The 56,049-nt window shown below is 42.9% G+C and carries 47 protein-coding genes and 5 tRNA genes; 39 read left to right on the forward strand and 13 right to left on the reverse strand.

Annotated elements, in window-relative coordinates; all coding sequences use genetic code 11:
* Nucleotides 1–81: 81 nt before the first annotated feature.
* Nucleotides 82–157 (forward strand) — tRNA-Trp (locus AC4IFO_RS18410).
* Nucleotides 158–680: 523 nt separating this feature from the next.
* Here the strand turns inward: AC4IFO_RS18410 and hdfR are convergent.
* Nucleotides 681–1,526 carry an HTH-type transcriptional regulator HdfR gene (gene hdfR, locus AC4IFO_RS18415; protein WP_490736573.1) on the reverse strand — a complete coding sequence of 282 codons (846 nt, stop codon included), beginning with the start codon at nucleotides 1,524–1,526 and terminating at the stop codon, nucleotides 681–683.
* A 112-nt stretch (nucleotides 1,527–1,638) separates the two neighbouring features.
* Between hdfR and AC4IFO_RS18420 the strand changes: the two genes are divergently transcribed.
* Nucleotides 1,639–1,977, forward strand: a complete 339-nt coding sequence (locus AC4IFO_RS18420) for a MaoP family protein (protein ID WP_490736575.1) — start codon at nucleotides 1,639–1,641, stop codon at nucleotides 1,975–1,977.
* Nucleotides 1,978–2,053: 76 nt separating this feature from the next.
* On the opposite strand, the gene AC4IFO_RS18425 is transcribed toward AC4IFO_RS18420, so the two are convergent.
* Nucleotides 2,054–3,580 (reverse strand): YifB family Mg chelatase-like AAA ATPase, encoded by a 1,527-nt coding sequence (locus AC4IFO_RS18425; RefSeq protein ID WP_490736577.1) that lies wholly within the window; start codon nucleotides 3,578–3,580, stop codon nucleotides 2,054–2,056.
* A 480-nt stretch (nucleotides 3,581–4,060) separates the two neighbouring features.
* On the opposite strand from AC4IFO_RS18425, the gene ilvL reads away from it, so the two are divergent.
* The 6 genes from ilvL to ilvA all read left to right on the forward strand — a co-directional run bounded on the left by ilvL (nucleotide 4,061) and on the right by ilvA (nucleotide 10,638).
* Nucleotides 4,061–4,162 carry an ilv operon leader peptide gene (gene ilvL, locus AC4IFO_RS18430; protein WP_071524553.1) on the forward strand — a complete coding sequence of 34 codons (102 nt, stop codon included), beginning with the start codon at nucleotides 4,061–4,063 and terminating at the stop codon, nucleotides 4,160–4,162.
* Between the two features lie 131 nt (nucleotides 4,163–4,293).
* Complete coding sequence (ilvG, locus tag AC4IFO_RS18435) at nucleotides 4,294–5,940, forward strand: acetolactate synthase 2 catalytic subunit (RefSeq protein ID WP_490736579.1); 1,647 nt, start codon at nucleotides 4,294–4,296, stop codon at nucleotides 5,938–5,940.
* Complete coding sequence (gene ilvM, locus AC4IFO_RS18440; RefSeq protein ID WP_490736581.1) at nucleotides 5,937–6,206, forward strand: acetolactate synthase 2 small subunit; 270 nt, start codon at nucleotides 5,937–5,939, stop codon at nucleotides 6,204–6,206. Before ilvG ends, ilvM begins: the two co-directional genes overlap by 4 nt.
* An 11-nt stretch (nucleotides 6,207–6,217) precedes the next feature.
* Entirely contained in the window at nucleotides 6,218–7,144 is a 927-nt protein-coding gene (locus AC4IFO_RS18445) for a branched-chain amino acid transaminase (protein ID WP_219244983.1), read from the forward strand.
* A 67-nt stretch (nucleotides 7,145–7,211) separates the two neighbouring features.
* Nucleotides 7,212–9,062, forward strand: coding sequence for a dihydroxy-acid dehydratase (ilvD, locus tag AC4IFO_RS18450; RefSeq protein WP_490736583.1), 1,851 nt, complete (start codon nucleotides 7,212–7,214; stop codon nucleotides 9,060–9,062).
* 1 nt (nucleotide 9,063) lies between these two features.
* Nucleotides 9,064–10,638, forward strand: a complete 1,575-nt coding sequence (gene ilvA / locus AC4IFO_RS18455; RefSeq protein ID WP_490736585.1) for a threonine ammonia-lyase, biosynthetic — start codon at nucleotides 9,064–9,066, stop codon at nucleotides 10,636–10,638.
* Here ilvA and ilvY read toward each other — a convergent pair.
* Nucleotides 10,630–11,526: an HTH-type transcriptional activator IlvY gene (ilvY, locus tag AC4IFO_RS18460; protein ID WP_206083058.1), complete on the reverse strand. Its 897-nt coding sequence runs from the start codon at nucleotides 11,524–11,526 to the stop codon at nucleotides 10,630–10,632. The genes ilvA and ilvY overlap by 9 nt on opposite strands.
* Nucleotides 11,527–11,703: 177 nt before the next feature.
* Here ilvY and ilvC point away from each other — a divergent pair, with 177 nt between their 5' ends.
* Both ilvC and rep read left to right on the forward strand, forming a co-directional pair.
* The gene (gene ilvC, locus AC4IFO_RS18465) at nucleotides 11,704–13,179 is read left to right on the forward strand and encodes a ketol-acid reductoisomerase (RefSeq protein ID WP_490736587.1); all 1,476 of its coding nucleotides are present in this window, start codon (nucleotides 11,704–11,706) and stop codon (nucleotides 13,177–13,179) included.
* Nucleotides 13,180–13,480: 301 nt separating this feature from the next.
* Nucleotides 13,481–15,505: a DNA helicase Rep gene (rep, locus tag AC4IFO_RS18470; RefSeq protein WP_490736589.1), complete on the forward strand. Its 2,025-nt coding sequence runs from the start codon at nucleotides 13,481–13,483 to the stop codon at nucleotides 15,503–15,505.
* A gap of 49 nt (nucleotides 15,506–15,554) precedes the next feature.
* Here rep and gppA read toward each other — a convergent pair whose 3' ends face one another.
* The gene (gene gppA, locus AC4IFO_RS18475) at nucleotides 15,555–17,060 is read right to left on the reverse strand and encodes a guanosine-5'-triphosphate,3'-diphosphate diphosphatase (protein ID WP_490736591.1); all 1,506 of its coding nucleotides are present in this window, start codon (nucleotides 17,058–17,060) and stop codon (nucleotides 15,555–15,557) included.
* An 11-nt stretch (nucleotides 17,061–17,071) separates the two neighbouring features.
* Nucleotides 17,072–18,358 carry an ATP-dependent RNA helicase RhlB gene (gene rhlB, locus AC4IFO_RS18480; RefSeq protein ID WP_490736593.1) on the reverse strand — a complete coding sequence of 429 codons (1,287 nt, stop codon included), beginning with the start codon at nucleotides 18,356–18,358 and terminating at the stop codon, nucleotides 17,072–17,074.
* A gap of 118 nt (nucleotides 18,359–18,476) precedes the next feature.
* On the opposite strand from rhlB, the gene trxA reads away from it, so the two are divergent.
* The 19 genes from trxA (at nucleotide 18,477) to AC4IFO_RS18575 (ending at nucleotide 36,559) form a co-directional block, all read left to right on the forward strand.
* Nucleotides 18,477–18,803: a thioredoxin TrxA gene (gene trxA, locus AC4IFO_RS18485; RefSeq protein WP_353244195.1), complete on the forward strand. Its 327-nt coding sequence runs from the start codon at nucleotides 18,477–18,479 to the stop codon at nucleotides 18,801–18,803.
* Nucleotides 18,804–19,504: 701 nt separating this feature from the next.
* Nucleotides 19,505–20,764 carry a transcription termination factor Rho gene (gene rho, locus AC4IFO_RS18490; protein ID WP_490736596.1) on the forward strand — a complete coding sequence of 420 codons (1,260 nt, stop codon included), beginning with the start codon at nucleotides 19,505–19,507 and terminating at the stop codon, nucleotides 20,762–20,764.
* A gap of 593 nt (nucleotides 20,765–21,357) precedes the next feature.
* Nucleotides 21,358–22,443 (forward strand): UDP-N-acetylglucosamine--undecaprenyl-phosphate N-acetylglucosaminephosphotransferase, encoded by a 1,086-nt coding sequence (wecA, locus tag AC4IFO_RS18495; protein WP_490736598.1) that lies wholly within the window; start codon nucleotides 21,358–21,360, stop codon nucleotides 22,441–22,443.
* Between the two features lie 30 nt (nucleotides 22,444–22,473).
* Complete coding sequence (wzzE, locus tag AC4IFO_RS18500) at nucleotides 22,474–23,532, forward strand: ECA polysaccharide chain length modulation protein (protein ID WP_490736600.1); 1,059 nt, start codon at nucleotides 22,474–22,476, stop codon at nucleotides 23,530–23,532.
* A gap of 98 nt (nucleotides 23,533–23,630) precedes the next feature.
* Nucleotides 23,631–24,761, forward strand: a complete 1,131-nt coding sequence (gene wecB, locus AC4IFO_RS18505) for a non-hydrolyzing UDP-N-acetylglucosamine 2-epimerase (RefSeq protein ID WP_219244971.1) — start codon at nucleotides 23,631–23,633, stop codon at nucleotides 24,759–24,761.
* Nucleotides 24,758–26,020 (forward strand): UDP-N-acetyl-D-mannosamine dehydrogenase, encoded by a 1,263-nt coding sequence (gene wecC / locus AC4IFO_RS18510; RefSeq protein ID WP_490736602.1) that lies wholly within the window; start codon nucleotides 24,758–24,760, stop codon nucleotides 26,018–26,020. Before wecB ends, wecC begins: the two co-directional genes overlap by 4 nt.
* Nucleotides 26,017–27,084, forward strand: coding sequence for a dTDP-glucose 4,6-dehydratase (gene rffG, locus AC4IFO_RS18515; protein WP_490736604.1), 1,068 nt, complete (start codon nucleotides 26,017–26,019; stop codon nucleotides 27,082–27,084). Before wecC ends, rffG begins: the two co-directional genes overlap by 4 nt.
* A gap of 8 nt (nucleotides 27,085–27,092) precedes the next feature.
* Entirely contained in the window at nucleotides 27,093–27,974 is an 882-nt protein-coding gene (gene rfbA / locus AC4IFO_RS18520) for a glucose-1-phosphate thymidylyltransferase RfbA (protein ID WP_490736606.1), read from the forward strand.
* Nucleotides 27,952–28,692, forward strand: a complete 741-nt coding sequence (gene rffC, locus AC4IFO_RS18525) for a dTDP-4-amino-4,6-dideoxy-D-galactose acyltransferase (protein WP_490736608.1) — start codon at nucleotides 27,952–27,954, stop codon at nucleotides 28,690–28,692. Before rfbA ends, rffC begins: the two co-directional genes overlap by 23 nt.
* Nucleotides 28,679–29,809, forward strand: a complete 1,131-nt coding sequence (gene rffA, locus AC4IFO_RS18530) for a dTDP-4-amino-4,6-dideoxygalactose transaminase (RefSeq protein ID WP_490736610.1) — start codon at nucleotides 28,679–28,681, stop codon at nucleotides 29,807–29,809. Before rffC ends, rffA begins: the two co-directional genes overlap by 14 nt.
* Complete coding sequence (wzxE, locus tag AC4IFO_RS18535; RefSeq protein WP_490736612.1) at nucleotides 29,809–31,059, forward strand: lipid III flippase WzxE; 1,251 nt, start codon at nucleotides 29,809–29,811, stop codon at nucleotides 31,057–31,059. The genes rffA and wzxE overlap by 1 nt, the downstream gene beginning before the upstream one ends.
* The gene (locus AC4IFO_RS18540) at nucleotides 31,056–32,138 is read left to right on the forward strand and encodes a TDP-N-acetylfucosamine:lipid II N-acetylfucosaminyltransferase (RefSeq protein WP_490736614.1); all 1,083 of its coding nucleotides are present in this window, start codon (nucleotides 31,056–31,058) and stop codon (nucleotides 32,136–32,138) included. Before wzxE ends, AC4IFO_RS18540 begins: the two co-directional genes overlap by 4 nt.
* Nucleotides 32,135–33,490, forward strand: a complete 1,356-nt coding sequence (gene wzyE, locus AC4IFO_RS18545) for an ECA oligosaccharide polymerase (protein ID WP_490736616.1) — start codon at nucleotides 32,135–32,137, stop codon at nucleotides 33,488–33,490. Before AC4IFO_RS18540 ends, wzyE begins: the two co-directional genes overlap by 4 nt.
* A gap of 9 nt (nucleotides 33,491–33,499) precedes the next feature.
* A complete protein-coding gene (gene wecG, locus AC4IFO_RS18550; RefSeq protein WP_490736618.1) occupies nucleotides 33,500–34,252 on the forward strand; it encodes a lipopolysaccharide N-acetylmannosaminouronosyltransferase in 753 nt (250 codons plus the stop codon).
* Nucleotides 34,253–34,574: 322 nt separating this feature from the next.
* Nucleotides 34,575–35,951 carry a bifunctional threonine/serine APC transporter ThrP gene (gene thrP, locus AC4IFO_RS18555; RefSeq protein WP_490736620.1) on the forward strand — a complete coding sequence of 459 codons (1,377 nt, stop codon included), beginning with the start codon at nucleotides 34,575–34,577 and terminating at the stop codon, nucleotides 35,949–35,951.
* A gap of 167 nt (nucleotides 35,952–36,118) precedes the next feature.
* Nucleotides 36,119–36,195, forward strand: a tRNA-Arg gene (locus AC4IFO_RS18560).
* A 79-nt stretch (nucleotides 36,196–36,274) separates the two neighbouring features.
* A tRNA-His gene (locus AC4IFO_RS18565) sits at nucleotides 36,275–36,350 on the forward strand.
* Nucleotides 36,351–36,366: 16 nt separating this feature from the next.
* A tRNA-Leu gene (locus AC4IFO_RS18570) sits at nucleotides 36,367–36,452 on the forward strand.
* A gap of 30 nt (nucleotides 36,453–36,482) precedes the next feature.
* Nucleotides 36,483–36,559, forward strand: a tRNA-Pro gene (locus AC4IFO_RS18575).
* 747 nt (nucleotides 36,560–37,306) lie between these two features.
* Here the strand turns inward: AC4IFO_RS18575 and AC4IFO_RS18580 are convergent.
* The 5 genes from AC4IFO_RS18580 to hemC all read right to left on the reverse strand — a co-directional run bounded on the left by AC4IFO_RS18580 (nucleotide 37,307) and on the right by hemC (nucleotide 41,989).
* Nucleotides 37,307–37,534: a hypothetical protein gene (locus AC4IFO_RS18580; protein ID WP_219244960.1), complete on the reverse strand. Its 228-nt coding sequence runs from the start codon at nucleotides 37,532–37,534 to the stop codon at nucleotides 37,307–37,309.
* Nucleotides 37,535–37,836: 302 nt separating this feature from the next.
* A complete protein-coding gene (hemY, locus tag AC4IFO_RS18585) occupies nucleotides 37,837–39,030 on the reverse strand; it encodes a protoheme IX biogenesis protein HemY (RefSeq protein ID WP_490736622.1) in 1,194 nt (397 codons plus the stop codon).
* Between the two features lie 2 nt (nucleotides 39,031–39,032).
* On the reverse strand, nucleotides 39,033–40,289 hold the full coding sequence (hemX, locus tag AC4IFO_RS18590) for a uroporphyrinogen-III C-methyltransferase (RefSeq protein WP_490736624.1): 1,257 nt from the start codon (nucleotides 40,287–40,289) through the stop codon (nucleotides 39,033–39,035).
* Nucleotides 40,290–40,292: 3 nt separating this feature from the next.
* Nucleotides 40,293–41,048, reverse strand: coding sequence for a uroporphyrinogen-III synthase (locus tag AC4IFO_RS18595; RefSeq protein WP_490736626.1), 756 nt, complete (start codon nucleotides 41,046–41,048; stop codon nucleotides 40,293–40,295).
* Complete coding sequence (hemC, locus tag AC4IFO_RS18600) at nucleotides 41,045–41,989, reverse strand: hydroxymethylbilane synthase (RefSeq protein ID WP_490736628.1); 945 nt, start codon at nucleotides 41,987–41,989, stop codon at nucleotides 41,045–41,047. Before hemC ends, AC4IFO_RS18595 begins: the two co-directional genes overlap by 4 nt.
* Nucleotides 41,990–42,583: 594 nt before the next feature.
* Between hemC and AC4IFO_RS18605 the strand changes: the two genes are divergently transcribed.
* Nucleotides 42,584–45,160 (forward strand): class I adenylate cyclase, encoded by a 2,577-nt coding sequence (locus tag AC4IFO_RS18605; RefSeq protein ID WP_490736630.1) that lies wholly within the window; start codon nucleotides 42,584–42,586, stop codon nucleotides 45,158–45,160.
* 47 nt (nucleotides 45,161–45,207) lie between these two features.
* On the opposite strand, the gene cyaY is transcribed toward AC4IFO_RS18605, so the two are convergent.
* Nucleotides 45,208–45,525 (reverse strand): iron donor protein CyaY, encoded by a 318-nt coding sequence (gene cyaY / locus AC4IFO_RS18610; protein WP_219244955.1) that lies wholly within the window; start codon nucleotides 45,523–45,525, stop codon nucleotides 45,208–45,210.
* 225 nt (nucleotides 45,526–45,750) lie between these two features.
* On the opposite strand from cyaY, the gene lptM reads away from it, so the two are divergent.
* The 9 genes from lptM to AC4IFO_RS18655 all read left to right on the forward strand — a co-directional run bounded on the left by lptM (nucleotide 45,751) and on the right by AC4IFO_RS18655 (nucleotide 53,696).
* Entirely contained in the window at nucleotides 45,751–45,933 is a 183-nt protein-coding gene (gene lptM, locus AC4IFO_RS18615) for an LPS translocon maturation chaperone LptM (protein ID WP_490736632.1), read from the forward strand.
* Between the two features lie 21 nt (nucleotides 45,934–45,954).
* Entirely contained in the window at nucleotides 45,955–46,779 is an 825-nt protein-coding gene (gene dapF / locus AC4IFO_RS18620) for a diaminopimelate epimerase (protein WP_490736634.1), read from the forward strand.
* A gap of 24 nt (nucleotides 46,780–46,803) precedes the next feature.
* Nucleotides 46,804–47,508: a DUF484 domain-containing protein gene (locus AC4IFO_RS18625; protein ID WP_490736636.1), complete on the forward strand. Its 705-nt coding sequence runs from the start codon at nucleotides 46,804–46,806 to the stop codon at nucleotides 47,506–47,508.
* Complete coding sequence (gene xerC / locus AC4IFO_RS18630) at nucleotides 47,490–48,419, forward strand: tyrosine recombinase XerC (RefSeq protein WP_490736638.1); 930 nt, start codon at nucleotides 47,490–47,492, stop codon at nucleotides 48,417–48,419. The genes AC4IFO_RS18625 and xerC overlap by 19 nt, the downstream gene beginning before the upstream one ends.
* Nucleotides 48,419–49,135, forward strand: coding sequence for a 5-amino-6-(5-phospho-D-ribitylamino)uracil phosphatase YigB (gene yigB / locus AC4IFO_RS18635; protein ID WP_490736640.1), 717 nt, complete (start codon nucleotides 48,419–48,421; stop codon nucleotides 49,133–49,135). Before xerC ends, yigB begins: the two co-directional genes overlap by 1 nt.
* Before the next feature lie 59 nt (nucleotides 49,136–49,194).
* Nucleotides 49,195–51,357: a DNA helicase II gene (uvrD, locus tag AC4IFO_RS18640; protein ID WP_219244949.1), complete on the forward strand. Its 2,163-nt coding sequence runs from the start codon at nucleotides 49,195–49,197 to the stop codon at nucleotides 51,355–51,357.
* A gap of 151 nt (nucleotides 51,358–51,508) precedes the next feature.
* A complete protein-coding gene (locus AC4IFO_RS18645) occupies nucleotides 51,509–52,252 on the forward strand; it encodes a hypothetical protein (protein ID WP_490736643.1) in 744 nt (247 codons plus the stop codon).
* 250 nt (nucleotides 52,253–52,502) lie between these two features.
* On the forward strand, nucleotides 52,503–53,087 hold the full coding sequence (locus AC4IFO_RS18650) for a 2OG-Fe(II) oxygenase (protein WP_490736645.1): 585 nt from the start codon (nucleotides 52,503–52,505) through the stop codon (nucleotides 53,085–53,087).
* Nucleotides 53,088–53,267: 180 nt separating this feature from the next.
* Nucleotides 53,268–53,696 carry a hypothetical protein gene (locus AC4IFO_RS18655; protein WP_490736647.1) on the forward strand — a complete coding sequence of 143 codons (429 nt, stop codon included), beginning with the start codon at nucleotides 53,268–53,270 and terminating at the stop codon, nucleotides 53,694–53,696.
* Between the two features lie 52 nt (nucleotides 53,697–53,748).
* Here AC4IFO_RS18655 and prfH read toward each other — a convergent pair whose 3' ends face one another.
* Both prfH and AC4IFO_RS18665 read right to left on the reverse strand, forming a co-directional pair.
* The gene (gene prfH, locus AC4IFO_RS18660) at nucleotides 53,749–54,357 is read right to left on the reverse strand and encodes a peptide chain release factor H (RefSeq protein WP_490736649.1); all 609 of its coding nucleotides are present in this window, start codon (nucleotides 54,355–54,357) and stop codon (nucleotides 53,749–53,751) included.
* Between the two features lie 2 nt (nucleotides 54,358–54,359).
* Nucleotides 54,360–55,493 (reverse strand): RNA ligase RtcB family protein, encoded by a 1,134-nt coding sequence (locus AC4IFO_RS18665; RefSeq protein WP_490736651.1) that lies wholly within the window; start codon nucleotides 55,491–55,493, stop codon nucleotides 54,360–54,362.
* Nucleotides 55,494–56,049: the final 556 nt, after the last annotated feature.

Here is a 56,049-nt window from a genome sequence, read left to right on the forward strand (position 1 = left end):
CGGTAGTTCAGTTGGTTAGAATACCTGCCTGTCACGCAGGGGGTCGCGGGTTCGAGTCCCGTCCGTTCCGCCACTTAATTTAGGGGCGTAGTTCAATTGGTAGAGCACCGGTCTCCAAAACCGGGTGTTGGGAGTTCGAGTCTCTCCGCCCCTGCCAATTACCAATTAAGTAATAATAAAAGAAGTATCTATTGATAACCCGGTTATATTAATCGGGTTTTTCTTTATCTAAATTTTGTAAATATCCTTTCTCCTATTATCACTTCCACGAATTGCCCATTGTATATATCAATCTATTCAAAGCTACTTTTAGTCGCCTAGCTTCTTTATTCTTTAATGTATATGCGAAGCCATTTTTATGAATTGGAATTAGGCAAAGTTTTTCGTTGTTTAGAGATCCAACCTAGAAAAAACATAAACATCCTTAGTGAAATTTAAATTTAAATTTGATTTTGTTATTCGAATGAACATGCCAGAGAGTATCCTAATTTGCTAAAAGGATTCAGAAAATTAAATTAACAACGAAGTGAGTTATGGTTAGATTGCTCTCGTTTTCGCTACAGAAAGCATTGCAGGTTTATTTGAATTATTTTTTATGCCACGTTTGCCAATGAGGCGTATTCAATAGCATAAAGTTAATTATTCAAGGCTCAGAGCTAGGAAGTACGTGTGATTGCCGCTTAGCTGGATACCTGTAATGGTGCATTTTTTATTGGTGTTTTAATTAGTTGATTAATAAGCGCCTGTTGATCATTTTTTTGTAACCATACCGCATATAGTGGCTTACTTATAGGGGCTTCTGACAGTATTTTTAGTGCGGGATAGTGATGTACCCAATGAGCGGGTAAATATGCGGCAGAAAGCGATACAGGGAGTAATTGGCGTGTAATATGCGCCGATGTTGTGATCATCACGGGTGCATCCGCTTGAGTCAGTGCTGATTCATTTTTGGGATGAAAATCCGCTCCCCATTCTAGCTTTATGTAATTGTAATTCGTTAGAGCGATGTTCTTTTGTGATGCCATTAGCTGTAGTTCTATAGCACCAATGACAGTACTTTCGAATTCATCCATTTTAGGTGGCTCTGTTGCTATCAGTAAATCTAATTCTCTTGAATGCAATTGTTTTACGAGTGATTGACGGGTGGAAACGCGCGCTTCTAATCGTAATTCGTCGTGTTGAGTATAAAGCGCTTCTACCCAATCAGTGAGGTAGCCTTCCCAGAGTGATGCGGTCGCGCCAACTGAGAGTTCAGTGTGTTGTGATGCATGAGAAATTTCTTTTTTAGCTTGTAGCCATGTGTTCATCAACGATTCGGCATAGGGTACTAAACGCTCACCAGCAGCAGTTAATCGAATATTATTTCTGTGGCGAGTGAATAAACTTGTGCCCAACTGAGTCTCTAGCTGCCGGATACGAAAGCTGACAGCAGATTGCGTCAAATAGAGTGACTCAGCAGCTCTGCCGAAGTGCCTAGTTTTGCTAACCTCTAAAAAAGTTCTCAATAACTCGCTGTCCACATGCATCTCCAATTATTTTTGTCGTGATGATTCAAATGTTTTGTTTTACAGATTGTCAATGCTGTCTAATACTCCGCGCCATATAGAGTTTGACTGCAATAAGTTAGGAGTGTGTCAGATGGCAGATAGCTTCATCACGACTAATCGTTTTTTTGATACTAAGCATTACCCTCGTGGCTTTTCTCGTCATGGTGATTTCACCATTAAAGAAGCTCAGCTGCTAGAGCGTCTAGGCCAAGCTTTTAATGAGCTAGATACAGGTAAACGCGCTGCGCAAACTGAAGAAGAAAAACTCTTCGTTGCTGTTTGCCGCGGTGAGCGCGAGCCTGCTACTCCAGAAGAAAAAGTTTGGGTAAAATACTCTAGTCGTATTAATCGTCCAAAACGTTTCCACACGCTCTCTGGTGGGAAACCTCAGATAGATCCTTCGGAAGACTATACTGATACAGATGATTAATATTACCATCGTATAAGATAAGGGACTGCGGTCCCTTTATTTTTGTACGATGGGTCATATTCACCAACTCCTCCCTTCAGCTTACTTGTTTTTGCAAATGAAGCAATAACTTATCCATTGCTCGGTACCCGAGAGCTTCTAATAAATGAATTCGTTCAATACTTGAGCACTCATTGAGATCAGCAATGGTTCGAGAGACCTTTAAGATCTTATGCCACGCCCGAATAGAAAGGCCTAACTTGTTTAAAGCATGTTCTAAGAATAAGGCATCTTTAGGGGATAGTGAGCAAAATTTTGTTATTTCTTTAGATGTTAGTAAATTATTTATTTTCCCAGCTCGTGTTATCTGAGTATGCCGGGCGCGAATAACACGGCATTGTATTTGTTCACTGTTTTCTCCTTGATTTACAGGGCGACTTAATGAGCCTAGAGGGAGTAAAGGTATCTCTATGGAAAGGTCAAAACGGTCTAAAAGCGGCCCAGATATGCGAGAAAGATAACGTAAAATAGATATTGGGGAAGAGCGACTCATTTCCCCTTGATATTGCCCTGTAGGACTCGGATTTAGTGCAGCGATAAGTTGAAAATTAGCTGGGTAACAGACTTTGGCTTTTGCTCGAGAAAGACTAATTTCTCTTGATTCGAGCGGTTCTCTTAAAGAATCTAAAACAGCACGACTAAATTCTGGTAATTCATCTAAAAACAAGATGCCATGATGGGCGAGTGAAATTTCCCCAGGTTTAGGTAGAGAGCCGCCACCAATCAGTGCAGCCATTGAGGCGCTATGATGAGGGGCTCTAAATGGCCTTATAGGCCAAGTTAAGGTGTCTTGGGTATTCTGGCTCAAACTATGCAATGAAGCGACTTCTAGAGCCTCCTGAGACGTAAGAGAGGGCAATAAAGTAATAAGCCGGCTAGCAAGCATTGTTTTACCTGTTCCTGGGGGACCTAAAAGCAGTAGATGGTGCCCTCCTGCAGCGGAAATTTCGAGGGCTCGCTTTCCTTGTTCTTGCCCAATAATATCGTTGATATCATCGTCATTTTTAGCTGATGGGGGTGGTTGATTTATCTGGCAGTTAAATTCGAGCTCATTACCCCCATTAAAATAATGGCAAAGTTCTAATAGAGAGCTTACAAACTGAACGCTATTTTCGGGTAATAAATTTAATTGGTGTTGATTTTTCGAGGAAATAATTAGTGTTCGTTGTTGTTTTAATGCTGCTTGCGCCGCAGGGATTGCGCTACTGACATAACGGACGTCACCAGAAAGGGCAAGTTCACCTAAAAATTCATGTTTATTTAAAGCATCATGTGAAATTTGCCCTGATGATGCGAGTATGGCTACTGCGATAGCAAGGTCATAGCGACCACTTTCTTTAGGTAAATCTGCAGGAGCCAAATTCACCGTTATTTTTTTCGCTGGGTACTCAAATCCACTGTTTAATAATGCACTTCTGACTCTATCTCTAGATTCTTTGACTGCAGTTTCAGGTAAACCAACTAATGTTAGCCCTGGTAATCCATTACTAATATGAGCCTCAACTGTGACAAGTGGTGCCTCCATACCTATGGAAGCTCTAGTATAAACAATCGCCAATGCCATAAAACCTCCGATATAATTAACAGAGTAATATTCTGTTAAAAATTGACCGACACTTAACACATGAAAATGATATTTGCGAAGCGACTCGATAATTTATTTGTGTAGTTGCTTAACTGTTTTATTTTTTTGGGGGCGGTTTCTAGTATTTGATATCTTTAGGGTTTTTGTTGTTTTTGATGTGGTGCATTTTAATGGAGCTTTGGATAAGGTTAAGAAAAAATGACTAATTGAGCGAAATGGAATCGGCCCATTTTTAAGAAAAGACAATGGGTGATATAGCTGATTATGCTAGCAGTTTTATGGATAAGTACTGCATTATTGCTAATTTAATAGCGCATTATGTTGATTTTGAATTAAGTTATTGATTTTAAATTGGTTAAACATTTCGAAATTAAATAAATCAAATAAAAGTTGTCAAAGTAATTTTAAAATGATACCTCTTAATAAGGACAACAAATAAAAGTTAAAAAAGCAAAACTCATGAACGCATTTATCCAAGCAGTTAGCCTAATTATTATTAGCGTGGTGGTGATTATTATCCCACCGTGCGGGGCTGCACTTGGACGACGAAGGCTAAAATAACAGCCAGATCTTACGAGAACCCCGCACCGAAAGGCGCGGGGTTTTTTTTGACATGAATATTTGTTAATCCAAGAAAATCAAATAAAACATAATAAATACAAATAGATAAGAAAGGACGACAGGAGAAAAACATGACGGGAGCACAATGGTTAGTCCAAGCATTACGAACTCAAGGGGTTGATACTGTTTTTGGTTACCCCGGAGGTGCAATCATGCCAGTGTATGACGCGCTGTATGATGGTGGGGTAGAACATTTGCTGTGTAGACATGAACAAGGCGCAGTGATCGCAGCAATTGGCTATGCTCGCTCAACAGGTAAAACAGGTGTTTGTATTGCTACATCAGGTCCCGGAGCAACAAACGTCATTACTGGGTTAGCGGATGCATTGTTAGACTCCGTCCCTGTTGTTGCTATCACAGGGCAAGTGGCTTCCGCGTTTATTGGCACAGATGCTTTTCAGGAAATTGACGTTTTAGGGTTATCTCTGGCCTGTACCAAACATAGTTTTTTAGTTGAATCGATAGATGATTTGCCTCGCATTCTTGCTGAAGCTTTCGCAATCGCAAATAGTGGGCGTCCTGGACCTGTACTGATTGATATTCCGAAAGATATTCAGTTGCAACACGCAGAGCTATCTCCTTTTTTAATGCCTGTGGAGCAAGAAATGTCATCTCCGGAGACAGAGATACAGCAAGCGAGAGCATTGCTGGAGCAAGCAGAAAAACCAATGTTGTATATCGGTGGTGGTGTTGGAATGTCAGGTGCGGTTTCTGAATTACGGGAATTTATCACCTATACCGGGTTACCTTCTGTTTCAACATTAAAAGGGTTAGGTGCCGTTGACCCAAAAGATGCGAATTACCTAGGAATGTTAGGAATGCATGGCACGAAAGCTGCCAACATTTCCGTTCAACGATGTGATTTGCTGATTGCCGTTGGGGCGCGTTTTGATGACCGTGTAACGGGAAAATTAAATACCTTTGCGCCGAATGCTAAAGTCATTCATATCGATATTGACCACGTTGAGTTGGACAAATTGCGTCAAACTCATGTTGCTTTACATGGTGATGCAAAAGCGTTATTACCAAAATTAATGTTGAAAAAATCAATTGCACCATGGCAATCCGAAGTTCAACAGTTAAAAGCAGAGTTTGGTTGGCGTTATGACCACCCAGGTGAGCCTATTTATGCACCGCTCTTATTGAAACAATTGTCCGATAAGATGAAGCCAAACACCGTTGTGACAACGGATGTAGGACAACACCAAATGTGGTCAGCACAGCATATTACGGTAGATGCCCCTGAAAACTTCTTAACATCAAGTGGGTTGGGTACGATGGGATTCGGTGTTCCTGCCGCGATCGGCGCACAAGTCGCGAGGCCTGAAGACACAGTTGTTTGTGTGTCTGGTGATGGCTCATTCATGATGAATGTCCAAGAGTTAGGCACCATCAAACGTAAACAATTGCCTGTCAAAATTCTTTTATTGGATAACCAACGATTAGGTATGGTTCGCCAATGGCAAGAGCTGTTCTTTGAACAACGTTATAGCGAAACGATATTAACGGATAATCCTGATTTTGTTGCTTTAGCCAGTGCGTTTGGCATTAAAGGGCAGCGTATTACAGATAAATCACAAGTAAATGCAGCATTAGACGAATTATTGAATAGCGAAGGTGCCTACTTATTACAGGTATCAATTAATGAATTAGAAAACGTCTGGCCGTTGGTTCCACCAGGGGCGAGTAATGAAAAAATGATGGAGAAACCATTATGATGCAACATCAACTCTCGATATTGGCCCGTTTCCGTCCTGAGGTTTTAGAGCGTATATTAAGGGTCACTCGCCATCGTGGATTTAAGATAAATGCCATGAATATGGGACAGTCACCAGATGGCGATAATGTTAATATTGAACTGACTGTAAGTAGTCAAAGGCCGTTAACCCTGCTTTGTGCTCAGTTAACTAAGCTTTCTGACATTACAGAGGTTGAAGTGCTACAACAAGAATCACGACTATTACGCACACAAAGTGCAATGTAAGGAAGATAAAAATGACTAAGAAAGCTGACTTTATTTGGTTTAACGGTGAAATGACGCCATGGGCTGATGCAAAGGTTCATGTAATGTCTCATGCTCTGCATTATGGTACATCAGTGTTTGAAGGCGTCCGTTGCTATGATTCTCATAAAGGACCTGTGGTTTTCCGCCACCGTGAGCACATGCAACGTTTGCACGATTCTGCAAAAATTTACCGTATGCCTGTCAGCTACAGCGTAGAAGAGTTAATGGAAGCTTGTCGTGCGACTTTACGCAAAAATAACTTAGTCAGCGCATATATCCGTCCATTAGTGTTTATCGGTGATGTCGGTATGGGAGTTAACCCACCGGATGGTTATAACACAGACGTCATCTTAGCGGCTTTCCCTTGGGGCGCTTATTTAGGCGAAGAAGCCTTAGACCAAGGAATTGATGCAATGGTGTCTTCTTGGAACCGTGTTGCACCGAATACTATCCCTACAGGTGCAAAAGCGGGTGGTAACTATTTATCATCGTTATTAGTGGGTAGCGAAGCACGCCGTCATGGTTATCAAGAAGGTATTGCACTAGACGTTCATGGGTATCTCTCTGAAGGTGCAGGTGAAAATATTTTTGAAGTGAAAGATGGGATTTTATATACGCCTCCGTTCACATCATCTGCATTACCGGGTATTACCCGTGATGCCATTTTAACCTTAGCAAAAGATATGGGCATCGAAGTTCGTGAGCAAACACTATCACGCGAATCCCTATACCTTGCTGATGAAGTCTTTATGACAGGCACCGCAGCAGAAATTACCCCTGTACGCAGCGTTGATGGTATCCAAGTTGGTATTGGTCGTTGTGGCCCAGTCACGAAACAAATTCAGCAAGCATTCTTCGGTTTATTTAATGGTACAACGGAAGACAAATGGGGCTGGTTAGATCCAGTAAACCCTTAATAACTAAATTGAAATAGATGTTACAGGCGGACGTTCCCCGCCTGTTTTAAACACGGGAGTTAAAGATATGCCTAAGTACCGTTCAGCAACAACAACTCATGGTCGTAATATGGCGGGTGCGCGCGCATTGTGGCGTGCAACTGGAATGACCGATGCTGATTTTGGAAAACCCATTATTGCAGTTGTGAACTCATTTACTCAGTTTGTGCCTGGTCACGTACATTTACGCGATCTTGGTAAACTGGTTGCAGAGCAAATTGAAAACGCAGGTGGCGTAGCAAAAGAGTTTAATACAATTGCGGTTGATGATGGGATTGCCATGGGGCATGGCGGAATGCTGTATTCCTTACCTTCCCGTGAATTAATTGCCGATTCTGTCGAATACATGGTCAATGCACACTGTGCAGACGCTATGGTGTGTATTTCTAACTGCGACAAAATCACCCCAGGTATGTTAATGGCGTCATTACGCCTCAATATCCCTGTTATTTTCGTATCTGGTGGCCCGATGGAAGCAGGGAAAACCAAGCTTTCAGACCAAATCATTAAATTGGATCTCGTTGATGCGATGATCCAAGGGGCAAACCCGAATGTGAGTGATGCGGATAGCGAACAAATCGAACGTTCAGCTTGCCCAACCTGTGGTTCATGCTCCGGTATGTTTACGGCAAACTCAATGAACTGCTTAACGGAAGCATTAGGCTTATCTCAGCCGGGTAATGGCTCGTTATTAGCCACTCATGCAGACCGCGAAACGTTATTTATCAATGCGGGTAAACGTATTGTCGAGTTAACAAAGCGCTATTACGAAAAAGATGATGAAAGCGCGTTGCCTCGCAATATTGCGAATAAAGCGGCGTTTGAAAATGCGATGACCCTTGATATTGCGATGGGTGGCTCGACCAATACCGTTCTTCACTTGCTGGCGGCAGCACAAGAAGCCGATGTTGATTTTACAATGGAAGATATCGACCGCTTATCTCGCAAAGTCCCGCACTTATGCAAAGTGGCACCAAGTACACAGAAATACCATATGGAAGATGTTCACCGTGCAGGGGGCGTCATTGGTATTTTAGGTGAATTGAGCCGCGCAGGCCTATTGCAAGAAAATGTCACCAATATTTTAGGTCTGACTTTTCAAGAAACATTGGCGCAATATGATGTCATGTTGACGAAAGACGAAAGTGTTAAGTCTATGTTTTCCGCAGGGCCTGCGGGCATTCGTACCACTAAAGCATTTTCACAAAATTGCCGTTGGCCTTCACTGGATACTGACCGTGAAAATGGCTGTATTCGTAATATTGAGAATGCGTATAGCTTGGATGGTGGTCTGGCTGTACTGTCTGGAAATATTGCGGAAGATGGTTGTATCGTCAAAACGGCTGGCGTTGATGAAGGTAGTTTAACCTTCCGTGGTCCTGCAAAAGTATTTGAAAGTCAAGATGATGCGGTTGAATCAATCTTAGGCGGTAAAGTTGTTGAAGGCGATGTAGTAGTGATCCGCTACGAAGGGCCAAAAGGTGGGCCGGGAATGCAGGAAATGCTGTACCCAACGTCTTACCTGAAATCAATGGGATTGGGTAAAAGCTGCGCACTTATCACGGATGGCCGTTTCTCAGGCGGTAGTTCAGGTCTGTCAATTGGGCATATTTCACCTGAAGCAGCAAGTGGCGGCTTATTAGCATTGGTTCAAGATGGCGATATTATTGATATCAATATTCCAAAAAGAACAATGGTGCTGGATGTCAGTGAAAGTGAGCTTAACCAACGTCGTGAAGCTGAATTAGCCCGTGGTGATAAAGCCTTTACACCACGTGACCGTCAGCGCGAAGTCTCTTTTGCTCTGCGTGCCTACGCTTCCTTAGCAACCAGCGCAGATAAAGGCGCTGTACGCGATAAGTCGAAATTAGGGGGCTGATGTGGCAGCGGCAAAACCATTACCCACAGCACCGACAAGTGCTGATTATTTAAAGGCGGCGCTGAGTGCGCCAGTCTATGAGGCGGCTCAAGTTACGCCGCTTCAGCAAATGGATAAAATATCTGCACGTTTAGGCAATACGATTTTGGTTAAACGCGAAGACAGGCAGCCTGTACACAGCTTTAAGCTACGCGGGGCTTACGCCATGATTGCCACGTTAACGGAAGAGCAAAAAGCCAAAGGCGTTGTAACTGCATCGGCAGGAAACCACGCACAAGGTGTTGCGCTGTCAGCAAGCCGCGTTGGCGTTAAAGCCAAAATTGTCATGCCTGTAGCAACGGCGGATATCAAAGTGGATGCGGTTCGTAGCTTTGGTGGCGAAGCCATTTTACACGGCGCGAATTTTGATGAGGCAAAAGCCAAAGCGATCGCTATGGCGGCAGAGGAGGGTTATACCTTTGTCCCGCCTTTTGACCACCCATCGGTGATTGCTGGGCAAGCGACGATTGCGTTGGAATTATTACAGCAAGACGTACATCTAGACCGTATCTTCATCCCAGTTGGCGGTGGCGGCTTAATCGCTGGCGTAGCGGTTATTATCAAACAACTGATGCCTGAAATTAAAATCATTGGTGTTGAAGCGGAAGATGCTGCGTGTTTGAAAGCCGCATTAGGAGCAGGGCACCCCGTTGATTTACCGCGTGTCGGGTTATTTGCGGAAGGTGTCGCTGTTAAACGTATCGGTGATGAAACGTTTAGATTGTGCCAACAGTATGTAGATGATGTTATCACGGTCGATAGCGATTCTATCTGCGCAGCTTTGAAAGATATTTTTGAAGATGTCCGTGCAATTGCCGAGCCGTCAGGCGCTTTAGCACTGGCAGGGCTGAAAAAATATGTCCAACAGCACAACATTAAAGGTGAACGTTTAGCGCATATCCTGTCTGGCGCGAATATGAATTTCCACGGGCTGCGTTATGTCTCTGAGCGCTGTGAGATTGGTGAGCAACGTGAAGCGCTGCTGGCGGTGACGATCCCTGAGCAAAAGGGCAGCTTTTTACGCTTTTGCCAGCTATTAGGGCACCGTGCTATCACGGAGTTTAATTACCGTTATACGGATGCAGACCCAGATCGCGCCTGTATTTTTGTTGGGGTGCGCTTAAGTGGTCGTGATGGCGAGCGTGCAGAAATTATCCAAGAGCTCAGAAGCAACGGCTATGACGTTGATGACTTATCTGATGATGAAATGGCGAAGCTTCATGTGCGTTATATGATTGGCGGCCGTCCATCCAAACCATTAGATGAAAGACTGTATAGTTTTGAGTTCCCAGAGTCCCCAGGAGCGTTGCTGAGATTTTTAGAAACACTCGGAACACACTGGAATATTACGCTTTTTCATTACCGTAGCCATGGTACGGATTATGGTCGAGTGCTGGCGGCATTTGAACTTGCAGGGCCTGAAGTGCGTTTTGATAGGCACCTTGATGCGCTAGGGTATGAGTACCACGATGAGACGGGCAACCCTTCTTTTCGTTTTTTCCTTGCGCCACAAGATAGCCAAAAAACCTTAGATTGAGTTGTCTGGGAGTAATTCCCAAAACGCTTTAATGAGCGGCTCACTTAGGCGTTTGCTGAGTAGGCAAACGCCGAGTTCAAAGGGCTCCACCATCGAAATATTGTCGAGTTGTGAAATACGGCTACGAACAGGCTCGGGGCTGTTATCCACCACCACACTTGGGATCAACGCGATACCACAACCAAGCGCGACCATCGATACAATCGCTTCATGGCCAGATACCGTCGCGTAAATAACTGGGTTATTGATGTGATGGCGGCGAAACCATAATTCGATACGTTTTCGTGATGGACCGTGTTCCGGCAAAATAAACGGCACCGTTGACCAATCAGGTTCAGCTTCCGTCACCATTGACCGTACCGCACAAGGCAACGATGGCGCAATGAGCACCAATGGAATTTCGCCAATTTTGGTGAAACGTACATTATCGGGTAAACGCTCTGGTTTTCCTGCAATACCAAGGTCTGCCTCGTGGGTTTCCACTTTTTCGACGGCATCTGCGGCATCTCCGGTAGTGAGTTTTATTTCGACTAACGGGTGTAAAGCACGGAATTTATCTAAAACTTGTGGTAAATGACTGTATGCAGCGGTGACTGAGCAAAAAAGATGCAACTCACCACTCAGTGATGGGCTTTGTTGATTAAGGGCATGCTGTAGTTGCTGATACTGCAACAAGGTTTGCTGTGCAAATTGTTTTAGGTGCTCGCCTGCTTGTGTGAGTTTTACCGAACGGTTATCACGGACAAACAACGGGTGACCCAGTTGCTCTTCTAAGCGTTGAATTTGCCGAGACAGTGTTGAAGGGCTGACATGCATGGCTTTAGAGGTACGGCCAAAGTGGCAGCTCTGTGCTAAATGCAAAAAAAGTTTCAGATCACGAATATCCATCTTGCCCTCGGATAAAGTCATTAACTACGTTGCGAATATTGCAACATTGTATTGTTAATATATCAATTTAAGCAATGCGAAACATCGCATATAGTAAATCCATAAACGCTTAAAAATAAGCGACAGGCAAATTGATTGCCTGACATAACGAACACAACAGAACAATGGAGTATGACAATGGCGAATTATTTTAACACATTGAATTTGCGTGAGCAGTTAGCTCAATTAGGCAAGTGCCGCTTTATGAAACGTGAAGAATTTGCGGATGAAGCTGGCTACCTGAAAGGGAAAAAAATCGTCATCGTCGGTTGTGGTGCACAAGGTCTGAACCAAGGCCTGAACATGCGTGACTCTGGTTTAGATATCGCTTATGCATTACGTGCAGAAGCGATTAGTGAAAAACGTGCTTCATGGCGCAAAGCCACTGAGAACGGCTTTAAAGTGGGTACGTATGAAGAATTGATCCCAACGGCAGACTTAGTTGTTAACTTAACGCCAGACAAACAACACTCTACCGTTGTTCGTGCTGTTCAACCAATGATGAAACAAGGTGCAGCACTGGGTTACTCACACGGCTTCAACATTGTTGAGGTTGGTGAAGAAATCCGTAAAGATATTACTGTTGTGATGGTTGCTCCAAAATGCCCAGGTACGGAAGTTCGTGAAGAATACAAACGTGGATTCGGTGTTCCAACACTGATTGCTGTTCACCCAGAAAATGACCCGAAAGGCGAGGGGATGGCGATTGCTAAAGCATGGGCGGCTGCCACAGGTGGCCATCGTGCAGGTGTTCTGGAATCTTCATTTGTTGCGGAAGTTAAGTCTGACCTGATGGGTGAGCAAACCATTCTGTGTGGTATGTTGCAAGCAGGCGCATTACTGAGCTACGACAAAATGGTTGCAGACGGTGTTGAGCCAGGCTATGCCGGTAAATTGATTCAGTTTGGCTGGGAAACTATCACAGAAGCGCTGAAACAAGGTGGTATCACGCTGATGATGGATCGTTTATCTAACCCTGCGAAAGTCCGCGCATATGCGTTGTCTGAGCAACTGAAAACTATCATGGCACCACTGTTCCAAAAACATATGGATGACATCATTTCAGGTGAGTTCTCATCAACCATGATGGCTGACTGGGCAAATGATGATAAAAACCTGCTGACATGGCGTGAAGAGACAGGCCAATCTGCGTTTGAAAATTACCCTGAATATGCAGGAAAAATCGCAGAGCAAGAGTATTTCGACCACGGCATTCTGTTAGTTGCGATGGTTAAAGCAGGTGTTGAATTAGCGTTCGATACTATGTTAGAAGCGGGTATCTTAGAAGAATCAGCATACTACGAGTCCCTGCACGAACTGCCACTGATTGCGAACACCATTGCGCGTAAGCGTTTATATGAAATGAACGTGGTTATTTCAGACACGGCGGAATACGGTAACTACCTGTTCTCATTTGCAGCTGTGCCGATGCTGAAAGACTTCATGACCAAGTTACAAGCGGGTGATTTAGCGAAGTCAGTTGCTGATAATGGTACAGATAACGCACAGTTACGTGATATCAATGAAGCAATTCGTAATCATCCTATCGAGAAAATCGGTAAGACTTTACGTGGTTATATGACGGATATGAAGAAAATTTCAGTTGGAAGTTAATTTTTCGTCACTCTTTGCGTGATAGGTGCGTTGGCTACATGTTGCTACCCAAGTCACATACTAATGTATGCTCCTTGGGATAGCACCACTTGCCGCCTTCCTCTAACGCGAATAGTTTAGAAAAATGCATTGATGTAGTAAAAGAAAGAACAAAAAAACAAAGCAAGCCATGTCGTTCTGATGAATGATGTGGTTTTTTGTTTTTTATAAATAGGAAGGATCGTTGCTCAAGAGTTGGCTGGGTTTCTGCTACAATCTGTAGCGAGTTCCATTTTGAATAACTAAGTGATGTAGAGAAACCATGCGATTAAACCCAGGCCAGCAACAGGCAGTTGAATTTGTCGATGGCCCTTGCCTTGTATTGGCAGGGGCTGGATCAGGTAAAACCCGTGTTATTACCAACAAAATTGCACACTTGATCCGCCAATGTGGTTATCAACCACGGCAAATTGCTGCTGTCACTTTTACCAATAAAGCTGCACGCGAAATGAAAGAGCGTGTCGCACAAACCTTAGGTAAAAAAGAGGCGCGTGGGCTTATCATTTCAACCTTTCATACATTAGGTTTGGAAATTATTAAGCGTGAATATAAATCGCTAGGTATTAAAGCCAATTTTTCGCTGTTTGATGACCAAGACCAAATGGCATTACTCAAAGAGCTAACGTTTGATTTGCTTGAAGAAGATAAAGATTTACTACAGCAGTTGATCTCTGCGATCTCAAACTGGAAAAACGATCTTATCTCACCACAACAAGTTGTCGGGCAGGCACGAACGGAAAAAGAACACCACTTTGCAGAGTGTTACCGCCGTTATGAATTACATTTAAAAAGTTGCAACGTACTGGATTTTGACGATTTAATCAGTAAACCAACGCTTCTGTTGTATCAAAATGAAGAAGTGCGTGAACGCTGGCAGCAAAAAATCCGTTATTTGCTGGTGGATGAATATCAAGATACCAACACCAGCCAATATCAACTGGTGAAATTGCTGGTGGGGCAACGTGCTCGCTTTACGGTGGTTGGGGATGACGACCAATCGATTTACTCATGGCGTGGTGCAAGGCCGCAAAACTTGGTGTTACTTAGTCAAGATTTTCCTAAGTTAAACGTGATTAAGCTTGAGCAAAATTACCGTTCTTCAGGGCGTATTTTAAAAGCGGCGAATATCCTAATTGCGAACAACCCCCATGTATTTGAAAAAAAATTATTCTCTGAGCTGGGTTATGGTGTGCCATTAAAAGTTTTAACGGCAAATAATGAAGATCATGAAGCGGAGCGGGTAATTGGTGAACTTATCGCCCATCACTTTATCAACAAAACGGAATATAAAGATTATGCGATTTTATATCGCGGTAATCACCAGTCCCGAATTTTTGAAAAAATGTTGATGCAAAACCGTATTCCATATCGTATCTCTGGCGGTACTTCATTTTTCTCACGCCCTGAAATTAAGGATTTACTGGCTTATTTGCGAGTGCTAACTAACCCTGAAGATGACAGTGCTTTTTTACGCATTGTGAATACACCGCGCCGGGAAATTGGTCCAAAAACCATTCAAAAATTGGGGGAGTGGGCGAATCAACGGGGCAAAAGCTTATACCAAGCCAGTTTTGATTTAGGGCTAGAGCAAACCCTAAAAGGCAAAGGATTAGAGGCATTACAACGGTTTACTCAGTGGATGGACAGTATCGTTCGTACATCAGAGCGCGAGCCGTTGATTGCGGTACGTGACTTACTGCGCGAAATGGATTACGAAAGTTGGTTGTATGAAACATCAACCAGTACCAAAGCTGCTGAAATGCGGATGAAAAACGTCAATCAATTGTTTACTTGGATGAGTGAGATGGTGGAAGGGGATGAATTAAACGACCCGATGACGCTCAGCCAAGTGGTCACTCGTTTTACCTTACGCGATATGATGGAGCGCGGGGAGGATGATGAAGAATCTGACCAAGTTCAGCTAATGACTCTGCATGCATCTAAAGGACTTGAATTTCCTTATGTTTTTCTGGTTGGTATGGAAGAAGGATTGCTTCCGCACCAAAGTAGTATTGACGAAAATAATATCGATGAAGAACGTCGTTTAGCGTATGTGGGGATCACTCGGGCACAAAGAGAGTTATTTTTTACGCATTGCCGCGAACGTCGTCAATATGGAGAGCTAATTCGCCCTGAGCTGAGTCGCTTCTTGCTTGAGTTGCCGCAAGATGACCTTGAATGGGAGCAACAGCGAAAAGTGGTTAGTGCCGAAGAACGTATGCAAAAAGGGCAATCTGCACTCGCGGATATTAAAGCACGGCTAGGGTTAAATAAGAAAAGTGATTGATAACAATTAGTTGAATTTCCACACTAGAATGATTCTAGTGTGGAATAGTCTAGCAATTCGAACTGTTACGTTCTTCCAGCTCTAGAACCCAATTCACATAACCTTGCCATTGAACCTCCTGCTGTAAGTTTTCTGCACGCAGCGGATGCTCAGATAACCAGCGGTATGGCAGCATAATGGTGAGCCTGTCAGTACAGGCATTTAACCTTAAGGCAGGTAAAGTGTCATCACGTCGGCGGCTTGCAAAAATAATGGCTAATCGAAGTAAACGACACAAATAGTAGGCTTGTTGCATGGGTAGTGCATTTTGTTGGCTGAGAGGGGCTAAATCAACAGGACCTTGTTGATTTCGTAACAACGCCGCTAGTAACCGTTTTTGAGCCGGTGTATAGCCAGGTAAATCCAAGTGAGTCATCAAATAACTGGCGTGTTCAGGGCCTCTGCGAAAATCAACACTCAGACCAATTTCATGCAATGCACAGGCGCTTGATAATAAATCGCGGCAACGAGTATCTAATTGCCAATCTTTCGCAACTTGCAGATAAAAATATTCAGCTAATTGACGAACACGGCCAGCTTGTTCGATGTCTACTTGGAAACGGCGCTGGATATTGCGTACGGTGCGAGCACGAATATCTTGCTCAATGGGCAATTCCAACATGCCATAAACCAAGCCTTCTCGCAGAGCCCCGCCCGCAAGTGTCATGTTATCGATATTTAACGCTTCAAAGATGGCAATTAAAATCGATAAACCACTCGGGAAAACCAGTGCGCGTTCAAACGTTAAGCCTTCAATTTCAAGCTCTTCAAGTTTTTGGCATAAAATGGCTTTGCGTTTTAACTGCTGCAATTTAGACAAGGTGATAAGTTCATCCATGCCTTGTGCAATCATGATTTCTTGGATTGCTTGCACAGTACCTGATGCGCCAACACAGATTTTCCAACCGTGAGTTTTTAAGGCTTCAGCAACAGGCTCGATCACTTTTTTTGCGGCGTCTTGGGCGGCTGAGAAATTTTCTTCCGTTAAGCTTCTATCACTGAAGTAGCGCTCAAGCCACGTGACACAACCCATTTCAAGGCTGTAGAGTTGCTCTGCTTTTGCGCCAGTTCCTGTGACAAGCTCGGTACTTCCCCCACCAATATCCACCACCAAGCGTTGGTCGGGGCCACCTGTCGTATGTGCAACGCCTTGGTAAATTAAGCGAGCTTCTTCTTCCCCTTGAATAACTTTAACGGGGTTTCCTAGGATTTTACTGGCTTTTTCGATGAAAATGTCAGCATTTTTTGCTAAACGCAGTGTTGCAGTTGCGACAACACGAATTTGTGTACTCGGGATATCTTGTAGATGTTCCGAAAAAAGTCGCAAGCATTGCCAACCACGTTCCATTGCTTGCTCAGAAAGGAGGTTATTTTTATCTAACCCCGCAGCAAGGCGAACTTTTCGCTTAACCCTAGAAATAACCTGTATGCTGCCAGCTGTTTCACGTACAACAAGCATGTGAAAGCTGTTTGAGCCTAAATCGATAGCAGCATAGAGAGAAGAAGATTTCAGCATAGCGTTTTTACTCAGCCTGGACGTTTATGGTTATTACGCGGACCATTGTGGCGACGCGGTGCATTTGAATTGCGACGCTGGCCTCCAGGGCGTGGGCGATGACGGCGTTTAGGTGCAGGTAAGTCACTCAATAACGCATCGCTGTTATATTTACTCACTGGGATCGAATGTTGAATGTACTCTTCGATAGCAGGCAAGTTAAGCGCATATTCTTCACAAGCCAGACTAATTGAGTTACCACTTTCCCCAGCACGGCCAGTTCGGCCAATACGGTGAACGTAATCTTCACAGTCGTCAGGTAAATCATAGTTAAAGACGTGAGTCACAGATGGAATGTGTAATCCACGTGCTGCAACGTCAGTCGCGACTAAAATATCCAGTTGGCCTTGTGTGAATTGCTCTAAAATACGTAAACGTTTTTTCTGTGCAACATCACCCGTTAATAAGCCAACACGGTGACCATCGGCCGCTAAATGCGCCCAAATATCATCACAACGGTGCTTAGTATTAGCAAAAATAATACAGCGCTCAGGCCACTCTTCTTCGAGTAGGGTCTGTAGCAAACGCATTTTTTCTTCGTTAGAAGGGTAAAATAACTCTTCTTTAATACGATGGCCGGTTTTTTGTAGAGGCTCGACTTCAACATATTCAGGGTTATTCATTTGCTCAAAGGCAAGTTCTCTTACGCGATAAGACAACGTTGCGGAGAATAGCAGGTTCAGTCTGTCCGAAGCCCCTGGCATACGACGGAATAACCAACGAATATCTTTAATAAAACCAAGGTCGTACATACGGTCAGCTTCATCAAGCACGACGACTTGAATCGCAGCTAAGTCCACATGGCCTTGTTTTGCATAATCAATAAGGCGGCCAGTCGTTCCAATAAGGATGTCGACACCGTTTTGTAACACTTTTAGCTGCTCATCGTAGCCATCACCACCATAAGCGAGACCCATTTTCAGACCTGTGTATTCTGCCAATTCTTTGGCATCAGAGTAGATCTGAACAGCTAATTCACGAGTCGGTGCCATCATTAATGCACGTGGTTGATTCGCTTTTTTCCCTTCAATTGCAGGGTGGGTTAATAGATAATGAAACGTTGACGTTAAGAATGCTAACGTTTTACCTGTACCTGTTTGCGCTTGTCCCGCAACGTCTTTGCCTTCGACAGTGAAAGGCAACGTTGACGCCTGTATTGGCGTGCAATAATTGAAGCCTTTCTTGCTCAGAGCTTCAATGACTTTAGGGTGCAATGCGAAGTCGGAAAACTTCTTTTCTGTCAAGTGTGCTTTACTCATAGTATGTTAGAATATCAGTTAACGGTTGGTTTACGAAAGTGTATCTTTTGAAATAAAGCATACTGCTGCCAATAATGTTACACTAAGTCTGCAAAAAGATGATTCTTTGGAGTACAACATGAGCGACAAAATTATACATATAACTGATGCAAGCTTTGAAACTGCAGTTCTGAAATCAAGTTCACCTGTTCTCGTCGATTTTTGGGCAGCATGGTGTGGTCCTTGTAAAATGATAGCACCTATCCTTGATGAAGTTGCTGAAGAATATACAGGCAAATTGACCATCGCAAAACTGAATATTGATGATAATCCGGCTACCGCCCCAAAATATGGAATTCGTGGTATCCCGACGCTGTTATTATTCAAAAATGGTAGTGTGGCGGCGACTAAAGTTGGCGCATTATCTAAGACGCAACTGAAAGAATTTTTAGACGAAAATCTGTAAGTTATCGTTATATGTGATCTAAAACGTTTAGCGGTGTATCTATTTTATCAAGAGAGCCGCTAGACGTCCTCATCTAAGCATGATAAGTTATCACTATTCCTCGTGTAGCACCCGTATGATTTACCTTGTATTCCATTGCTCTTATCTAATACATCAAGCTAGTTAGTTCAGCATTACCATGATTGTTAATAATCAAAACTGGTGACGCAATGACTTTAAATATGAAAATTGAGAACATAGACATTGAGTTAAGCATCAGCTAGTTCAATATCCGTGTTTCACACGTGTTTTCGTATATGTTAAAGATAGTGCATAAACAGCGGTAATATCATGTAAGCGTGGTTAGATCTTCGGATGTAAAAACGTATCGGGAAAAATTTGCATTCAGTAAAATGTGTTTTTAAATGCGAAACTGAAATGAAATTTGCGATATTGGGATAGATGTTGTCCTAAATGTACAAAAAACTATTGCTAATGTTGTGTGTGTTTCTAATAATATGCTGTACATCATCCAGATGAATCATGGTCATATGTTAAAATAACTTAGCAGTGGCTAGCACAAATTTTTATGCATTGTTGTTGGTCTTTATTGAGTTGGCTACCAACAGGGCAGTTAAGTTAAACTGGCACTTAATAAATTAAGTTGCCGTCAATTAACGTTCATAGTTCGAGAATTACCCCGAGTTAAAGAACCCACCATTATGAATCTTACCGAATTAAAGAATACGCCAGTATCAGAATTGATTACGTTAGGCGAAAACATGGGGCTAGAGAATTTAGCCCGTATGAGAAAGCAGGATATTATTTTCTCCATTTTGAAGCAGCATGCAAAAAGTGGTGAGGATATTTTCGGCGATGGCGTACTGGAAATATTGCAGGATGGATTTGGTTTCCTCCGTTCAGCAGACAGTTCTTACCTCGCAGGTCCTGATGATATCTATGTTTCCCCTAGCCAAATCCGCCGTTTTAACCTACGCACAGGTGACACAATTTCAGGAAAAATTCGTCCTCCTAAAGAAGGTGAACGTTATTTTGCCCTCCTGAAAGTCAACGAAGTTAACTTCGATAAACCTGAAAATGCGCGTAGTAAAATCCTGTTCGAAAACTTAACCCCATTACATGCAAATAGTCGTCTGCGTATGGAACGTGGTAACGGTTCAACAGAAGATTTAACTGCACGTGTACTGGATTTAGCTGCACCGATTGGCCGTGGCCAACGTGGGTTGATTGTTGCTCCGCCAAAAGCGGGTAAAACCATGTTACTGCAAAATATCGCGGCTAATATTGCACACAACTACCCTGATTGCGTTCTGATGGTTCTGCTGATTGATGAGCGTCCTGAAGAGGTAACGGAAATGCAGCGTTTAGTTAAAGGTGAAGTAATTGCTTCTACCTTTGATGAGCCAGCTGCGCGTCACGTTCAAGTTGCTGAAATGGTTATCGAGAAAGCTAAACGTCTGGTTGAACATAAAAAAGACGTTATTATTTTACTCGATTCCATAACGCGTCTTGCTCGTGCGTATAACACCGTTGTTCCTTCATCCGGTAAAGTATTAACCGGTGGTGTGGATGCAAACGCATTACATCGTCCAAAACGTTTCTTCGGAGCCGCACGTAATGTTGAAGAGGGCGGAAGCCTGACAATCATTGCAACTGCACTGGTTGATACTGGTTCGAAAATGGATGAAGTTATTTACGAGGAGTTTAAAGGTACAGGTAACATGGAATTACACCTTTCCCGTAAGATTGCGGAAAAACGTGTCTTCCCTGCGATTGATTACAATCGCTCTGGTACTCGTAAAGAAGAACTTCTGACTTCTCAAGACGAGCTGCAAAAAATGTGGATCCTGCGTAAAATTATTCACCCAATGGGTGAAATTGATGCAATGGAATTCTTCATTAGCAAGTTAGCCATGACGAAAACGAATGAAGAGTTTTTTGACCTCATGAAGCGAGCTTAAGTTGATTGAGCTTTGAGCTTTAAAAAGGCGCCTAAATGGCGCCTTTTTTATGTTTAGTGCATGACATAATGAATTTAGATTTAAGCGCATGAAATAATTTTATTTTTTTTAATGCTTCGCTTGTATAGAGAAAGAGTGTGGTTCAATGATTTGATTTTAATAACCATATTCTTTGATAACTAGAGTTTATATTTAGAGAAAGGAATATCTACAACCAATATTGTTAGTTGTATTTTATTAACTTATATAATGTTTATCGAGTTTTTTTGAGTGAAACTAGTTAACTGATTTTTTTAGAAAAATGCATTGGATGAAAATGAAGCAATTGATTAACACTATTTCAGTGTATTGCTTTTATGGCATGCATCTTGCAGCTATAAAGTATAAACTGAGGGGGTTTCATTATTAAATAGCCAACACGAATAATGAGTGATTTTTAATAATGTTACAATAATCTCTTTATGAATGTAGATTCGTCTTATAGTAGATTTTATCACTGAGATGATAATGCAGTAGCGATTGCTTTTTTATCGGCACTCGCCAATAAAAGTTTAGTATTGAAAGTTAAATAAAAATATTAAGAGAGTCGAACAGTGGACACCATACACTTTGTAACCAACCTCTTCTACGTTTTCTTATTTTCGTTAGTTTTTATCTTTTTTGCCCGTATCGTTGCGATAAAAATCGGGTTAGTGGATAAACCTAATTTCAGAAAGAAACACGTAGGGCTTATCCCTCTTGTTGGGGGAATATCCGTTTTCTTTGGGATCTGTTTTGCATTTTATATCACGGAGGAATACATTCCTCACAAGTGGTTGTATATCTCGTGTGCTGGGTTATTAGTCTTTATTGGTGCACTGGATGACAGATTTGATATTAGCGTGAAGTTAAGAGCCGGAGTTCAGGCTATTGTTGCCGTTGTGATGATGACTGCTGCTGGCCTTAAATTAGAATCGTTAGGTCATGCTTTTGGGCCATGGGAGTTAGTGTTAGGGCCATTTGGTTATATTGTGACCTTATTTGCTGTCTGGGCTGCAATCAATGCCTTTAATATGGTTGATGGTATTGATGGATTACTTGGCGGGCTATCCTCTGTTTCCTTTGGCGCATTAGGGTTTTTACTGTATCACAATGGTAACTATGCGTTAGCATTTTGGTGTTTTGCTTTCATTGCAGCTATTCTTCCTTATATCCTTTTAAATCTCGGTGTATTAGGTCGTCGGTTTAAAGTTTTTATGGGGGATGCAGGAAGTACATTAATCGGCTTCACCATTATCTGGATTTTGGTTGCTTCGACGCAAGAAGAAGTCCATCCAATCAACCCTGTTACCGCGTTGTGGATTATTGCTATTCCACTCATGGACATGGTGGCGATAATGTACCGTCGAATTCGTAAAGGAATGAGCCCATTTTCACCTGACCGTCAGCATATTCACCATTTAATCATGCGTTCTGGCTTTACACCGAAAGGGGCGTTTGTACTGATTACATTGTCAGCTGCATTTTTGGCATGTATTGGTATTATCGGTGAACGCTTAACATTTGTGCCTGAATGGGTCATGTTGGCATTATTTTTGCTTGTATTTATGATGTATGGTTATTGCATCAAACGAGCTTGGAAAGTCGCCCGTTTTATTAAACGAGTTAGACGTAAAGCGCGCCGAGGTGCAGTACGGTAACGAAAAAAACGAAAATAGAGGTTCTGTGCAGTGAATAACTCAGAAACACAACCGAGTCAGCATCAAACGCCAATAGAGCCGGAATTGGATATCCGTGGTTTATGTCGCTCCTTGTGGCAAGGCAAAATTTGGATCGTTGCATTTGCAGTTATTTTTGCTGCAATTGCGTTGGGAGCATCCTATTTTATGCAGCCAAAATGGAGTGCGACGGCGATTACGGATTTACCTACCGTGAATAATCTGGGAAGTTATTATTCTCAGCAACAGTTTCTGCGCAACCTCGATTCCCGTATTAACAGTACGGGTCAAGAAGGGCAATTGCCAACCATTGCGAAAGAAGCTTACCAAGAGTTTACTAAGCAACTCGGCTCTTACGATACTCGCCGTCAGTTCTGGCTGAGCACAGATTATTACAAACAACGGTTAGAAAATGATCCGAAAGCGGATGCGGCGCTGTTGGATGAACTTATTAATGATATCGAGTTCACGCCTGCCGATGAAGTGAAAAACCTAACCGACAGTATTAAGTTAGTGGCTGAAACATCAACAGATGCGAATCAGTTGTTACGTCAATACACGCAATTTGCGAATCAACGTGCAACTGCAAATCTGAATGATGAAATTAAAGGCACTTGGGCAACCAAAATGCAATCCATGAAAGCGTTAGTTAAGCGTGAAGATATGGTGGCAACTGCTGCTTATGAAAGACGTTTAAATGCGCTGGAACAAGCACTCAAAGTTGCTGAAAAACAAGGTATTGTACGCAATCAAAGTGCGACACCTGTAGATGAAATTCCAGATTCTAAAATGTTTATGTTAGGTGCTCCGTTATTGCAAGCACAAATTGAAACATTAAAAGCAACGGGTCCTGATCATGACTCCGATTATGATCAAAACATCGCGATGTTATCAACATTAAGTGTTGGGCCTACTCTCCAAGATAATTTTCAAGCGTACCGCTACTTGCGCACGCCTGAAGATCCAGTCAAACGCGATAGCCCACGTCGAGCCTTTATGATGGTTCTATGGGGGGCTATAGGCTTGTTAGTTGGTGCCGGAGTGGTACTTTCTCGCCGTCGCCCATCTTGATTTTGGGATAAGCCACTGACACATTCGTCAGTGGCTTGATAAAGTCATTAAGATTAAATAAGCAGCACACTGCATAAGATAAATATAAGAGAGTCACTGTGAAAGTATTGACTGTATTCGGCACACGACCAGAAGCCATCAAAATGGCACCGTTGGTTCATGCATTGGCGAATGATGCAGATTTTGAAGCAAAAGTTTGTGTCACTGCACAGCATCGTGAAATGCTCGATCAAGTACTGAAACTGTTTGAGATCACTCCAGATTACGATCTCAATATTATGAAGCCAGGGCAAGATTTAACCGATATTACTTGTCGTATCCTCGAAGGTCTGAAAAGTGTTTTTGCTGATTTTCAGCCTGATGTTGTGCTTGTTCATGGGGACACCGCAACGACCATGGCAACGAGTCTAGCTGCGTTTTACCATCGTATTCCTGTTGGGCACGTTGAAGCCGGGTTGCGTACGGGAAACCTGTATTCCCCATGGCCTGAAGAAGCCAACCGCAAAATTGCAGGGCACTTAGCGATGTATCACTTCGCGCCAACGGAAAATTCACGCCAAAACCTGTTAAAAGAGTCAATTCCAGACAGTCATATATTTGTGACAGGCAACAGCGTGATTGACGCGTTGTTATGGGTACGAGACAAAGTCATGAGCGACCAGCACATGATGGAAAAATTGGGTGCAAACTACCCATTTATTGACCCTAATAAGAAAATGATTTTAGTTACAGGCCATCGCCGCGAAAGCTTTGGTGGTGGTTTTGAGCGTATTTGCCACGCATTGGCGGAAATTGCACAGGCACACCCAGATGTACAAGTGGTTTACCCTGTGCACTTGAACCCGAATGTCAGTGAGCCTGTAAAGCGTATTTTACATGATATCGATAATATTATTTTAATTAGCCCTCAAGAATACCTTCCATTTGTCTACTTAATGAATCATGCCTATTTGATTCTGACAGATTCCGGGGGCATTCAAGAGGAAGCCCCTTCTCTTGGCAAGCCTGTTCTGGTAATGAGAGATACCACAGAGCGACCTGAAGCGGTTGACGCGGGTACAGTTCGCTTAGTAGGAACAGATACACAAAAAATTGTTAATGAAGTTAATCGGTTACTGACAGATGATGCGGAATATCATGAAATGAGCCGCGCACATAACCCGTATGGGGATGGTCATGCTTGTCAGCGTATTCTTACAGCATTAAAAAGTAATCAGGTGAAATTATGAGTTTTGAAACTATTTCTGTTATTGGCCTTGGTTATATCGGTTTACCAACAGCAGCAGCCTTTGCATCACGTAAAAAACAGGTTGTCGGTGTAGATGTTAACCAACATGCGGTGGATACCATTAATCAGGGGAAAATCCACATTGTGGAACCTGAACTTGATATCGTGGTGAAAAAAGCCGTTGAAGAAGGTCACTTGAAAGCTTTTACAAAGCCACAGTCAGCCGATGCTTATTTGATTGCTGTTCCTACACCATTTAAAGGTGATCACGAACCCGATTTAGCCTATGTTCGTTCTGCGGCAGAGTCGATTGCGCCTGTGCTGAAAAAAGGGGACTTAGTCATTCTTGAGTCTACTTCTCCAGTGGGTACGACGGAGCAAATGTCACAGTGGATGGCCGAAGCGCGCCCTGATTTAACATTCCCACATCAAGCAGGCGAAGATGCAGACATCGATGTGGCTTATTGCCCAGAACGTGTACTGCCGGGCCAAGTGATGGTCGAATTAATTAAAAATGACCGTGTAGTTGGCGGTATGACACCAAAATCTTCACTGCGGGCGAGTGAGCTATACAACATTTTCCTTGAAGGTGAATGTGTGATCACCAATTCAAGAACCGCAGAAATGTGCAAATTAACGGAAAACAGCTTCCGCGATGTCAATATTGCATTTGCCAATGAATTGTCATTAATTTGTGCTGAGCAAGATATCAACGTGTGGGAGCTTATCAGCCTTGCAAACCGGCATCCGCGCGTGAATATTTTACAACCAGGTCCAGGCGTTGGTGGTCACTGTATCGCGGTTGACCCATGGTTTATTGTTGCTCAAAACCCGAAACAATCACGTTTGATCCACACTGCACGTTTAGTGAATGATGGCAAACCAATTTGGGTGGTTGACCAAGTGAAAGCCGCTGTTGCCGATTGCTTAGTGGAAACGGGCAAAAAAGCCAGTGAAGTGACCATCGCCTGTTTCGGCCTTTCATTTAAACCAAACATTGATGATTTACGTGAAAGCCCAGCAATGCACATCACGAAAATGGTCGCGAATTGGAACCCAGGTAAAACTTACGCCGTTGAGCCACATATCGAAGAATTGCCAACATCATTGAAAGGGATTTCTGAGCTAGTTTCTATTGAAAAAGCTGTCAATGAGGCGGATGTGATCCTGATGTTAGTTGACCACAATGTCTTTAAAGGCATTCAAGGTTCAGCAATACCACAAAAATGGGTTGTGGATACAAAAGGAGTTTGGCGTTGAAACGCATTCTAATCACCGGAGGCGCGGGTTTTATTGGCTCCGCAGTGGTTCGTCATATCATTGAGAATACGAACGACAGTGCGATTGTGGTTGATTGCCTGACTTATGCAGGCAACCTTGAATCCCTTGCGTCTGTTGAGAGCAGTGAACGCTATGCGTTTGAGCAAGTGAACATCTGCGACCGACAAGCACTTGACCGCGTTTTTGCGCAATATCAGCCAGATGCGGTTATGCATCTGGCGGCAGAAAGCCACGTTGACCGCTCTATTGATGGACCCGCTGCCTTCATTGAAACCAACATTGTGGGTACTTACACACTGTTAGAAGCCGCTCGTCACTATTGGTCTGCATTAGATGAAGGGAAAAAAGCCGCATTTCGCTTCCACCATATCTCGACAGACGAAGTGTACGGTGATTTAGATGGCCCAGAAGGTTTCTTTACAGAAACAACGCCTTATGCGCCAAGCAGCCCATACTCTGCCTCTAAAGCATCCAGTGATCACTTGGTGCGTGCGTGGCAAAGAACCTATGGTTTGCCAACCATGATCACCAACTGCTCAAATAACTACGGGCCGTATCATTTTCCTGAGAAATTGATCCCCTTAATTATTTTAAACGCCTTGGCAGGCAAACCACTGCCAGTGTACGGCAAAGGTGAGCAAATTCGCGATTGGCTGTTTGTGGAAGACCATGCACGTGCTTTGCATTTGGTGGCAACAACGGCGCAGGCTGGCACCACTTACAATATTGGTGGGCACAACGAACGCCGCAATATTGACGTTGTTGAAACCATTTGTGAGCTGCTTGAAGAGCTACACCCGCAGAAACCACAAGGTGTGGCACATTACCGCGACTTAATTACCTATGTGAAAGACCGACCGGGTCACGACATGCGCTATGCCATTGATGCGGAAAAAATTGAGCGTGAATTGGGCTGGAAACCCGAAGAAACGTTTGAGTCTGGCATTCGCAAAACGGTCTTATGGTATTTGAATAACGAAACGTGGTGGCGTCGTGTACAAGATGGCTCCTACGCAGGTGAACGCTTAGGCCTTGGCAATTAGGTGAAACCATGAAAGGTATTATTTTAGCAGGGGGATCGGGAACACGTTTGCACCCAATTACCCGCGGTATTTCCAAACAATTGTTGCCTATCTATGATAAGCCAATGATTTATTACCCGCTTTCAGTTTTGATGTTAGCGGGTATTCGCGAAATTTTAATTATTTCGACTCCAGATGATTTACCCATGTTCAAACGCCTATTGGGTGATGGGCATGAGCTTGGTATTGAACTGAGTTATGCAGAGCAACCGTCACCAGATGGCTTAGCCCAAGCCTTTATTATTGGTGAAGAATTTATCAATGGTGATAGCTGCTGTTTAGTCTTAGGGGACAATATCTTCTTTGGCCACTCATTCAGCCCGAAACTGAAATCTGTCGCAGAGCGCACCCAAGGAGCAACGGTATTTGGCTATCAAGTGATGGATCCAGAGCGTTTTGGTGTGGTGGAATTTGACGATAATTTTAAAGCCTTATCCATCGAAGAAAAACCTGTAAAACCGAAATCCAATTGGGCTGTCACAGGGTTATATTTCTATGACTCTCAAGTGGTTGAATTTGCTAAGCAAGTTAAGCCATCTGAACGTGGTGAGTTAGAAATTACCTCTATCAACCAAATGTATTTAGAGCGTGGGCAGTTAAATGTTGAGCTTCTCGGCCGTGGTTTTGCATGGTTGGATACGGGCACTCACGACAGCTTGATTGAAGCGGGTACATTTGTACAAACCGTTGAAAAACGTCAAGGTTTTAAAGTTGCCTGCTTAGAAGAGATTGCATGGCGTAATGGCTGGTTAACGGATGAACAAGTCGCCGAGTCTGCGCAGCACCTAAAAAAAACCGGTTATGGGCAATATTTAGAGGATTTACTCCGTGTCCGTCCGCGCCAGTATTGATGCCTTACAGTGGGAGAGCGACTTTTTTCATCGCTCAACTGCAAAGTTAAATTTTTCGGGGGAAAACCTCGAAACTGTCCTTGCTTATCAAATGGATGCGTACGATATCATCCAAGCCAAGGTTGCTGCGTCTGAAACACAGTTGATTGATGATTTAACCAGTATGGGTTTTTCATTTGTTGAAGGTGAGACGGACTTTGCACTCACTATTGGCACAGAAAATGCTTATCTAAAGGCAGGTTTAACGGCGGCAGATAGCGTTGTTGCAGCACAAGTGGATGACGTCCCTTTGTTACAACAAGCGGCTGCCTCTGTCTTTAGCAATAGCCGCTTTCGTGCTCCTTGGTATCGTGAAGGGGATAGCGGGCGGTTTTACGCTTTGTGGATAGAAAAAGCCGTGCTAGGTACGTTTGACCATACTTGCTTGTTAGTCAAAGACGCCTCAGGCGGCATTTTAGGCTTTGTGAGTTTGCGCCATATTGACGATGATACTGCACGCATCGGGTTATTAGCGAAAATGCCTGAAGCGCAAGGGCGAGGTATTGGTCGCAAGTTGATGTCTGCGGCGTTCGACTGGTGTGTGCAACACCAAAAAAGACAGTTAAATGTTGCCACCCAAATCAGTAATGTTGCGGCATTAAATCTTTATTCACGTAGCGGTGCGGCAATTGCCAGTACCGCCTATTGGTTATACAGGGGACAACATGATTCCATTTAATAAACCACCCGTTGTAGGTACTGAATTAGAGTATATGAGACAAGCCATGGAAAGTGGCAAACTGTGTGGTGATGGTGGCTTCACTAAACGTTGTGAAGAGTGGATGGAAAAACGTTTTAACTGCCCGAAAGTGCAGTTGACGCCATCTTGCACGGCGTCATTAGAAATGGCGGCGATCCTGATTGATATTAAGCCTGGCGATGAAGTGATCATGCCAAGCTTTACCTTTGTATCAACCTCAAACGCATTTGTTCTGCGCGGTGCAAAAATTGTTTTTGTGGATATCCGCCCAGACACCATGAACATTGATGAAACCAAAATTGAAGCGGCGATCACCGAACGTACGCGTGCGATTGTACCCGTTCACTACGCAGGTGTTGCGTGTGAAATGGACACCATCATGGGTATTGCCAAAAAGCATGATTTATTCGTTATTGAAGATGCGGCGCAAGGCGTGATGTCAACCTACAAAGGCAAGGCGTTAGGAACAATTGGGCACATTGGTTGTTACAGTTTCCATGAAACCAAAAACTACTCTTCCGGTGGGGAAGGTGGTGCGACCTTAATCAACGATAAAGACTTAATCAGCCGCGCTGAAGTCATTCGTGAAAAAGGCACAAACCGTAGCCAATTCTTCCGTGGGCAAGTGGATAAATATACGTGGCGTGACATTGGCTCCAGCTATCTGTTATCTGACTTACAAGCGGCATATCTGTGGGCTCAACTGGAAGAAGCAGACAAAATTAACGAGCGTCGTTTATTGCTGTGGAAGCGTTACTACGAAGCATTGCAACCGCTGGTGGATGCAGGCCGTTTAGTGTTAGCCACTGTGCCTGAAGGTCTGGTTCACAACGCCCATATGTTCTACATCAAATTGAAAGATGTGGAAGAGCGCACTGCATTCAATGAGTTTATGAAGTCTCACGGCGTGTTAACGGTGTTCCACTACGTTGCACTGCATACAAGCCCAGCAGGACTTGAGTTTGGTCGCTTCCAGGGTGAAGACAAATACACCACCAAAGAAAGTGACCGTCTGGTGCGTTTGCCGATGTTCTACAACATGACGGATGCCGAACAGCAAACCGTTATCGAGCACATTAAGGCGTTCTTTGCCTAATGTCGTTAGCTAAAGCCTCTGTTTGGACAGCTGGGTCTACCCTGATTAAAATCGGGGCAGGCCTACTTATCGTTAAATTACTGGCAATTGCATTTGGCCCGAGTGGCGTAGGGTTGGCGGGGAATTTCCGCCAATTGATTACTGTTCTTGGTGTGTTGTCAGGTGCGGGGATTTTCAATGGTGTCACAAAATATGTGGCAGAGCACCATCAAGACCCGGTCAAGCTTCGTGCCGTTTTAGGGACGTCATCAACGCTAATTCTCAGCTTTTCAACGTTATTAGCCGTTATTTTCTTACTATTTAGTGGCGCTATCAGTCAGGTATTATTTGATAGCTCTGATTATGCCTCTGTGATTTATGCCGTGGCATTTATTCAGATGGGGATTGCATACGCAAACTACTTCTTAGCCATCTTAAAAGGTTATAGAGACGCATCAGGCAATGCTCAAGCTATCATTTTTGGGAGCTTAGTGGGTGTTGTTGCCTATTATTTGTGCTATACCTTGGGGGGATATGAAGGCGCGCTTGCGGGCTTAGCCCTTGTGCCAGCCTTAGTTGTCTTACCCGCAGGTTTGATGATTATTCGCCGCAAACAATTTGCACTGTCAATGCTGAAACCCGCTTGGGATAAAGCCATTGCAACGCATTTGGGTAAGTTTACCATCATGGCGTTGTTAACGTCGGTGACATTACCTGTCGCTTATATCATGATGCGAAATCTATTAGCAGAGCGTTATAGCTGGGACGATGTAGGGTTATGGGCTGGAGTGAGCACGATTTCAGATGCTTACTTGCAGTTTATTACTGCGTCATTTTCGGTGTATTTATTGCCGACACTTTCCCGCTTACAGCATAAAAGCGAAATTTCATCTGAAATCATTAAAGCCTTAAAATTTGTCTTACCCGCTGTTGCTGTTGCCAGTTTTATGGTGTGGCTCCTGCGTGATTTTGCTATTTGGCTGCTATTTTCTGAAAAATTTACAGGAATGCGCGACTTATTTGCTTGGCAGCTTGTGGGTGACGTACTGAAAGTTGGTGCATATGTGTTTGGTTATTTGGTAATAGCCAAAGCTGCATTACGTTTTTATGTCCTAACCGAATTGAGTCAATTTGTGTTGCTGATGGGCTTTGCTCACTGGCTTATCCCTGAGCATGGCGCGGTTGGTGCGACACAGGCCTATATGGCCACTTATATCGTATACTTTACTTTATGTTGTTGCGTATTTTTGATTTACCGTAGGCGAGCATGACAACCTTAATACATGTACTGGGATCGAATCTCCCACATCATAACCAGACGGTTTTAACGTTTTTTAATGACGTTATTAGCCAAGAGATGGCACCGTCACAAAAACCGCATTTTATGGTCGTAAGCGATGATGCGGGGCTTGCTGACGCTTATCCACAGCTCGAAATTGACGTTTTTGCAAATAAAAAATCCATCGCAAACGGTGTGATAAAGCGGGCGAAAGCAGATCGCCGCACTCGTTTCTTCTTCCATGGGCAATTTAATGCACCAATTTGGCTGGCACTGTTATTTGGCCAAATCAAGACTCACCAGTTTTGGTGGCATATTTGGGGTGCAGACCTGTATGAAGAATCTAGTTCACTGAAATTCAAACTGTTTTATGTTTTGCGTCGTTTGGCGCAAAAAAAAGTGGGGCATGTTTGTGCGACACGGGGCGATTTATGTTATTTCCACCAGTCGAACCCTAAAGTGCCTGCTTCAGTGCTGTATTTCCCGACACGGATGGATCCCGCTTTAACGGTGAGCGAACGTAAGCCACGTGAAGGCGAGCAACTGACTATCCTGCTCGGTAACTCGGGTGACCGTTCTAATCGCCATGTAGAGGCTCTGGGAGCGATTAAACAGCAGTTTGGTGACAAGGCCCGTGTGATTATCCCAATGGGATACCCAGCGAACAACCACGTTTATATTCAACAAGTGGAAGGCGCGGCAAGTAGCACATTTTCAGCGGGTCAGGTCGAGATACTCAAAGAGCGTATGGCATTCAGCGATTACCTTAACTTGTTGAAAACCTGCGATCTGGGTTATTTCATTTTTAATCGCCAGCAAGGGGTTGGTACCGTTTGCTTATTGATTCAATTCGGTATTCCGTTTGTGATCAGTCGTCAAAATACGTTTTGGCAGGATTTAACGGCGCAAAATGTGCCCGTATTTTTCTATGGTGATGAATTAACGACCTCGCTGGTGGATGAAGCACAGCGCCAAATGACGTTGTTGGATAAAGCCAATATTGAATTTTTTGCTCCAAACTTTACTGAGGGTTGGAAAGCTATCCTCAGTGTTGCGGAGGGGCGAGCATGACGCTAATGGAGTTAGGTGGCTTAGCGCTGGTCTACCTGATATCAATTATCTTTATCGGCACCTTGCTGTATAAAGAGTTTTTACGTGTTCGTTTTAACTTCAACATTTTCTTTTCAATGTTGTATTTATTGACGTTTTATTTCGGTTTCCCGTTAACCTGTGCCTTAGTGTTCCAGTTTGATGTGGCAGTCGTGACAGCGGATTACCTTTTGTATGCGCAGCTTGCGGCGACCAGTTTTTATGCCATCTATTATGTAGCCTATAAAACGCGTCTGTCGCGCAGAGTAGATACTTCACGGCGTGCGCTGTTTAGCATGAATAAAGTCGAAACCAACCTCACTTGCATGTTATTAATCGCTATTGCGGTAGTGACGGTGGGTATCTTCTTTATGCAGAACGGTTTTTTACTGTTTAAGTTGAAATCCTACAGCCAAATTTTCTCCAGCCAAGTTTCAGGGGTTGCATTGAAGCGGTTTTTCTACTTCTTCATCCCTGCCATGTTGATTGTCTATTTTCTGCGACCAACGCAAAAACGCTGGATTTTCTTCCTTATCAGCACCGTCGCTTTTGGCTTTTTAACCTACGTTATCGTGGGCGGAACACGAGCGAATATCATCATCGCTTTCGCATTATTTTTATTTATCGGCATCGTCAGAGGCTGGATCACACTCTGGATGCTGGGTGCGGCAGGCGTCGCCAGTATTGTCGGGATGTTCTGGTTGGCATTAAAACGTTATGGGCTGGATGTAAGCGGCTCTGAAGCGTATTACACCTTCTTGTACCTGACCCGAGATACGTTCTCACCATGGGAAAACCTTGCCTTATTACTCAGTCATTATGATGAGATGGATTTCCAAGGACTTGCGCCGATCATTCGCGACTTCTATGTATTTATTCCATCGTGGGTGTGGCCAGAGCGGCCAGATACCGTGCTGAACTCAGCGAACTATTTTACTTGGGAAGTGTTGAATAACCATTCTGGGTTAGCCATTTCACCGACCTTGATTGGCTCATTAGTGGTGATGGGTGGGGTGATTTTCATTCCACTTGGTGCAATCGCAGTGGGCTTGATTATTAAATGGTTTGACTGGATTTATGGCATGAGCTTGCAAGAGCCAAACCGCTATAAAGCCGCAATTATGCAGGCATTTTGTTTCGGTGCGATTTTCAACATTATTGTATTAGCGCGTGAAGGCGTCGATTCTTTTGTCTCGCGGGTGGTTTTTTTCTGTTTAATTTTCGGGTTATGCCTGATTTTGGCAAAACTCCTGTATTGGTTATTTGAAAGTGCGGGGCTTATCCGCGCAAAAACGGCTTCTTTCTTGAGAAGCCAACAACGTGAAAGTCGTTAAGGAAGCATCATGGAACCGTCATCAACTCAATCTTCATCTGTTCCTCAGTATTCGATTCGTGGACATAATATTTGGGGCTTCAAAGACATGGCCCACTTTTTGGATTATTTGTTTGCAGATGGTGAGACCAAAACGGGGACTTTAGTCGCAATTAATGCGGAAAAAGTGATGATTGCGGAAAAAGACGCCGCACTAAATACCTTATTAGGCCAAGCTGAATATCTGTATGCCGATGGGATCAGCATTGTGCGTGCGATCCGCCGTAAATACCCAAAAGCTCAGGTTTCCCGCGTTGCAGGCGCAGATTTATGGGAAGGGCTGATGGAAAGAGCAGGGCGTGAAGGTACACCTGTATTTTTGGTCGGTGGTAAGCCTGAAATCCTCGAACAAACCGAAAGTAAACTGCGCGCTCAATGGAATGTGAACATTGTTGGCTCGCAAAATGGCTATTTTACCGCAGAAGACCGTGGTGCTTTATTTGAACGCATTCATGCAAGCGGCGCCAAAATTGTCACGGTTGCAATGGGGTCACCAAAACAAGAACTTTTTATGCGTGATTGCCGTGTTGTTCACCCAGACGCGCTGTATATGGGCGTTGGCGGGACTTATGATGTCTTTACAGGCCATGTGAAGCGCGCCCCAAAAGCGTGGCAAAACTTAGGTTTAGAATGGCTGTATCGCTTGTTATCTCAACCTTCGCGTATTACTCGTCAGTTTAAATTACTGAAATTTTTAGGCTATTACTACGGTGGTAAGCTATAAGTTTGCTTCCAAGCAATGGCTGACGAATAAAGCGGGATAAAAGTTAACTTTTCCCGCTTTATTTATATTTATTTATCACGTTTATTTCCCCTCCATACCGATTGCAGAGTCATTCTTCTGTGTATTCGCTGGTCTCTTTCCTCAAATATTTCTATAATTCATCAAAAATAAATGTAGATCATAGTTTTTATCTCTAATTTGGGTCTATGACATGCTTTTCAGTCGATGAGTCGGCTGTTTTTAATAAATTACAGTGGTTATGACTAATTTCGTTCCAATTCACGCTGTGATTTAACGATAATAATTGATGACAGGGGTATTTATGGGGAATCCACAACAGGGACTTCAGCGCGGGTTAGAAGCTCGACATATTGAGCTTATTGCGCTAGGTGGAACAATTGGTGTTGGGCTATTTATGGGCTCAGCCAGTACGTTAAAATGGGCAGGGCCTTCCGTGCTGCTGGCGTACATTATTGCCGGTATTTTTGTGTTCTTCATCATGCGCTCCATGGGGGAGATGCTGTTTCTTGAGCCTGTCACGGGTTCGTTTGCCTCTTTCGGTTATAAGTACCTGAGTCCATTTTGGGGATGCCTCACCGCGTGGGGTTATTGGTTTATGTGGGTGGCGGTTGGGATCTCCGAAATTACCGCCATCGGTGTTTACGCTGAATATTGGTTCCCAGATGTGCCTCAGTGGGTATTTGCCATTGTCGCAGTAGTTTTAGTCGCATTGGCCAACCTTGCTGCCGTTCGCTTGTATGGTGAGTTAGAGTTTTGGTTTGCGATGATTAAAGTTACCACGATTGTGGTCATGATCCTGATTGGCTTGGGGTTAATCTTTTTCGGCCTTGGAAATAACTTTGAGCCGATTGGCCTAGGTAACCTGACGGAACATGGCGGCTTCTTTGCGGGGGGCTGGAAAGGCTTCTTATTTGCGCTGTGTATCGTTGTGGCTTCCTACCAAGGTGTTGAGTTAGTTGGGATCACGGCTGGTGAAGCGAAAAATCCGCAAGTGACGCTGAAAAAAGCTATTAATAACATTTTATGGCGCATTTTGATTTTCTACGTAGGTGCGATTTTTATTGTTGTAACCTTATTTCCATGGACTGAAGTCGGGCAGCAAGGGAGCCCGTTTGTGTTAACTTTTGCGAAAGTGGGGATTGTGTCTGCGGCAGCTGTGATCAACTTTGTGGTGCTCACAGCGGCGCTGTCTGGGTGTAATAGTGGCATGTACAGTGGTGGCCGCATGTTGTACGCGTTAGCGCAAAATAAGCAGCTACCGAGTGGGTTACTGAAACTCACGAAAAATGGCGTTCCGGCACGCTGTGTTGGTTTTACGATATTGTGCCTTGTTGCGGGCTCTAGCTTGAATTACATCATCCCGAATCCTGAAAAAGTGTTTGTATACGTGTACAGTGCAAGCGTCTTACCAGGGATGGTGCCATGGTTAGTTTTGCTCACCAGTCAAATTCGTTTTCGCCAGCAAAATAAAGAAAAACTCGTCGGGCATCCATTTAAGTCAATTTTATTTCCATGGGTCAACTACGCCACGTTACTCTTTTTGGCCTGTGTCTTAGTCGGAATGGCGATAAACCCAGATACGCGGATGTCATTAATTGTCGGCGCACTCTTTTTAGGAGCGGTTTCTTTGCTTTATTTTCTAATTCAGGCGTTAAACGGCCACAGTAAAAAAGCCTAGGGAAGATATTTTCTCGGCAATTTTATGGGCGGCGCGCGAAAAAGAGGGCAAAAATGCTCTCTTTCTCGACGAAATGGATAAAAGGCAAGCAATCGATATTTTTATTTCAAAAAGGACTAGACAGCGGGTAGATAAATCCGTACTATCCTCTCCCGCAACGGCGTTAAGCGCCCGTAGCTCAGCTGGATAGAGCGCTGCCCTCCGGAGGCAGAGGTCTCAGGTTCGAATCCTGTCGGGCGCACCAGTTTTAGCGCGTCGCTACGGTTGGCAAAATGACGTTGTATGTAGTATGATAGCAACGCTTTGAAAAAAGTGAAGTTATGGTGGCTATAGCTCAGTTGGTAGAGCCCTGGATTGTGATTCCAGTTGTCGTGGGTTCGAGTCCCATTAGCCACCCCATTTTTTTTGTGACATTGCGAGGGTGGCGGAATTGGTAGACGCGCTAGCTTCAGGTGTTAGTGTCCTATGGACGTGGGGGTTCAAGTCCCCCCTTTCGCACCACGAAAAAAATTGATGTGAAGCAGTACATTTCGGCGAGTAGCGCAGCTTGGTAGCGCAACTGGTTTGGGACCAGTGGGTCGGAGGTTCGAATCCTCTCTCGCCGACCAATTTAAAGAACCCCGCTTAATAGCGGGGTTTTTGCATTCTAGCGGTATTGAATTTTTTATACTCACCACTGAGCTGGCCAATTAACTCTCTTTTAAATACCCTCTTTTTCTCTCTTTTTTGTTTGTTCTTTCTATTTAATTGCCTATATCAAATGCTAGTCTTTAACATGTTGTTTTTTATATAAAAAAACTAGTGTCGTGGTTTTTATACAAACCCATATTTCAATGTCTCCAAAAAGAGACATTTTACTCATTGATTTATAAAGATAAATTTTTAACTGCATTAAGATGTCTCTAAATTGAGACAAGAACATCTACCTTAATGAGTACTCATAGCCCATAAAGTGCCGTGAGTGCAGTGGAGAAATTGAGTAGATACAAAATAACGTGCAAAACCGAGGTGATACGGAATAATTAGGAAGATAATGGAAAAAATAGGATGATAGAAAAAGTTGGCACGCATCATGCATTATTAAATATGTAGATGCTCATCTCACTTCTTATGATAGCAATGCTTCATAAACCCAGAGATGACGCAAAGCCGATTATCGGTGCCTATTGTCCAACTTAGATGATCAAGAGCTCATCCTCTTACCATCAACGAACGGGCGAAACGTTGAGTGAGGCACCATCCGTCTGTAGACCTGATTGTATTTTACACCTGCCTAGTGCAGGTGTTTTTTTTTGCATTTTTTATAGCATAGCCCCTTATCGATGTGGATAAGAGGCAAAAATCAAATAGGAAGACTAATTTTTACCTTTGCTAAACCATTTACTGATCCAGCGGGTAATGTAGGTATAGCAAAGAATAATGAACGTAATGATGAAAATATCTTTACTGAGGTCTTCAGTATTAAAGCCAATGATCATAATAAAAACAAAAGGTGATAAAACTAACAGTAGTAGGTCAAAAAAGATTTGTAAACGGTTTGGTGTCGCGATAATCCAGCGCCAAATAGCTTTAACTACATTCATATAAATTTCCTAAATTCATTCAAAGCAAAAATGCATATAGTGTTTTATACACTATGTATTTGTTTTATGACATAGCTGTACCTGTTTTGTTTACAATGAATTTATTGTGTTTTTTAGGGGCGTTTATTTTTTCACGCGCTATACCGACAATAATACTTTCTTTGTCGTTTTTGGATATTGATGAGATAACAAAGCGGGGCAGAATGCTATTTTTTTGTGTCTTTATCGGGTGTTATAGATGAGAAATAAAAACGCCACTTTTTACAGTCGCGTTTTTATTGAGTGCAAATATTCGAAAATACTTAAGTGCGTTCTTGCTTCAATGAATGCGTTAAGGCTTCTTGACGAACCTTAGCGGCTTCATTTGGTTTATGCAGCTTATCGTAAGTATCTGCGAGCCATGAAGCATCTTGAACATCAAAGCGCTGTGCTAACGCAGCTTTAAAGTAAGACTCTGCTTTTTCCCACTGAGCATTCTGTAACGATAAAACACCTAATGTACTGTTTAATAAAGGTGTGGCACCATTTTGTTTTTGCAGATGCAGTAATGTTTTTTCGATAGCTTCAGGGTGATCGCTGTTAATTTTTGGTACTAGCAGCAGTAAGCGCTCATCATATTGTTGCTTTAATCCATCAATAATCATTTTTTCTGCGCTTTTGGTATCACCACACTCAATCAAGTGCTCAGCTAAGAAGGCTTGAAGTGCGGTTTCATGGCGAACACGACGAGGTTGTGATTTCCACCAATCTTTCAGGCCATCACTTCCACCTTCAGCCATGCATTGGTTCATTAACCCTTTGTAAGCTTTCAGCTTTAATGCATCGAGTTCGTCTTCATTATGAAACTGAATTTTTGCCATCACTGGGAGTAATTCGATCAATGCTTGGTACGCGCCCGAACGTAGGTAAGCTTGTTCAGCAAGACGTAAAACTTCGGGGTGTCTTGGGGCTTTATCAATCAGTTTATCGATACCATTACGAGCGGCATGGACTTCACCTTCAGCAAGCTGAATACGCACACGGCAAATATCGACAGGGAGTTGGTCGCTCCCCGCAGCTTCAGCAGCACGGTCTAAATACTGGTGGGTACGGAACTCATCACCACGTTGTTGTGCAGCTTCAGCGGCCATCAAATAGTTAATCACTGGCTGTTGAGAGAAATCGGCATGCTTACTCATCAGCTTTTCAACTTGCTCAAAGTCGCCTTCAGCTAATTTCAGCAACGCTTTTTGGGTTTGAGTGTGGGCTTTATGGTATTTTCGACCACTCACCCATCCTTTCGTGCGCGAAGTGGTACTCATAAAACGGCGATAGCACCAACCAAGGAATAGCAGCACAAATTGCAGCAGGATGAAACCTAAAACGAGGCTAGTGACACTGGTGGTAATGTCATAATTATCTGTACGGATAAAGACATAACCTTGGTGACCCGCCAATAGTGGGCCTAAGATCACTCCCGCAATCAGAACCAGAAAGAGGATTAATACCTTAATCATCATTACCCCCTATTGCCAGCAGGCTCTGCGGATTCAAAAGGGTGTTCTGTATCCGGCGTTTGTGCATCAGTAGCAGGAACGGCATCTTTTGCGGCTTTTGTTGCGTCTTTTACTGCCTCAGCGGCGGCATCAACTGCACCATCAGTGGATTTGTCAGTTTCAGTCTGTGAAAGCAAGCTGCGAACGCGCGTTTGCATCAATTTTTCGAGCTTTTCTTGACTTTCGAGAGCATCAGGCATTTCAACATCAATCGGTTGATTGATTAGCTCATCAATGGTCGCTAAAAAAGCCTTTGTCGCTGGCGCTTCGGTATCAAAATAGGCTCTCACCCATGTAGAAGCTTGTTCTAATGACTGCTTATACGTTTCTTCTTGATAACGAGGAACCGCTTGGGCGGCAATTAAAAGCTGTGAACGAATATTCTCACGTAAATAAATATCTTGGTTTGGGGCTAATAGTGGAGCTTCTGAACCGTCACGAGCGCGAACGGTAATAAAATCACTCGTGAAGCTTTTCCAGCTGCGTGACAAGTTTTGTTTCCAATCGGAAATATCGTCACTTACATCACTGTTATTATCATCCGCTGCATCACCACTGTTTAAATCGGCGAGGCGCAAGTTATCAACCTCATTACTAAGCTGATTTAACTTTAAGATAATGCCGTCATAGTCAATCTGGTTAATCGCAGCCAGTTTTGCCATGTCATTATTGATGGATTTACGAATATCCAGCAGGCTTGGGTCGTTCATTTCCGCTAAACTGGAGTCTGCACTCTTTAGCAGAACTGCCGCGGTCACAGGGTCATGATCATTCCACAATTTGCGACCGGCCATCTTCACCATGAAGTCGGCTTGGGCGATCAGCCAGCTTTTGACATCGGTACTTGAAAGTGCGGTGACATGAGCTTGCAGCTCTTGCATACGGCGATTTAATTTATCTTCATATTCAACGGCATGATTTTTGATATCTTTGTTGGCAGCAATCAAGGCATCTACACGTTGCCTATCTGAATTTTGCTGATCAATTAAATCACTTAGTTGCTGTTTTAGTTCATTGTTTTCATTAACTAATTTAGCATTACTTTGTTGAGTGAAATAATAGAGGCCACCACCAATGGCGATGATAACCGCAATAGCAATAATCCCGCCTACGAGACCAGAACGTTTTTGTTCCGAGGAAGGTTTAGTTTCGCGGTGAACTGTTGATTTTTCACCTGTTTCTGGCGTCACCGTCTCGGTCGTTTTATCGTGTTCCGTCATAAATTAGCATCCCATATCGGTTGAAATTAATGCTTCAATTAAAGCATTATTATCTGCGCTATTCGCTACACAGACCTTCTGCCATCCACTTTGGCGGGCGAGATCTGCAATCCGTTCACTGACAACCAGCAGGCGGCGGGAAAACCACCATGCTCGATATTCATCGGTGATTAATTCTTCAAGCAAGGCTAACATTTGCCCGCTAGTGATTACGACATCAGTAATCTCGGTTTGCACCCATTTCTGATTGAATTGTATTTTGTCGTAATTTACAGGCAACCTTGCGTAACACTCGCAATAATCAACGTGGGCTCCACGCGAGCGTAATGTGGATGCGAGAAGCTCTCGCCCACCATTTCCCCGCAATAAAAGGGCACGTTTGCCTTCTAAAAATTGGAGCTCAGGAAGGGTAAGAAGCACTTCACTGGTTTCCCCATGGTCAGCCCAATGTGCTGTTTGCCCTGTCGTGTGCTGAAAATACTGCCCAGTAGAACGACCTATTCCATAGTAAGATAACTTATCAGACCAGCTACGTCCCGTTTGTTCAAGCGTTAAATTTGCGTATTCGACTGCATTTTTGGACAAAAGAAAGACCAGATCGTTCGTTTCTAGGGCATCGAGCTGAGTGACCAAAGTATTGAGCTCAGCCCCTGGCCCAATACGAATTAAAGGAGAGGCATAAGCTTGCCCACCTATTGAGGTTATTGCCGCTATCAGCTCTGAGCCTGAAGGTTCAGGGCGTGTGACAAGAACTCTCATGCAGGCGAGTTTCCTTTATACACTTCAGCTAAAATTTCTCTCGCGCCTTGTTCTAATAGCTCTTCAGCTAATGAAACACCCGCTTGGCTGGCCTCTTGTGGGGTGATAAGCCGCTCACCGCGAATAATCACGCTACCGTCTGGTGCACCGACAAGGGCACGTAACCAAATTTTGTCATCTTGCCAAATTGCATAGCTGCCGATAGGAACTTGGCATCCGCCTTCTAAGCGCATATTCATCGCACGCTCTGCAAGTACGCAAGTCGAGGTATCATCATCGTTCAGTGCCGCAAGTAACTCACGGGTTACCGTATCATCTAATCGACATTCAATGCCAACAGCACCTTGCCCAACAGCGGGTAAACATTGTTCAGGCTCAAGTGCAGTACGAATACGCGCTTCAAGCCCTAAGCGTTTTAGACCCGCAACAGCTAGGATAATGGCATCGTATTCGCCGTTATCGAGTTTTGATAAGCGAGTGCCCACATTACCGCGTAAATCACGAATGACTAAATCAGGGCGGAGTTCTCTGAGTTGGCACTGGCGGCGTAAACTTGATGTGCCTACAACACTGCCTGTTGGCAAGGCATCAATATTGTCGTACTGATTAGATACAAAGGCATCACGAGGGTCTTCGCGTTCGCAGATAGTAACTAAACCAAGTCCTTCAGGGAATTCAACGGGCACGTCTTTCATTGAATGAACGGCAATATCCGCACGTCCTTCTAATAACGCAAGCTCCAGCTCTTTAACAAATAACCCTTTTCCACCTACTTTTGCCAGCGGGGTATCAAGAATGATGTCGCCTTTTGTCACCATAGGGACAAGCTCAACCTGTAAACCGGGGTGAAGCAGCTCTAGTTTGTCTTTGACAAAATGCGCCTGCCATAAGGCGAGAGGGCTTTTACGCGTTGCAATGCGTACGATATTTGTTGATGTCATTTTGCTGTTTTCTCTGGCGAAAATTGCCGTGTATTAACCATACAATTGGCATTAGTTTTAACATGTTAAGGATTTTTTTTCCAGTTGGGTACAAAATCACCATCCAGATTATTTGTAACAGATTTATATTTGTGACCATGATGCAGGAAAGTGATTCAAAAGATGATGACCTAAGATAGCAATTGAGTTATTTCTTTAGCTTATCGTGCTATTTACGCCATTGTGAGGGGCGGGATTTGCATAAATTTGTGTTGAAGCGTGCAAGCACAGGCGCCGTGCGTATTGTACTTAATATCTTTTTGAATTGTTATTTTGTTAAACAATTCCTATGAGTGATATTATTCCATTGAAAAACAAGGGATATTCTACCGAGTTAAAAAATAAAAAGCCTTTTTATACAATATGTTGAAAAGCATTTTGTATCAAAAATAAGCGTATAAAATTATGTGATCTACTTTACCCTTTTGCTCCAAGGTGTTAAATTGATCACGTTTCCGACAATTCATTTGAAAACTTTTTTAAATCTATCTCTATCTGTTGGGTGCTGGGAAATTTCCAGATTTGTATTACATTCATTACAGTCAGGCGTAACCTTTGTATCTCTATATTGAAACCTTAAAACAAAGACTTGATGCGATAAACCAATTACGGTTAGAGCGCGCGACGGCGTCTATGAGCGAAACCTTTTCACAGGTTTATAGCTTGCTGCCAGTCTTGTTTCATTATCATCATCCTATGATGCCTGGTTTTATCGAAGGTAGCGTCCCTCATGGTGTATGTTTTTTCTCCCCAGATACAGAGCAAATGAAATGGTTAGAGCAATTTGAACGCTTCTTACCCACAGATTCGAGTGCTAATGGTGAATTACCTATCACTGGAATTTATTCAATGGGCAGTACCTCTTCGGTTGGGCAAAGCCACTGTTCTGATATTGATGTGTGGGTTTGTCATCCATCATGGCTTGATCACGAAGAAAAATGCTTTCTGCAAAAGAAATGTACGTTGATTGAGCAGTGGGCAGCGTCTTTAGGCATTGATGTCACCATCTTTTTAATTGATGAAAACCGTTTTCGTCACCATGCCAGTGGGCATATTGGTGGGGAAAATTGCGGCTCAACGCAGCATATCCTGTTATTAGATGAGTTTTATCGTACTGCTGTGCGCATGGCGGGAAAACGTTTGCTGTGGACGATGGTGCCTGTTGAAGAAGAACAGCATTACGATGAATACGTCATGGGGTTATATGCACAAGGTGTATTGACGCCAAACGAATGGCTAGATTTAGGCGGGTTAGGTGAGCTGTCAGCCGCAGAATACTTTGGTGCCAGCTTGTGGCAGTTATATAAAAGCGTCGATTCACCCTATAAAGCGGTATTAAAAAGCATTTTGCTTGAGTCTTATTCATGGGATTACCCCCACGGTAAATTACTGGCAATGGAATTTAAACGCCATCTACATGCAGGCGAAATCGTGAGTTACGGTTTAGATTCATACTGCCTGATGTTAGACCGCGTTACGCGCTATCTCACCGAAATCAATGACTCTACTCGCCTTGATTTGATCCGTCGCTGTTTTTACCTCAAAGTCTGTGAAAAACTCTCTGAAGATGATGGCAATGCCTGCTCTGGTTGGCGTCGTGATGTGCTATCTCAACTTGTTGAATCATGGGGATGGAGTGCGGAACGTTTAGCGTTACTCGATTCACGTAATCAATGGAAAATTGAACGTGTTCGTGAAGCGCATAATGAATTACTCGACACGATGATGCAAAGCTATCGAAACCTTATTCGTTTTGCGCGTCGAAATAATTTAAGTGTTAGTGCAAGCCCACAAGATATTGGGGTATTAACACGTAAGTTATATGCGGCTTTTGAAGCCTTACCGGGTAAAGTGACCTTGGTGAACCCGCAGATTTCTCCTGACTTAAGTGAATCTCACTTAACCTTTATTTACGTGCCCGCAGGGCGTGCGAATCGCAGTGGCTGGTATCTGTATAATCAAGCACCAAATATTGACGCGATTATTGGTCATCAACCTCTTGAATATAACCGCTATTTGAATAAGTTGGTGGCATGGGCGTATTTCAACGGGTTACTGACTGAAAATACGCAAGTGTATATGCACAATGGGCAATCTCAGTGTGATGAGCGAAAACTGCTTGAGTTAATGCATGACGTCTCTAGCCATTTCCCAATTCGTTTGCCTGCACCCACACCAAAAGCGCTGTATAGCCCGTGTGAAATTCGCCACCTTGCCATTATCGTTAACTTAGAAAAAGACCCGACTCAGGTTTATTCTGAGCAAGTGGTGCACGTGGATTTCAGGAAGCTGGATATTTTCAGCTTTGGTGAGTCACAACAATGCCTTATCGGCAGCATCGATTTGTTGTACCGCAATTCATGGAATGAGGTGAGAACCCTGCATTTCAGCGGCGAGCAATGTATGTTAGAAGCATTAAAAACCATTTTAGGTAAGATGCACCAAGATGCGGCACCACCAGAAGCTGTCGAAGTCTTTTGTTATAGTGAGCACTTACGTGGCTTGATTCGTACCCGTGTGCAACAGTTAGTTTCCGAGTGTGTTGAGCTGCGTTTATCCAGTAATCGTAATGATCCGGGACGTTTTAAAGCGTTACGTATTGCGGGGCAAACGTGGGGGCTATTCTTTGAACGCCTAAATGTTTCAGTACAAAAACTCGAAAATGCGGTTGAATTCTATGGTGCAATTTCTCATAACAAATTGCACGGTTGGCCAGTTAAACTGCAAGCGAAAAGTGATAATCACTTACCTGCGGTCGTTGATGGCTATGCCAGTGAAGGCATTGTGCAGTTTTTCTTTGAAAACACCCCAGATAATACAGGCTTTAATATCTACGTCTTAGATGAAGCTAACCGTGTCGAAATCTATTCTCACTGTGAAGGTTCGAAAGAAGATTTAGTACGTGATGTGAGTAAATTCTACTCATCTTCCCATGACCGTTTCACTTACGGTGCTAATTTTATTAATTTTAATCTACCTCAGTTTTACCAGATTATTAATCAAGAGGGTAAAAACCAAGTGGTGGCGTTTTCTGGTGTGACATGGCCGTTTGGTGCAGAAGATGAAAGTGATGAAATTGGGCATGATATGCGCTTAGCGCCACAAGGGCAGCAACAAGCGCACTATTATTGATTTCTTCATTGCGAGCAGGCTTTTGCCTGCCGGTCACGTTATGTTTCTTAGAAAGAAAACGGTTCTTGGCTTTGAAACGCGATAGCTTCTGCCAATTTTGTTTTAAACTCATGACCTGAACGGTCACAAATCCAATTTCCATCTTGATAATCATAGTGATACCCACCTTGTTTGGTGGCTAACCACATCTGATGAAACGCTTCTTGCTTATTGATAATGATCTTGCTGCCATCTTCAAAGCTGAGGGTCATCACACCGCCATTAATCTCACAATCAATATCGGCATCGCCATCATAATTATCTAAATGCTCTTCAATTGCGCTAAGCAGCGTTTCTGCTAGCTGATGAAATTCGCTGTCATTCACGGTTAAGTTCCTGTTTGCTCAAAATTAGTTGATTGAAATTATTATAGTTAATGAAAATTATAGGGGGGAACGCGCGGGGAGGGAAGCCCTTAAAATTTTCAGATTAAATTTAGCCTAAAGTATATAATGTCAACATGCTTGATAAACAGACGTGATTTGCGGGTTCAGTCCTGTTATTGTGTAAAAATATCAGATGTCAAAAGTGAGTATTACAGGCGAAAAAGAATGAAAAAAAGTTTAGTTGGGCTTAGCGCACTTGTTGTTTTATTTACCCTTTCTGGCTGTGGATTAAAAGGCCCTCTTTATTTTCCACCAGAAGAGAATGCGGCATCGTCGCAAACATCTGATGTGCAACCTACTGCTCCAAGCAGCTCAGTAAAAGAGCCTGCTCAAGCAATCAACCAGTAAGTTGCCGCTATGGAGCGTGAAATGCAATTCTCTAAAATGCATGGCTTAGGCAATGACTTCATGGTGGTTGATGGAGTAACCCAAAATGTGTATTTCTCCCCAGAAATGATTTGTCGCCTAGCCGATAGACATACTGGGGTTGGTTTTGACCAACTTTTGTTGGTTGAAGCGCCTTATGACCCTGATCTCGATTTTCATTATCGCATTTTTAATGCGGATGGTAGTGAGGTTTCCCAATGTGGTAATGGGGCTCGTTGTTTTGCACGTTTTGTTCGTCTTAAAGGTTTAACCAATAAGCAAAAAATTAAAGTGAGTACTCAATCAGGTCGCATGACATTAACCATTAACGAAAATGATGATGTCAGCGTGAATATGGGTGAACCTGATTTTGAGCCACAGAGAGTTCCATTTCGCGCAGTTAAGGAAGAAAAAACCTATATTATCCGAGCACAAGAACGTACAGTGTTGTGTGGTGTCGTTTCAATGGGTAACCCGCATTGTGTTATCCAAGTGGAAAGCATCCATACTGCGGAAGTGGAAATATTAGGCCCAGCGCTCGAAAGTCATGAGCGTTTTCCTGAACGTGCTAATATTGGTTTTATGGAAATCGTTAGCGCAGAGCATATCCGTTTGCGTGTTTATGAACGTGGTGCGGGGGAAACTCAAGCGTGTGGTAGCGGTGCGTGTGCTGCCGTCGCAGTTGGGATTTCTCAAGGTTTATTAGCTAAACGGGTTCGTGTGGATTTACCCGGAGGTTCCCTTGCTATTTCTTGGGATGGGCCGGGAGCACCTCTCTATATGACGGGCCCTGCGGCACACGTTTATGATGGAGTGATCCAGATATAATCTTGAAAGGGCAAAGAGGATAGTATGGATAAAACTGAAAAAGCATCCAAACAGATTCATCAAATGGATGAAAATGACGTGGTGCAGTACTTAAAGGAAAATCCTTATTTTTTTCTACGCCACCCAGCGCTTGTTGAGCAAATAAATGTTCCCCACGTGGTGAACGGGGCGGTGTCCTTACCTGAGTTAGTGATGAGCCGCCAACGGATCAAAATTAAAGAACTTGAGCAAGATATCCGTTTTATGGTTGAGCAAGCGCATGAAAATGTGGAGCTTTTTGATGAGTTATTACTGCTGGTGATTGAAATGTCATCATCAAAAAGCTTACAAGAAATGCTACAAGCGCTTAATCGCTGGGCGAAAAAACTGGGCTTGTCAGGTGCGTCTGTTCGTCTATTTAGTGACAGCTGGCGTTTATCAGCACCTCTCGATGCGCATCAATTAGTGATTTCCCGTCGTGTTTTTGAACCCGTGAGAATTCAACGGTTTGGTGAAAGGCAGAATTATCTTGGGCGCTTAAATGGCCCTGAAATTCAGTTACTGTTGCCAGAAGCATTGAATGTGGGATCCGTGGCGATTTCATTATTTGGTCACCATGGTGAATCTGGCATGGTGATTTTTACCAGTCGCTCTCGTGAACATTACCAATATGGAATGGGCACGGTAATGTTAGAAAAAGTCGCTCAAATTCTTCCGAGGTTATTAAGCCAATGGATAGAACGCCTGTAGATGCTCAGCCCGATGGGCTGATGATCCAAGTTGAAGCATTCTTGCGTTATTTACGTGTTGAGCGGCGGTTAAGCCCTGTCACGATTACAAATTACCGTCGCCAGCTCAGTGTGATTGTTGAAATGCTGGTTTCAATGAAAATTGATGAATGGAAAAAGCTCGATACCACACTCGTTCGAAATATTGCAGCAAAAAGCCGAAAATCGGGGCTTCAAGCGGCCAGTATGGCGCTACGTCTTTCATCATTAAGAAGTTTTTGTGATTGGATGGTTCACCAAGGTGAACTGCCAGCCAACCCAGCCAAAGCGATTCAAGCGCCGAAGGCCAAAAAACGTCTGCCAAAGAATATGGATGTGGATGAAGTTTCCCAGCTTCTGAATATGGACAGCGGCGATCCGCTGGTTGTTCGAGATAGAACCATGTTGGAAGTGATGTACGGCGCAGGTCTACGTTTGTCAGAGCTGGTTGGGTTAAATGTCCGTCATCTTGATTTAACAATGGGTGAAGTCAAGGTGATGGGTAAAGGCAGCAAAGAACGCAAAATTCCACTAGGGAAAACGGCGGTGAGCTGGTTACAGCGCTGGTTAGAAATGCGCGAATTGTATGAACCTGAAGATGATGCTGTATTTATTTCTACCCAAAGTGGTAAGCGAATTTCGAACCGAAATGTTCAAAAGCGGTTTGAACAATGGGGCATCAAACAAGGGGTTAACAGCCATATTAACCCACACAAATTACGCCACTCTTTTGCGACACATATCCTTGAATCAAGCGGGAATTTACGTGGAGTGCAGGAACTTTTAGGCCATGCGAATTTATCAACAACACAAATCTATACGCACCTAGATTTTCAGCACTTAGCAAACGTTTATGATGTGGCTCATCCGAGAGCAAAGAGGGAGAAACCTTAATGCATTTTTACCGCCCGCTATCGCCAATTAAAGCGATTACGTTTGATTTGGATGACACGCTTTACGATAACCACCCTGTTATTGATAAAACGGAAGAGGAAGTTTTACGTTTTGTGCGTGAATATGACCCACAATTCAATCATTTTAATAATGATGATTTGTACGCTTTTCGCCGTCTAGTGGAAGAGCAAGAACCTGAAATTTTTCATGATATTTCACGTTGGCGTTGGCTTTCATCGAAAATGATGTTTTGCCATTATGGTTATTCGCGGGAAGATGCTGAAAAAGGCGCAGATGATATCATGGCGCATTTTACGTATTGGCGTAATCAAATCGATATCCCTGAATCAACGCATAAAACCTTACTTCAGCTCGCTGAAAAAGTGCCGTTAGTGGCGATTACCAATGGTAATGCGCAGCCTGATGCGTGTGGTTTGGGGAATTATTTTCAGTTTGTTTTAAAAGCAGGCCCGGATGGGCGCTCGAAACCTTTTTGCGATATGTACCGACTAGCCGCGCAGCGCTTAGATATCGAACCACAGTTTATTTTGCATGTGGGGGATAATTTGCTCACTGATGTGGAAGGTGCGATTAATAGCGGTATGCAAGCTTGCTGGATAAACCCAAGTCAAAAAACACTGATGGAAGAAAAAGACGTACGTTTATTGCCGCACGTTGAAATTTCCCAGTTGGAATCTCTCTTATCATTGGTATAATCATTTTTCATGTATAAAAACACAGTGGTATTTGCCACTGTTTTGCTTTGATGGTAACTATGGACGTCTCTTATCTGCTCGAAGGTCTAAACGACAAACAGCGCGAAGCGGTTGCTGCCCCGCGTACCAATTTACTTGTTCTTGCGGGAGCTGGAAGTGGGAAAACGCGCGTATTGGTACACCGAATTGCATGGTTGATGTCCGTTGAGAATGCCTCGCCATTTTCGATTATGGCGGTGACCTTTACCAACAAAGCCGCGGCTGAAATGCGCCATCGAATCAATCAATTGATTGGCAGTAGCGAAGGTGGCATGTGGATTGGTACATTCCACGGTTTGGCACATCGCTTGTTACGCCAGCACTACATGGATGCCAACTTACCGCAAGATTTTCAAATTTTAGATAGTGACGACCAATACCGCTTAATTCGTCGGTTACTTAAAGCCATGAACCTTGATGAAAAGCAATGGCCACCGCGTCAAGGTATGTGGTACATCAATGGCAAAAAAGATGAAGGGCTTCGTCCACAACACATTGAAAGTTATGGAAACCCTGTTGAGGCAACGTGGTTAAAAGTCTACCAAGCTTATCAAGAAGCGTGCGACCGAGCTGGGCTGGTGGACTTTGCAGAATTACTATTGCGTGCTCACGAGCTGTGGCTGAATAAACCCCATGTGCTGCAACATTACCGCGAGCGTTTCACCAATATTTTGGTGGATGAATTCCAAGACACAAATAGTATTCAATATGCATGGATCCGCGTGTTGGCGGGGGAAACGGGCAAAGTGATGATCGTCGGGGACGATGATCAATCGATTTACGGCTGGCGTGGTGCACAAGTTGAAAATATTCAGCGTTTCCTCAATGATTTTCCTGGTGCAGAAACTATTCGGCTTGAACAAAACTACCGTTCAACCAACAACATTCTAAAAGCCGCGAATACATTAATTGCCAATAATAGCGACCGTTTAGGGAAGAATTTATGGACGGAAGGCGGAGACGGCGAACCGATTTCGCTTTATTGTGCATTTAATGAATTAGATGAAGCTCGCTATGTCGTGGGGCGCATCAAACAATGGCAGGAAAATGGTGGTGCTTTACAAGATTGCGCCATGTTATACCGTAGCAATGCGCAGTCCCGTGTACTTGAAGAAGCATTAATTCAAAGTGCGATGCCGTATCGTATTTATGGTGGGCAACGCTTCTTTGAACGTCAGGAAATCAAAGATGCACTTTCTTATTTAAGGCTGATTGCGAATCGTAATGATGATGCTTCATTTGAGCGAGTAGTTAACACCCCGACGCGTGGGATTGGTGAGCGTACTTTAGATACTGTGCGCCAAACAGCACGTGACCAGCAATTAACATTATGGGAAAGTTGTGAGTACTTACTTCGCGAGCAAGTCCTTGGTGGGCGTGCAGCGGCATCCATCGAACGCTTTTTAGAACTGATTGACGCACTCGCGAAAGAAACCCAAGAAATGCCATTACATGTTCAGGCAGATAGAGTGATTAATGACTCGGGTCTGCGTGCAATGTATGAACAAGAAAAAGGCGAAAAAGCACAGGCTCGAATTGAAAACTTGGAAGAACTCGTCAATGCGACTCGTGACTTCAGTTATCAAGAAGAAGACCAAGATCTCATGCCATTGCAGGCTTTTTTATCCCATGCAGCCCTTGAATCAGGCGAAGGCCAAGCAGATGTCAGCCAAGATGCCGTTCAATTAATGACACTTCACTCCGCCAAAGGTTTGGAATTTCCAGTGGTCTTTATTGTGGGCATGGAAGAAGGCATGTTCCCGAGTCAGATGTCGATGGATGAAAGTGGTCGTTTAGAAGAAGAGCGTCGCTTAGCTTACGTCGGTATCACTCGAGCAATGGAAAAGCTCACCATTACTTATGCAGAAAGCCGCCGTTTATATGGTAAAGAAGTTTACCACCGGCCATCGCGTTTTATTGGCGAACTCCCAACGGAATGTGTGGAGGAGGTTCGCTTACGCGCTACAGTTTCACGACCAGTTAGCCATCAGCGCCTTGGTACGCCTATCAGTCAAAATGATTCCGGCTATGCTTTAGGCCAGCGAGTAATGCACCCAAAATTTGGTGAAGGCACGATTATTAACCTTGAAGGCAGCGGTGAGCATTGTCGTTTGCAAATTGCGTTTCAAGGGCAAGGTATTAAGTGGCTGGTAGCGTCTTATGCAAGGTTAGAAACCTTATAGATTTCTTCTCTTAACACCGCCGATTGGCGGTGTTTTTATATGAACCTATTATTATTTAATAAAAATTATAATAAATAAAAATTTGTTATTTTTTATTTTTAACCTTACTCTTTTTTAGTACTAATTAATTTTTATTTATAAAGGAATATATATGAAAAATATAGATGATATCAATAAGGACTTAGATGGATTAAAATTAAAATCCACGGAAATGGATGAGTTATTAATAAAAAGAGATGAGATTACTAAATCATTAATAAAGGCAATAGAAAAAAATATCAACGATATAGATGGGGAAAGATTTAGGGGGAAGTCAGCCTTTAAGAAATCACTGGAATTATTAAAGGTTAATGTAGATAAAAACAGTGAAAATAAAGATAACTATATAAAGGAAAATTATTCAAATTTAAATGATAAAGTGTTAAACATAAATACAGAAAATTATACTGATTACAGTATTGGGCAAAACTTAGCCTATACTAGGTCGCTTGAGAGAAAAATAAATAATATTGACTCTTGGCATACGCCAATGAAGAAGACTAAAACACTCCATTTAAGAAAAAGCTCGAAAGCAAATGAAAACCTATTAAACTTGCTAAAAGAGTACAATGAAAGTGAAGGGAATATAGCAAATTTACAATACGAGTCAGAAATACTGATTAATGATGCCAATAAAAACTGTTTCAATATCACTCTCTCTAAACTGAAAAATAATTTAAATTTTAACGAAGAGTTGTATGACCCAACTGTAGTTCTTGCTGACTATGGGACTGGGTTCGAGGTGCTTAGGGAAGGAACGACTTCAACAACACCAGAACAATTTGCTAGTAGTTACCAAAAGACAGGTAACCTTGGTTTGTCTATGCATAGAACGGCACAAGCAAAAGTCTGGTAACGGTATATTGTTAATCAAATGATTTAAAAATACGCACGGTTGGGAGAGCTGCGAGTTGTATTCTCCCTCGTTTAATTTATATGGTTTTCTAAGAACATATTGTTTTTAAAAGTGAATTTTTCATTGATTCAAATTTTTTGGTCTTTAAGTTTGATTTAATCAGCTAATCATCAAGATTTAAGTTTTTAATTTTATTTTTTAAGTTTCTTGCCGTATAAAGTTTTACCGAATAACCTTCCTAATATTTATCATGTCAATTAATGCACTTATTGATTCACTCTCCACACAGGGTTGGTATGTGTGGGACGATTTTCTGATCTCATCAGATATCCAAGAGATAAAACACTGCATACCAAACACACTGCAAGATGCTCGTATCGGCCATCGAGATTCATTGCAGGGCAATAGAGCGATTCGGGGTGACCAAACTGTATGGTTAGAACCTGAAATGGGAGCACCCATTGCTCTTTATATGGATAAAATGGAGGAAATACGCCAAGCACTGAATTACCAGTTGTATTTAGGCTTGCGGGATTTTGAAACGCATTTTTGCCGTTACCCGAATGGGGGTTTTTATAAAAAACACGTTGATAACCCGCGAGGTGTTGGCCGTCGTAAAGTCACAACGGTTTTATATATGAATGAGTCATGGAAATCAGGCGATGGCGGAGAACTTGTTGTTTTTGATAAAAACGATAATCATCTGTTTAAATTGGAGCCTTTAGCAGGAAGAATGATCTTTTTTATGTCAGAAGAATTTCCTCATGAAGTCCTACCTACAGAACAAAAACGTGAAAGTATAGCAGGTTGGTTTTTAACCGAAAAAATTCTCTAGCGTTTACCCCCTTGATGCCGCCTCTGAAAGGAGGCTGGCCGCTAACTATTCATTCAACAATAAAATAGATATTGAATTTATAAATTATTTGGCTATTTTAATTTTGTCATCTACTTGCGGCTATAAATGACGACTAATTTATCATTAATTTAAATGGAAATAATAAGGGTGGATTAAGTTATGAATTTATTTTTTAATAGCGAAGAGTATTTAAATATTTTGGATGAAGAAAGAAAGTTTCGCAAAGAACTTGAAGAATTAATTGATTTTAATAAAAAACAAATAAAATCAGAAATTAACTCGAGCAATAAAGATACCTATTTAATTAACTATCTTGAAGCAGAAAACAAAGACTACCAAGTGACACTTGATGCGGTAAATAAAAAAATAGAAGAAATTGAGTCAGCTTTTGAGTTAATTTATCACACACCTTGTGATTTTAAAAATAAATCACTGAAAGAAGACTTTATTCAGAAATCCAGTGCTGATGCTGTGTTAAGGGAGCAAATAGCCAGTTTTCCATTACCAGATAAATCCATGTTGGGCGGTAAAGAGTGTCATATTACGGGGCAATCAATGGAGGCTCTCCCGATGCTGTATCAGCCATAATTAAGTTCAGCCAGTTAGCCACCCTATAGCTCAAGGGTGACTAATTTTTATATTATATCAATCGTTTAAACTCTTTACCTGAAAAGGTAATAGCAGCATTACCCCTTTCAATCTGGTAATGAGAATGGTGACGCTGCTTATCCAATGCATTTAATTGTTGTGATTGATGCTCATTAAGCTTCCATTGTATCAATTGTTTAGCCAATTTTTTGTTCGCATGTTGGCTACGTTCAGATTGAACCTTTACGGTAATCCCCGTTGTCACATGCCTTGCTCTAACGGCAGAAGATGTTTTATTCACATGCTGCCCTCCTGCGCCTTGGGCTTTCGTGAATTCAAATTCGATTTCACTTTCTTCAAGAGGCTGAATCGGTGAAAAGCGGATTACACTCATAAACCAATTTTTTCGTTTATGGCGAGGGCGTAAAGGGCTCTGGCATTGCCATTGCACCGTACCACACCAAGCTTGGGCTAGCTGTTCTGCATGCTCTCCATCAAGAGAAAGTAAGGCGGACTTTAACCCGTGTTTCGATGGGAATGACTCTAAAATATCAACGCAAACTCGCAGCTCTGTTGCATCTTGTAAAAAACAGGCGAGTGCTTTTTCAACAGCCATACAGCATTCTTCAGGGCCTTGTGCAGAGGAAAATTGTAATAGCATAATTAACATTCTCCACTGGTTTTATATGTGATAATGGGTTTTAGCCGAGCCACGACCTGAATAATTCCAATATTCACCATACTTTCAATCACTGTATCAATAGATTTATAAGATTGTGGGGCTTCTTCGTAAATCAATTGTTTGTTTGCACAGATAACACGACTCCCTAGCGCTGTTCGTGATAATTGAAGAGGTGTATAACGGTGTGATAACCGTCCTTTGCACTCAGTTCGCATCCATTTACGACCCGCTCCATGAGCAAGGGAGTTCAGACAAGCTTCATTTGGCTGGGGGGAAACTAAATAGCTGTAATCACCTCGTGAGCCAGGGATAATCACAAAGCCACGGTCAGAAGGTGTGGCACCTTTGCGATGAAGCCAGCCAGCGACGCCATTGATATTGCAAGGCTCGACTAAATTATGGTTGATATCTAAATTCAGCTCCCCTGTTGCTTTTACTTGCTGCAACATACGTAAACCAATTAAACGTCGATTTATTTGCGCAAAATTGAGCGCATTTTGATGTGCATGAAGGTATTCTTTTGCATCATCAGAGTCTTCAAAAAGGCCATCGTGGCTGTGACGTTCAACATGTTGACGTAAGATAGATTGCCCCAAACCACGAGATCCACTGTGAACAAGTAACAGTAATTGCTGTTTATTTAGACTGCTTTTCGCAAATAATTCAGGTTGTAATATTTCATCGATTGATTGAAATTCAGCAAAATGATTACCACCGCCAATAGAACTTAGTGATGCCATAAAATCATGTGATTTCATATCATGAGGAACATATTCATCAAGCCATGTTGATGGCGCATGGTCCGGCATCTCAGAAAGTTGTTTTTCGAGCTTATCGAGATTAACTTTTGATTTTTTAATATCCGTTTGAAATAAACTCATTCCGCAGCCAATGTCATTCCCAACCAGAGCTGGGTAGAACCGTTTGGCAGAAAAAAATGCTGCACCAATAGGATACCCACGACCAGGGTGGAGATCTGGCATACCAACGACGGATACCATATTGGGTAGGTTTGCAGTAATTTGTAATTGTTGGATTGCTTTACTTTCAATCCAAGTTGTTTCCGTGGCGATATAACTGACGTGTTCGCTCACAGAATGAAAGGTATTGCCCATAAGTCATAAACTCATTTCTAATTAAAAAATAAGGTGAATTAGCAGGCAAAACTGAATAGAGAGGAAACCTAGTATTGAGTATGCCCACAAAGAGTTTGATTAGTTGTTGTCATGATAAACCTCCTTGCAGTTTGTTATTGGATAGAAAACGCTGGGGATATTAGCGGGATGTATTTTTATTTGCAAGTGTTATTTTTTTTGAATGAAAATTTTAGTATTTTTCTTAAGTTGAAGAGTTTAAATAACGATTTAAAAATAGATTTTTATTTTAAATTCTATTTAACTATTTTTATAATAATATCTGAATAAAGTGTTTTTAATAAGCATTTTTATGAGGTAAATCGTGCGTAAAATATAAAACTTTGCTAATCTGCGGTTGGGTGCTTGAGCCTTTCTGGTTCAATTCACTTATTTTGGAACAGAAATGAAAAAGCCCCGTTAGTTATTATTCACCAACGAGGCCCGATCCAAACCTAAGCAGTTAGGATTGTGCCTCTTAACAATTAAGAGGTCAAGGGAAATGAGCAAGTTCGCAGTGATTGCGTTTGTATCAGCG

It is taken from the genome of Providencia sp. UF-224 (assembly GCF_058245955.1).

Coding starts and splice junctions, on each gene's coding strand:
- hdfR (WP_490736573.1), bottom strand. CDS start 1,526: ATGCATGTGGACAGCGAGTTATTGAGAACTTTTTTAGAGGTTAGCAAA.
- AC4IFO_RS18420 (WP_490736575.1), top strand. CDS start 1,639: ATGGCAGATAGCTTCATCACGACTAATCGTTTTTTTGATACTAAGCAT.
- AC4IFO_RS18425 (WP_490736577.1), bottom strand. CDS start 3,580: ATGGCATTGGCGATTGTTTATACTAGAGCTTCCATAGGTATGGAGGCA.
- ilvL (WP_071524553.1), top strand. CDS start 4,061: ATGAACGCATTTATCCAAGCAGTTAGCCTAATTATTATTAGCGTGGTG.
- ilvG (WP_490736579.1), top strand. CDS start 4,294: ATGACGGGAGCACAATGGTTAGTCCAAGCATTACGAACTCAAGGGGTT.
- ilvM (WP_490736581.1), top strand. CDS start 5,937: ATGATGCAACATCAACTCTCGATATTGGCCCGTTTCCGTCCTGAGGTT.
- AC4IFO_RS18445 (WP_219244983.1), top strand. CDS start 6,218: ATGACTAAGAAAGCTGACTTTATTTGGTTTAACGGTGAAATGACGCCA.
- ilvD (WP_490736583.1), top strand. CDS start 7,212: ATGCCTAAGTACCGTTCAGCAACAACAACTCATGGTCGTAATATGGCG.
- ilvY (WP_206083058.1), bottom strand. CDS start 11,526: ATGGATATTCGTGATCTGAAACTTTTTTTGCATTTAGCACAGAGCTGC.
- ilvC (WP_490736587.1), top strand. CDS start 11,704: ATGGCGAATTATTTTAACACATTGAATTTGCGTGAGCAGTTAGCTCAA.
- rep (WP_490736589.1), top strand. CDS start 13,481: ATGCGATTAAACCCAGGCCAGCAACAGGCAGTTGAATTTGTCGATGGC.
- gppA (WP_490736591.1), bottom strand. CDS start 17,060: ATGCTGAAATCTTCTTCTCTCTATGCTGCTATCGATTTAGGCTCAAAC.
- rhlB (WP_490736593.1), bottom strand. CDS start 18,358: ATGAGTAAAGCACACTTGACAGAAAAGAAGTTTTCCGACTTCGCATTG.
- trxA (WP_353244195.1), top strand. CDS start 18,477: ATGAGCGACAAAATTATACATATAACTGATGCAAGCTTTGAAACTGCA.
- rho (WP_490736596.1), top strand. CDS start 19,505: ATGAATCTTACCGAATTAAAGAATACGCCAGTATCAGAATTGATTACG.
- wecC (WP_490736602.1), top strand. CDS start 24,758: ATGAGTTTTGAAACTATTTCTGTTATTGGCCTTGGTTATATCGGTTTA.
- rfbA (WP_490736606.1), top strand. CDS start 27,093: ATGAAAGGTATTATTTTAGCAGGGGGATCGGGAACACGTTTGCACCCA.
- rffA (WP_490736610.1), top strand. CDS start 28,679: ATGATTCCATTTAATAAACCACCCGTTGTAGGTACTGAATTAGAGTAT.
- wzxE (WP_490736612.1), top strand. CDS start 29,809: ATGTCGTTAGCTAAAGCCTCTGTTTGGACAGCTGGGTCTACCCTGATT.
- AC4IFO_RS18540 (WP_490736614.1), top strand. CDS start 31,056: ATGACAACCTTAATACATGTACTGGGATCGAATCTCCCACATCATAAC.
- wzyE (WP_490736616.1), top strand. CDS start 32,135: ATGACGCTAATGGAGTTAGGTGGCTTAGCGCTGGTCTACCTGATATCA.
- wecG (WP_490736618.1), top strand. CDS start 33,500: ATGGAACCGTCATCAACTCAATCTTCATCTGTTCCTCAGTATTCGATT.
- thrP (WP_490736620.1), top strand. CDS start 34,575: ATGGGGAATCCACAACAGGGACTTCAGCGCGGGTTAGAAGCTCGACAT.
- AC4IFO_RS18580 (WP_219244960.1), bottom strand. CDS start 37,534: ATGAATGTAGTTAAAGCTATTTGGCGCTGGATTATCGCGACACCAAAC.
- hemY (WP_490736622.1), bottom strand. CDS start 39,030: ATGATTAAGGTATTAATCCTCTTTCTGGTTCTGATTGCGGGAGTGATC.
- hemX (WP_490736624.1), bottom strand. CDS start 40,289: ATGACGGAACACGATAAAACGACCGAGACGGTGACGCCAGAAACAGGT.
- AC4IFO_RS18595 (WP_490736626.1), bottom strand. CDS start 41,048: ATGAGAGTTCTTGTCACACGCCCTGAACCTTCAGGCTCAGAGCTGATA.
- hemC (WP_490736628.1), bottom strand. CDS start 41,989: ATGACATCAACAAATATCGTACGCATTGCAACGCGTAAAAGCCCTCTC.
- lptM (WP_490736632.1), top strand. CDS start 45,751: ATGAAAAAAAGTTTAGTTGGGCTTAGCGCACTTGTTGTTTTATTTACC.
- dapF (WP_490736634.1), top strand. CDS start 45,955: ATGCAATTCTCTAAAATGCATGGCTTAGGCAATGACTTCATGGTGGTT.
- AC4IFO_RS18625 (WP_490736636.1), top strand. CDS start 46,804: ATGGATAAAACTGAAAAAGCATCCAAACAGATTCATCAAATGGATGAA.
- xerC (WP_490736638.1), top strand. CDS start 47,490: ATGGATAGAACGCCTGTAGATGCTCAGCCCGATGGGCTGATGATCCAA.
- yigB (WP_490736640.1), top strand. CDS start 48,419: ATGCATTTTTACCGCCCGCTATCGCCAATTAAAGCGATTACGTTTGAT.
- uvrD (WP_219244949.1), top strand. CDS start 49,195: ATGGACGTCTCTTATCTGCTCGAAGGTCTAAACGACAAACAGCGCGAA.
- AC4IFO_RS18645 (WP_490736643.1), top strand. CDS start 51,509: ATGAAAAATATAGATGATATCAATAAGGACTTAGATGGATTAAAATTA.
- AC4IFO_RS18650 (WP_490736645.1), top strand. CDS start 52,503: ATGTCAATTAATGCACTTATTGATTCACTCTCCACACAGGGTTGGTAT.
- AC4IFO_RS18655 (WP_490736647.1), top strand. CDS start 53,268: ATGAATTTATTTTTTAATAGCGAAGAGTATTTAAATATTTTGGATGAA.
- prfH (WP_490736649.1), bottom strand. CDS start 54,357: ATGCTATTACAATTTTCCTCTGCACAAGGCCCTGAAGAATGCTGTATG.
- AC4IFO_RS18665 (WP_490736651.1), bottom strand. CDS start 55,493: ATGGGCAATACCTTTCATTCTGTGAGCGAACACGTCAGTTATATCGCC.